General features: G+C 70.1%; 43 protein-coding genes and 1 tRNA gene. 27 read left to right on the top strand and 17 right to left on the bottom strand.

Going from position 1 to position 54,907, the window contains the following annotated elements:
- Positions 1-50 precede the first annotated feature (50 nt).
- From ACFQ7F_RS21725 to metH, 4 genes are all read right to left on the bottom strand, one after another.
- Positions 51-1,637: an ABC transporter substrate-binding protein gene (locus tag ACFQ7F_RS21725; protein WP_383272776.1), complete on the bottom strand. Its 1,587-nt coding sequence runs from the start codon at positions 1,635-1,637 to the stop codon at positions 51-53.
- A gap of 71 nt (positions 1,638-1,708) precedes the next feature.
- Positions 1,709-3,316: an ABC transporter substrate-binding protein gene (locus tag ACFQ7F_RS21720; protein WP_383272774.1), complete on the bottom strand. Its 1,608-nt coding sequence runs from the start codon at positions 3,314-3,316 to the stop codon at positions 1,709-1,711.
- 320 nt (positions 3,317-3,636) lie between these two features.
- Positions 3,637-4,338 (bottom strand): HAD-IA family hydrolase, encoded by a 702-nt coding sequence (locus ACFQ7F_RS21715; RefSeq protein WP_383272772.1) that lies wholly within the window; start codon positions 4,336-4,338, stop codon positions 3,637-3,639.
- 98 nt (positions 4,339-4,436) lie between these two features.
- A complete protein-coding gene (gene metH / locus ACFQ7F_RS21710) occupies positions 4,437-7,955 on the bottom strand; it encodes a methionine synthase (RefSeq protein ID WP_383272770.1) in 3,519 nt (1,172 codons plus the stop codon).
- 300 nt (positions 7,956-8,255) lie between these two features.
- Between metH and ACFQ7F_RS21705 the strand changes: the two genes are divergently transcribed.
- The 9 genes from ACFQ7F_RS21705 (at position 8,256) to mtnB (ending at position 17,762) form a co-directional block, all read left to right on the top strand.
- Positions 8,256-9,020, top strand: a complete 765-nt coding sequence (locus ACFQ7F_RS21705; RefSeq protein ID WP_383272768.1) for an IclR family transcriptional regulator — start codon at positions 8,256-8,258, stop codon at positions 9,018-9,020.
- 344 nt (positions 9,021-9,364) lie between these two features.
- Positions 9,365-10,156: an MIP/aquaporin family protein gene (locus tag ACFQ7F_RS21700; protein ID WP_383272766.1), complete on the top strand. Its 792-nt coding sequence runs from the start codon at positions 9,365-9,367 to the stop codon at positions 10,154-10,156.
- A 67-nt stretch (positions 10,157-10,223) separates the two neighbouring features.
- Positions 10,224-11,771 (top strand): glycerol kinase GlpK, encoded by a 1,548-nt coding sequence (gene glpK, locus ACFQ7F_RS21695; protein WP_383272764.1) that lies wholly within the window; start codon positions 10,224-10,226, stop codon positions 11,769-11,771.
- 5 nt (positions 11,772-11,776) lie between these two features.
- Positions 11,777-13,384: an FAD-dependent oxidoreductase gene (locus ACFQ7F_RS21690; protein WP_383272762.1), complete on the top strand. Its 1,608-nt coding sequence runs from the start codon at positions 11,777-11,779 to the stop codon at positions 13,382-13,384.
- Positions 13,385-13,515: 131 nt separating this feature from the next.
- On the top strand, positions 13,516-14,598 hold the full coding sequence (locus ACFQ7F_RS21685) for an LLM class flavin-dependent oxidoreductase (protein ID WP_383272760.1): 1,083 nt from the start codon (positions 13,516-13,518) through the stop codon (positions 14,596-14,598).
- Between the two features lie 94 nt (positions 14,599-14,692).
- A complete protein-coding gene (locus tag ACFQ7F_RS21680) occupies positions 14,693-15,757 on the top strand; it encodes an LLM class flavin-dependent oxidoreductase (RefSeq protein WP_383272758.1) in 1,065 nt (354 codons plus the stop codon).
- A gap of 72 nt (positions 15,758-15,829) precedes the next feature.
- Positions 15,830-16,414 carry an acireductone dioxygenase gene (locus tag ACFQ7F_RS21675; RefSeq protein ID WP_383272756.1) on the top strand — a complete coding sequence of 195 codons (585 nt, stop codon included), beginning with the start codon at positions 15,830-15,832 and terminating at the stop codon, positions 16,412-16,414.
- A 14-nt stretch (positions 16,415-16,428) separates the two neighbouring features.
- Positions 16,429-17,157 (top strand): acireductone synthase, encoded by a 729-nt coding sequence (gene mtnC / locus ACFQ7F_RS21670; protein WP_383272754.1) that lies wholly within the window; start codon positions 16,429-16,431, stop codon positions 17,155-17,157.
- Positions 17,154-17,762 (top strand): methylthioribulose 1-phosphate dehydratase, encoded by a 609-nt coding sequence (gene mtnB, locus ACFQ7F_RS21665; protein ID WP_383272752.1) that lies wholly within the window; start codon positions 17,154-17,156, stop codon positions 17,760-17,762. The genes mtnC and mtnB overlap by 4 nt, the downstream gene beginning before the upstream one ends.
- A gap of 162 nt (positions 17,763-17,924) precedes the next feature.
- On the opposite strand, the gene mtnA is transcribed toward mtnB, so the two are convergent.
- The gene (gene mtnA / locus ACFQ7F_RS21660) at positions 17,925-18,977 is read right to left on the bottom strand and encodes an S-methyl-5-thioribose-1-phosphate isomerase (RefSeq protein ID WP_383272784.1); all 1,053 of its coding nucleotides are present in this window, start codon (positions 18,975-18,977) and stop codon (positions 17,925-17,927) included.
- Positions 18,978-19,343: 366 nt separating this feature from the next.
- Here mtnA and ACFQ7F_RS21655 point away from each other — a divergent pair, with 366 nt between their 5' ends.
- From ACFQ7F_RS21655 to ACFQ7F_RS21600, 12 genes are all read left to right on the top strand, one after another.
- The gene (locus tag ACFQ7F_RS21655; RefSeq protein WP_383272750.1) at positions 19,344-20,420 is read left to right on the top strand and encodes a BMP family ABC transporter substrate-binding protein; all 1,077 of its coding nucleotides are present in this window, start codon (positions 19,344-19,346) and stop codon (positions 20,418-20,420) included.
- Entirely contained in the window at positions 20,404-21,978 is a 1,575-nt protein-coding gene (locus ACFQ7F_RS21650) for an ABC transporter ATP-binding protein (protein ID WP_383272748.1), read from the top strand. The genes ACFQ7F_RS21655 and ACFQ7F_RS21650 overlap by 17 nt, the downstream gene beginning before the upstream one ends.
- 1 nt (position 21,979) lies before the next feature.
- Positions 21,980-23,068 carry an ABC transporter permease gene (locus ACFQ7F_RS21645; protein ID WP_383272746.1) on the top strand — a complete coding sequence of 363 codons (1,089 nt, stop codon included), beginning with the start codon at positions 21,980-21,982 and terminating at the stop codon, positions 23,066-23,068.
- Entirely contained in the window at positions 23,065-23,964 is a 900-nt protein-coding gene (locus ACFQ7F_RS21640) for an ABC transporter permease (protein WP_383272744.1), read from the top strand. The genes ACFQ7F_RS21645 and ACFQ7F_RS21640 overlap by 4 nt, the downstream gene beginning before the upstream one ends.
- Complete coding sequence (locus tag ACFQ7F_RS21635) at positions 23,961-24,752, top strand: nucleoside phosphorylase (protein WP_383272742.1); 792 nt, start codon at positions 23,961-23,963, stop codon at positions 24,750-24,752. The genes ACFQ7F_RS21640 and ACFQ7F_RS21635 overlap by 4 nt, the downstream gene beginning before the upstream one ends.
- 37 nt (positions 24,753-24,789) lie before the next feature.
- Positions 24,790-26,220 (top strand): amidohydrolase, encoded by a 1,431-nt coding sequence (locus tag ACFQ7F_RS21630; RefSeq protein ID WP_383272740.1) that lies wholly within the window; start codon positions 24,790-24,792, stop codon positions 26,218-26,220.
- 2 nt (positions 26,221-26,222) lie between these two features.
- A complete protein-coding gene (locus ACFQ7F_RS21625) occupies positions 26,223-26,834 on the top strand; it encodes a sulfite oxidase-like oxidoreductase (protein WP_383272782.1) in 612 nt (203 codons plus the stop codon).
- 16 nt (positions 26,835-26,850) lie between these two features.
- Entirely contained in the window at positions 26,851-27,603 is a 753-nt protein-coding gene (locus ACFQ7F_RS21620) for an FAD-binding oxidoreductase (protein ID WP_383272780.1), read from the top strand.
- A gap of 169 nt (positions 27,604-27,772) precedes the next feature.
- Positions 27,773-28,444 (top strand): FadR/GntR family transcriptional regulator, encoded by a 672-nt coding sequence (locus ACFQ7F_RS21615; protein ID WP_383272738.1) that lies wholly within the window; start codon positions 27,773-27,775, stop codon positions 28,442-28,444.
- 164 nt (positions 28,445-28,608) lie between these two features.
- The gene (locus ACFQ7F_RS21610; protein WP_383272736.1) at positions 28,609-29,649 is read left to right on the top strand and encodes a PAC2 family protein; all 1,041 of its coding nucleotides are present in this window, start codon (positions 28,609-28,611) and stop codon (positions 29,647-29,649) included.
- Between the two features lie 260 nt (positions 29,650-29,909).
- On the top strand, positions 29,910-31,721 hold the full coding sequence (locus ACFQ7F_RS21605) for a S8 family peptidase (RefSeq protein ID WP_383272734.1): 1,812 nt from the start codon (positions 29,910-29,912) through the stop codon (positions 31,719-31,721).
- Positions 31,722-31,807: 86 nt separating this feature from the next.
- Positions 31,808-32,593 (top strand): hypothetical protein, encoded by a 786-nt coding sequence (locus ACFQ7F_RS21600; RefSeq protein WP_383272732.1) that lies wholly within the window; start codon positions 31,808-31,810, stop codon positions 32,591-32,593.
- Positions 32,594-32,682: 89 nt separating this feature from the next.
- Here the strand turns inward: ACFQ7F_RS21600 and ACFQ7F_RS21595 are convergent, their stop codons facing one another.
- The 5 genes from ACFQ7F_RS21595 to ACFQ7F_RS21575 all read right to left on the bottom strand — a co-directional run bounded on the left by ACFQ7F_RS21595 (position 32,683) and on the right by ACFQ7F_RS21575 (position 39,409).
- Positions 32,683-35,742, bottom strand: coding sequence for an NPCBM/NEW2 domain-containing protein (locus ACFQ7F_RS21595; RefSeq protein ID WP_383272730.1), 3,060 nt, complete (start codon positions 35,740-35,742; stop codon positions 32,683-32,685).
- Between the two features lie 113 nt (positions 35,743-35,855).
- The gene (gene mshC, locus ACFQ7F_RS21590; RefSeq protein WP_383272728.1) at positions 35,856-37,085 is read right to left on the bottom strand and encodes a cysteine--1-D-myo-inosityl 2-amino-2-deoxy-alpha-D-glucopyranoside ligase; all 1,230 of its coding nucleotides are present in this window, start codon (positions 37,083-37,085) and stop codon (positions 35,856-35,858) included.
- 159 nt (positions 37,086-37,244) lie between these two features.
- Positions 37,245-38,087, bottom strand: coding sequence for an SCO1664 family protein (locus ACFQ7F_RS21585; RefSeq protein ID WP_383272726.1), 843 nt, complete (start codon positions 38,085-38,087; stop codon positions 37,245-37,247).
- Positions 38,051-38,641 (bottom strand): DUF3090 domain-containing protein, encoded by a 591-nt coding sequence (locus ACFQ7F_RS21580; RefSeq protein ID WP_383272724.1) that lies wholly within the window; start codon positions 38,639-38,641, stop codon positions 38,051-38,053. Before ACFQ7F_RS21580 ends, ACFQ7F_RS21585 begins: the two co-directional genes overlap by 37 nt.
- Before the next feature lie 81 nt (positions 38,642-38,722).
- Positions 38,723-39,409, bottom strand: a complete 687-nt coding sequence (locus ACFQ7F_RS21575) for a histidine phosphatase family protein (protein WP_383272722.1) — start codon at positions 39,407-39,409, stop codon at positions 38,723-38,725.
- 62 nt (positions 39,410-39,471) lie between these two features.
- On the opposite strand from ACFQ7F_RS21575, the gene corA reads away from it, so the two are divergent.
- Positions 39,472-40,470: a magnesium/cobalt transporter CorA gene (gene corA, locus ACFQ7F_RS21570; protein ID WP_383272778.1), complete on the top strand. Its 999-nt coding sequence runs from the start codon at positions 39,472-39,474 to the stop codon at positions 40,468-40,470.
- A 19-nt stretch (positions 40,471-40,489) separates the two neighbouring features.
- Here corA and ACFQ7F_RS21565 read toward each other — a convergent pair whose 3' ends face one another.
- Positions 40,490-41,278 carry a ferritin-like domain-containing protein gene (locus ACFQ7F_RS21565; RefSeq protein WP_383272720.1) on the bottom strand — a complete coding sequence of 263 codons (789 nt, stop codon included), beginning with the start codon at positions 41,276-41,278 and terminating at the stop codon, positions 40,490-40,492.
- A gap of 222 nt (positions 41,279-41,500) precedes the next feature.
- Positions 41,501-42,550 (bottom strand): LLM class F420-dependent oxidoreductase, encoded by a 1,050-nt coding sequence (locus ACFQ7F_RS21560; RefSeq protein ID WP_383272718.1) that lies wholly within the window; start codon positions 42,548-42,550, stop codon positions 41,501-41,503.
- Positions 42,551-42,725: 175 nt separating this feature from the next.
- Between ACFQ7F_RS21560 and ACFQ7F_RS21555 the strand changes: the two genes are divergently transcribed.
- Together ACFQ7F_RS21555 and ACFQ7F_RS21550 are read left to right on the top strand one after the other, a co-directional pair.
- Positions 42,726-43,706, top strand: a complete 981-nt coding sequence (locus ACFQ7F_RS21555; RefSeq protein ID WP_383272716.1) for an aldo/keto reductase — start codon at positions 42,726-42,728, stop codon at positions 43,704-43,706.
- Complete coding sequence (locus ACFQ7F_RS21550) at positions 43,703-45,958, top strand: helix-hairpin-helix domain-containing protein (RefSeq protein WP_383272714.1); 2,256 nt, start codon at positions 43,703-43,705, stop codon at positions 45,956-45,958. The genes ACFQ7F_RS21555 and ACFQ7F_RS21550 overlap by 4 nt, the downstream gene beginning before the upstream one ends.
- Before the next feature lie 96 nt (positions 45,959-46,054).
- On the opposite strand, the gene ACFQ7F_RS21545 is transcribed toward ACFQ7F_RS21550, so the two are convergent.
- Positions 46,055-46,846, bottom strand: a complete 792-nt coding sequence (locus ACFQ7F_RS21545) for a hypothetical protein (protein ID WP_383272712.1) — start codon at positions 46,844-46,846, stop codon at positions 46,055-46,057.
- A gap of 47 nt (positions 46,847-46,893) precedes the next feature.
- Here ACFQ7F_RS21545 and ACFQ7F_RS21540 point away from each other — a divergent pair, with 47 nt between their 5' ends.
- Positions 46,894-47,082: a DUF5703 family protein gene (locus tag ACFQ7F_RS21540; protein ID WP_190082655.1), complete on the top strand. Its 189-nt coding sequence runs from the start codon at positions 46,894-46,896 to the stop codon at positions 47,080-47,082.
- Positions 47,083-47,167: 85 nt separating this feature from the next.
- On the opposite strand, the gene ACFQ7F_RS21535 is transcribed toward ACFQ7F_RS21540, so the two are convergent.
- The 3 genes from ACFQ7F_RS21535 to ACFQ7F_RS21525 all read right to left on the bottom strand — a co-directional run bounded on the left by ACFQ7F_RS21535 (position 47,168) and on the right by ACFQ7F_RS21525 (position 49,914).
- The gene (locus ACFQ7F_RS21535; RefSeq protein WP_383272710.1) at positions 47,168-47,992 is read right to left on the bottom strand and encodes a chaplin family protein; all 825 of its coding nucleotides are present in this window, start codon (positions 47,990-47,992) and stop codon (positions 47,168-47,170) included.
- 140 nt (positions 47,993-48,132) lie between these two features.
- Entirely contained in the window at positions 48,133-48,366 is a 234-nt protein-coding gene (gene chpH / locus ACFQ7F_RS21530; RefSeq protein WP_383272708.1) for a chaplin ChpH, read from the bottom strand.
- 195 nt (positions 48,367-48,561) lie between these two features.
- Positions 48,562-49,914 (bottom strand): M20/M25/M40 family metallo-hydrolase, encoded by a 1,353-nt coding sequence (locus tag ACFQ7F_RS21525; protein ID WP_383272706.1) that lies wholly within the window; start codon positions 49,912-49,914, stop codon positions 48,562-48,564.
- A gap of 193 nt (positions 49,915-50,107) precedes the next feature.
- On the opposite strand from ACFQ7F_RS21525, the gene ACFQ7F_RS21520 reads away from it, so the two are divergent.
- Both ACFQ7F_RS21520 and ACFQ7F_RS21515 read left to right on the top strand, forming a co-directional pair.
- Positions 50,108-50,195, top strand: a tRNA-Leu gene (locus ACFQ7F_RS21520).
- 292 nt (positions 50,196-50,487) lie between these two features.
- Positions 50,488-53,277 (top strand): glycosyl hydrolase, encoded by a 2,790-nt coding sequence (locus tag ACFQ7F_RS21515; protein WP_383272704.1) that lies wholly within the window; start codon positions 50,488-50,490, stop codon positions 53,275-53,277.
- Between the two features lie 31 nt (positions 53,278-53,308).
- On the opposite strand, the gene ACFQ7F_RS21510 is transcribed toward ACFQ7F_RS21515, so the two are convergent.
- Complete coding sequence (locus ACFQ7F_RS21510) at positions 53,309-54,643, bottom strand: CitMHS family transporter (protein ID WP_383272702.1); 1,335 nt, start codon at positions 54,641-54,643, stop codon at positions 53,309-53,311.
- Positions 54,644-54,907 lie beyond the last annotated feature (264 nt).

Genomic DNA, 54,907 nt, shown 5'->3' with positions numbered 1-54,907 from the left:
CCCGGGGGCGGCCGCCTTCATATGTGTCCGTGCGATCAGGCCGTGTGCGATCAGGCCTTGCTGAGCTCCCAGAAGCGGAACACGGTCGACGCGTCGAGGCACGACTCCACGCCGTACAGGTCGTCGGAGATGACGGCGTACTGCTTGGCCTGCCAGACCGGCAGGATCGGCAGCTCGTCGGCGACGGTGTCCTGGAGCCGCGCGTAGTCGTCGTCGGTCTTGGTGCGGTCGGCCTCGGCAGCGGTGCCGGGGATGATCTTCCCGGTGATGCCGCTGTTCCGGTAGCCGTTGCCGAGGACGTTGCCCTTGCCGAAGAAGGGCTGCGTGAAGTTGTCCGGGTCCGGGTAGTCCGGCACCCAGCCCTTGACGTACACGCCGTACTTGCCGGACTTGATGTCCCGCTCGTACTGGCCGAACGGGATCGACTTCACGTCGGCGTCGAAGAGGCCGCTCGCGTTGAGCTGCTTGGCTATCGCCTTCATCTCCTGGTCGGTCGCGGGGCCGTAGCGCGAGGGCGTGGACCAGAGCGTGAGCTTGACCTTGCCGCTCAGGCCCTCCTCGCGCAGGGCGGCCGCGGCCTTGGAGCGCTGCGGGCGGGCACCGTAGGTGTCGAAGAAGGCGGTGTTGTGACCGCCGATCCCGGCCGGGACGATCGAGTACAGCGGCGTCGCCGTGTCCCGGTAGACGTCTCTGACCAGGGCGTCCCGGTCGAGCAGGTACGCCATGGCCTTGCGGACGCCCAGCTTGCCCGCGACCGGGTCCTTCATGTTGAAGACCAGGTGCTGCACCTCGGCGCTCGTGCCCTCGACGACGTCGATGTTCTGGCTCGCGCTCGAGGTGTCCTGCTCGATGTCCGCGACGTCGCCGGCGGCGAGGCCCCGGTACGCGATGTCGATCTTGTCGTCCAGGATCGCCTGCTTCAGGCCCTTCTGGTCGTCGTGGAAGAACTTGAGGGTGACGCCCTTGTTCTTCACCTTGGCGGTGCCCTTGTAGTCGGGGTTGACCGAGAACACCGCCCGATCCTTGTTGAAGGAGTCGAGCTTGTACGGTCCCGAACCCGTGGCCTGGCCGTCGCCGCGCAGCCTGTCCATGTCGTACGACGCGTGGTCGACGATGGATCCGGCGCCGGACGCGATCTTGCTGGGGAAGGTGGCGTCGGCGTACTTGAGCTTGAAGACGACCTTCTTGGCGTTCGGTGTCTCGACGCTGTCGAGCATCGGGAACATGATCGCCGGACCGGCATGGTCGTTCATCTTCATCATGCGGTCGAAGGAGTACTTGACGTCCTTCGAGGTCAACGCGTTGCCGTTGCTGAACTTCAGGCCGTCGCGCAGCGTGCACTCGAAGACCTTGGTCCCCGAGTCGGTGAAGCCGCACTCCTTGGCGGCCTCGGGCTCCGGCTCCGTGGCTCCGTTCGGGAAGCTCATCAGGGACTGGAAGACGTTGTTGAACAGGAGCCACGACCCGGGGTCGTAGCCCGACGCCGGGTCGGTGGCCAGAACGTCGTCCGACATCCCCATCACCACCGCGTCACCGTCCGCCCCTGCTCCGCCGGATTCTGTTCCGCAGCCGGTCAGCATGGCGGCGGCCAGCCCTCCCGTGAGGGGAAGGGCCAGCCACTGGTTACGCAAATTCACGAACGTGCCTTGTCGTTGATGTCAATCGGTGGAGCGAAGCCCGGCGGGGCGTGTGCCGGTGTGCGCGACGACTAGTCGCTCACACCGCGGCCGAGCTCCCACAGCTGCAGGCTCGAGGCAGAGTTGAGAGCCCACTCGACGCCCGTGATGTCGTCGCGGGCGGCGATGTACTGCTTACCCTGCCAGAGGGGAATGAACGGCACATCCTCGGCGACGATGTCCTGGATCCTCTGGATGCTCTTGGACGCGGAGAGCCGGTCCGCCTCACGGCGCGAGTTCGGGATCAGCTCGTCGATGATGGTGGGGTTCGCGTACGGCGAGTTGAGGAAGTTGTCCGTGTTGAGGAACGGCGAGACGAAGCTGTCCGGGTCGGGGAAGTCGGGGAACCAGCCCATTCCGTAGACGTCGTACGCGCCCTTCTGCTCGGCGGGGCGGAAGGTCGTCCAGCCCTCGCCCTTGATCGACACGTCGAACAGGCCACTCGCGTTGAGCTGCTTCTGCAGGACCTGGAATTCCTTCTTGGTGCCCGGGCCGTAGTGGTCCGTCGTGTAGTGCAGGGTGAGCTTCACCGGGGTGCTGATGTCGGCCTTCTGCAGCAGGTTGCGGGCCTTGGCCGTGCTCGGGTTGCCGTACTTGTTGAAGAACGAGTTGGTGTGCCCCACGACCGTGGCCGGCACCAGGGAGTAGAGCGGCTCGGCCGCGTCGCCGTAGACGCCGGCAGCGAGGGCGCCGCGGTCGACGACCTGTGCCATGGCCTGGCGGACCGCCTTGGACTTGACGGTGGTGGCTTCCGTGTTGAAGCCGAGGTAGCGGATCTCGAGGCCCGGCGTCTCGACCAGGTCGATGTTGTTGCCCGGGTTCTCGTCGAGCTGCTTGATCTGCTCCGGCGACATGGTGCGCGTCATCATGTCGATGTCGCCGTCCTTGAGGGCCTTGCCCATGGCCTCGGTGGAGGCGTAGTCGCGCAGCTCGATCTTGTCGCTCTTGAGCTTGTACGCACCCTTGTAGTTGGGGTTCTTGGAGAACACCGTCTTGACGAGCGTGTTGCCCTTGACCTCTTGCTTGGCGGTGTAGGGGCCCGAACCGTCGATGTCGAAGCCGGGGCGCAGCTTCTTCTTCTCGTAGTGCTCCGAGCTGACGACGCCCGCGACGGGCGTGGCCAGCTTGTACGGGAAGGTCGCGTCGGCGCTCTTGAGGTGGAAGACGATGCCCCTGTCGCCCCGGGTCTCGATCGCGTCGACATTGGCCATCAGGCTGGAGGAGCCGGTGGAGTCCTTGATCTTCATGTCCCGCACCCGCTCGATGGAGAACTTCACATCGGTTGCGGTCAGCGGCTTGCCGTCGGCGAACTTCAGGCCCTTGCGCAGCGTGCACTCGTAGCGCTCGTTGCCGGTGTCGGTGAAACCGCACTTCTGGGCGGCGTCGGGCTCCGGCTCTCCGTCGCCGCGCGGCGACGCCATCAGCGTCTGGAACGTCTGGCGCAGGATGTTCCAGGAGCCCGCGTCATAGGCGAACGCCGGGTCGAAGGGGGCCGGCACCTCGGGTGAGGTGGAGAACACGTCCGTGGTGCCGACAGCAATCGCGTCGTCTCCCCCACCGTCGCCCGCCCCGCCGCACGCCGCGAGCGCGGGAGCGAGCAGACCTACCAAGGCAGGCAGCACCAAAGTCTTACGGTTCATGCTCGACGTTCTCCAGAGCTGTTGGTCCCGTGCGGACCGACAACGAGGGGTGGGGTCAGTCGGACCGTGGGGTGTGGCGATGTTCTCGCGAAGACATTAGTCCGCACCGCCAGGAGGGCCGGAAGGTACCGGAGTTGCCCCTCAATCACGCAGCGAAACCAGGCGCGGACACACCGATAACCCGACTCGGGAAGGTTTCGTGAGGTTCCCCTCAATCGGGACACAACACCTCTCCACAACTCGCGCAAATCGACGCGCGTGCACAGCCGCGATCGACTGTCGACCCCCCACCAAGTGGGAAAGGTCACACCTTCAACCGCTCAGCACTTTCCGGCCATCAGGCCTTGCAGGAAAGGCAGGTTGACGTGTTCGAGGGAGGGGACGACGGTCCTGCCGGACGCCGCCGCGATAGGTGCGACGGACGGCACGGCCACCACTCGGCAGCCCGCGGCCTCGGCCGCCGCGACGCCGGTCGCGGTGTCCTCGATGACGGCACATCTGGCCGGTTCTGCCCCAACCCCCGCCGCCGCGAGGAGGTAGGGATCGGGGTGCGGCTTGGTCCGGGTCACCTCGTCGCCCGCGATGGTCAGCGTGAAGTGGTGGGATCCGATCGAGTCGAGCACGCGGTCGATGATGCGCCGGTGCGACGCGGAGACCAGCGCCATCGGAACCTCGTGCGCGGCGAGTTCGGCAAGCAGCCTGGCGGCTCCCGGCATCATCGGCAGGGCGCGGCCGATGCGGTCCTCGAAGCCGTCGTTGAGCAGCACGGTCAGCTCGGGCACCGTGATGTCGGCGCCGGTGGACGCGATGAGGAAGCCGGCGCTGCGCGTCATGGGGCCGCCGACGACCACGTCGCGCCAGGCCTCGTCGAGCGTGTGTCCGAGTGCGGCGAATACCGCGACCTCGGCGTCCCACCAGAACCCCTCGGTGTCCACGAGTGTGCCGTCCATGTCGAGGAGCACCGCCTGCAGGTCGGAGCCTTCGGCCGTTCGGGTATCGAGCGCGGGAACCGTACTGGTCATTCGGGCACACCTCCATGAGGGACGAGAAGGCCGGTTGCTCCCTTTCGACGGGTGAGCAACCGGCCTGCACTGGACCGACAAGTGTACGACTTGCCCGCTTAGCGCGCGTTGAAGTATTTGGCCTCAGGGTGGTGGATGACGATCGCGTCCGTGGACTGCTCCGGGTGGAGCTGGAACTCCTCGGAGAGCTGCACTCCGATCCGCTCCGGCTCCAGGAGCTCGGCGATCTTCGCGCGGTCCTCGAGGTCGGGGCAGGCGCCGTAGCCGAGGGAGAAGCGCGCGCCGCGGTACTTCAGGTCGAACATGTCCTCGACGGCGTCGGGGTCCTCACCGCCGAAGCCGAGTTCGGCGCGCACGCGCGCGTGCCAGTACTCGGCGAGTGCCTCGGCCAACTGCACGGACAGGCCGTGCAGTTCGAGGTAGTCGCGGTAGGAGTCGGCCTCGAAGAGCTTCGCGGTGGCCTCGCCGATCTTCGAGCCGACGGTGACGACCTGGAGGCCGACCACGTCCCGCTCGCCGGACTCCTCCGGGCGGAAGAAGTCCGCCAGGCACAGGCGCCGGCCGCGGCGCTGGCGCGGGAAGCTGAAGCGGGTGCGCTCGTTGCCCTCGTCGTCCAGGATGATCAGGTCGTCGCCCTTGGAGACACAGGGGAAGTAGCCGTAGACGACGGCCGCCTCCAGCATGTTCTTCGTGTGCAGCTCATCGAGCCAGCCGCGCAGGTGGGGGCGTCCCTCCGTCTCGACGAGCTCCTCGTAGGTGGGCCCGTCGCCCTTGCGGGCCTGCTTGAGGCCCCACTGGCCCTTGAACAGGGCGCCCTCGTCCAGCCAGGAGGCGTACTCCTTGAGCTGGATGCCCTTGACGACGCGGGTGCCCCAGAACGGCGGGGTGGGCACGGGATTGTCGACGGAGGTGTCCGAGCGGGCGGGACCCTCGTCCTCGGAGACCTCTAGGACTGGAGTGTCCCTCTTGGCCACGCGGCGCTGCTTCAGCTCGGGCAGCGTGGCGCCGGGGACGCCGCGCTTGACCGCGATGAGGGCGTCCATCAGGCGCAGGCCCTCGAACGCGTCGCGGGCGTAGCGGACCTCGCCCTCGTAGATCTCGTGGAGGTCCTGCTCGACGTAGGCACGGGTGAGCGCGGCACCGCCCAGGATGACGGGGAAGTCCGCGGCCATCTTGCGCTGGTTGAGCTCCTCCAGGTTCTCCTTCATGATCACGGTCGACTTCACCAGGAGACCCGACATGCCGATCACATCCGCGCGGTGCTCGGCGGCGGCGTCCAGGATGGCGGCGACCGGCTGCTTGATGCCGAGGTTGACCACGTTGTAGCCGTTGTTGGACAGGATGATGTCGACGAGGTTCTTGCCGATGTCGTGGACGTCGCCGCGCACGGTGGCCAAGACGATGGTGCCCTTGCCCTCGGAGTCCGACTTCTCCATGTGCGGTTCCAGGTGGGCGACCGCGGTCTTCATCACCTCGGCGGACTGCAGCACGAAGGGCAGCTGCATCTGGCCGGAACCGAACAGCTCGCCGACGACCTTCATGCCCTCCAGGAGGGTGTCGTTGACGATGTCGAGCGCCGGGCGGGACCCAAGCGCCTCGTCCAGGTCGGCCTCCAGGCCCTTCTTCTCGCCGTCGATGATGCGGCGCTGCAGGCGCTCGTCAAGCGGCAGGGCGAGAAGCTCCTCGGCCTTGCCCTCCTTCATCGACTTCATGTTGACGCCCTCGAAGAGCTCCATGAGCTTCTGCAGGGGGTCATAGCCCTCTTCGCGGCGGTCGTAGATCAGGTCGTGGGCGGCCTTGACCTGCTCCTCCTCCAGGCGCGCGATGGGCAGGATCTTGGAGGCGTGCACGATCGCCGAGTCCAGGCCCGCCTTGACGCACTCGTCGAGGAAGACGGAGTTCAGCACGACACGGGCGGCCGGGTTGAGGCCGAAGGAGATGTTCGACAACCCCAGGGTGGTCTGCACGTCCGGGTGGCGGCGCTTGAGCTCGCGGATCGCCTCGATGGTGGCGATGCCGTCCTTGCGGGACTCTTCCTGGCCGGTGCAGATGGTGAAGGTCAGGGCGTCGATGAGGATGTCCGACTCGTGGATGCCCCAGTTGCCCGTCAGGTCGTCGATGAGGCGCTCGGCGATGGCGACCTTGTGCTCGACGGTGCGGGCCTGGCCCTCCTCGTCGATGGTCAGCGCGATCAGCGCGGCGCCGTGCTCCCTGGCCAGCTCGGTGACCTTCGCGAAGCGCGACTCGGGGCCGTCGCCGTCCTCGTAGTTGACGGAGTTGATGACGGCACGGCCGCCCAGCTTTTCCAGACCGGCCTGCAGAACGGGCAGCTCGGTGGAGTCCAGGACGATGGGCAGGGTGGAGGCGGTGGCGAAGCGGCCCGCGAGCTCGGCCATGTCCTTGACGCCGTCGCGGCCCACGTAGTCGACGCACAGGTCGAGCATGTGGGCGCCTTCGCGGATCTGGTCGCGGGCCATCTCCACACAGTCGTCCCAGCGGCCCTCCAGCATGGCCTCACGGAACTTCTTCGAGCCGTTGGCGTTCGTGCGCTCGCCGATCGCCATGTACGCGGTGTCCTGGCGGAAGGGCACGGTCTGGTAGAGCGAGGCGGCGCCGGGCTCGGGGTGCGGCTCACGGCGGACCGTCTCGACGCCGCGGACACGCTCGACGACCTGGCGCAGGTGCTCGGGGGTCGTGCCGCAGCAGCCGCCGACCAGGGAGAGACCGTACTCGCGTACGAAGGTCTCCTGGGCGTCGGCCAGCTCCGCCTCGGTCAGCGGGTAGTGGGCGCCGTTCTTGCCAAGGACCGGCAGGCCCGCGTTGGGCATGCAGGAGATCGGGACGCGCGAGTGGCGGGCGAGATAGCGCAGGTGCTCGCTCATCTCGGCCGGGCCCGTGGCGCAGTTCAGGCCGATCATGTCGATGCCCAGCGGCTCCAGGGCGGTCAGCGCGGCACCGATCTCCGAGCCGAGCAGCATCGTGCCGGTCGTCTCGACGGTGACCGAGCAGATCAGCGGCAGGTTCGCACCGGTGGCGTCCAGTGCGCGGCGGGCACCCAGGATCGCGGACTTGGTCTGAAGGAGGTCCTGGGTGGTCTCCACCAGGAGGGCGTCGGCGCCGCCCGCGATCATGCCTTCGGCGTTGGTCTGATAGGCGTCGCGCAGCACGGGGTACGGGGCGTGGCCCAGGGTCGGCAGCTTCGTGCCGGGACCCATCGAGCCCAGGACCCAGCGCTGCTGACCGGTGGAGAGGGTGAACTCGTCGGCGACCTCGCGGGCGATGCGGGCGCCCGCCTCGGAGAGCTCGAAGTTCCGCTCGGGGATGTCGTACTCGCTCAAGGCCGCGAAGTTCGTGCCGAACGTGTTCGTCTCCACGCAGTCGACACCGACCGCGAAGTACTCCTCATGGACCGAGCGGACGATGTCCGGGCGGGTCACGTTCAGGATCTCGTTACAGCCCTCGAGGTTCTGGAAGTCCTCAAGGGTGGGGTCCTGCGCCTGCAGCATCGTGCCCATCGCACCGTCGGCCACCACCACACGGGTGGCGAGGGCTTCGCGAAGGGCGTCGGCCCGGGTTCCGTTCGAGGAACCGGACGAGGGGGTAGGCAACGAGGCCATGAAAGAGCTCCCTGAGGTGCGACGGCTGTCGGCTTTGCGCTTCGGTGGAAGGCGCACCCGGTCAGGGTAGCCGGACGAAGGTCCAGAGCGTTGGAGTGTTCACGGTCCGGACGCCCGGCGGCCCGGCCCATTACAGGGGTGTGGCCCGGAGGCCCGGCGGAAAACGGCGGGGAACGGCGGGAAGCGTGCGAGAACCTACGACAAACACGGCCTGCCGCTCTGTCGCGGGAGGTCGGCAACGACCGATAGTGTTCAGCATTGTCGAACGTGGAGTCAGAGGGGACGGAGGAAGGGGCTGCGATGGCACGGAACATCCAGTCACTCGAGCGGGCGGCCGCGATGCTGCGACTGCTCGCGGGCGGAGAGCGGCGGCTCGGCCTCTCGGAGATCGCGTCCGCCCTTGGCCTCGCCAAGGGCACGGCTCACGGCATTCTGCGCACGTTGCAGGCCGAGGGCTTCGTCGAGCAGGAGTCCGCGTCGGGCCGCTATCAGCTCGGCGCCGAGCTCCTGCGCCTGGGCAACAGCTATCTGGACGTGCACGAGCTGCGGGCCCGCGCCCTGGTGTGGACCGACGACCTGGCCCGCTCGAGCGGCGAGAGCGTCTACCTCGGCGTCCTGCACCAGCAGGGCGTCCTGATCGTGCACCACGTCTTCAGGCCCGACGACAGCCGCCAGGTCCTTGAGGTGGGGGCGATGCACCCGCTGCACTCCACGGCCCTGGGCAAGGTGCTCGCCGCCTACGACCCCGTGGCGCACAGCGAGGCCGCGGAAGCCGACTGGCAGAGCTTCACCTCGCGCACCGTCGTGGACCCCGACGGCTTCGAGGGCGTCCTCGACGTGACCCGCGCGCGCGGGTACGCCGCCGACGTCGAGGAGACGTGGGAGGGCGTCGCCTCCGTGGCCGCCCCCATTCACGACCGGCGCCGCATGCCGGTCGGCGCGGTCGGTATCACCGGAGCGGTAGAGCGCGTCCAGAGGGACGGGGAACTGCGCCCCGATCTGATCGCGGCCGTACGGGACTGCGCCCGCGCCGTGTCGCGGGACCTGGGCGCCGGGCGCTTCTAGCGTTCCCCGCGCCCTTTGCGGGGCGTGCCCCCCGCCGCTCAACATGCAGGGGACACCCTTCCGCGCGATCATCGTGTGACGGTGTTTCGCCCCGTGGTGACCCCTGCCGCGACCGATAACCCGGAACGATCAATAACGATCGTGTTTTCAATTACAGAGCTCTTGACGGGCAAGTAACCCCGGGGTGAGACTCGCGTCCATCGGTCGGCATTGTCGAACACCTACCGGCATTAAGCGTTAGAGTGTGACAAGGCCAAGGGCCGGCAGGACCTCACCTGAGGTCGCGGACCACCGGAGGGACCCGGGGTTCGCCTTCCCCTGGACGAAGGACAAAGGAGTCGCGGGTGTCCAGCTCCGACATCTTCATCGGCGAGACCATCGGTACCGCCATTCTCGTACTGCTCGGCGGCGGTGTCTGCGCCGCCGTCACGCTCAAGGCCTCCAAGGCCAAGGACGCCGGCTGGCTCGCGATCACCTTCGGGTGGGGCTTCGCGGTGCTCACCGGCGCCTATCTGGCGGGTGGCGTGTCAGGCGCCCACCTCAACCCGGCGGTCACCCTCGGCCTCGCCATCGAGGGCGGCACGAAGTGGAGCGATGTTCCGCTCTACTTCGCCTCTCAGCTGCTCGGCGCGATCATCGGCGCCGTCCTGGTCTGGCTCGCCTACCTGGGCCAGTTCAAGGCCCACCTGACCGACCCGGAGATCCTCGCGGCACAGCCGATGGAGGAGGGCCTCGTCGACCAGAAGGCCGCGCCCAAGGCCGGTCCGGTGCTCGGTGTCTTCACCACGGGACCCGAGATCCGCAACTACGCGCAGAACGTGCTCACCGAGATCATCGCGACGGTCGTACTGGTCCTCGCGATCCTCACCCAGGGCCTGAACGACGGCGGCAACGGCCTCGGCACGCTCGGCGCGCTGATCACCGCCCTCGTCGTGGTGAGCATCGGCCTCTCGCTCGGTGGCCCCACCGGCTACGCGATCAACCCGGTCCGTGACCTGGGTCCGCGCATCGTGCACTCCCTCCTCCCGCTGCCGAACAAGGGCAGCTCGGACTGGGCGTACGCATGGGTGCCGATCGCCGGTCCGCTGATCGGCGGAGCCATCGCGGGCGGCATCTACAACCTCGCGTTCAAGTAGGGGCGCGAGCGCTGCCGATGACCGCCTGAGAAAGACCGCCGAGAGCAAAGAAGAGCAGGAGTACACCGTGAGCACCGACGCACACACCGCAGGCCCCTTCATCGCGGCCATCGACCAGGGCACCACTTCGAGCCGCTGCATCGTCTTCGACAAGGACGGCCGGATCGTCTCGGTCGACCAGAAGGAGCACGAGCAGATCTTCCCGAAGCCGGGCTGGGTCGAGCACGACGCGAGCGAGATCTGGACGAACGTCCAGGAGGTCGTCGCGAGCGCCATCTCCAAGGCGGGGATCACCCACGAGGACATCAAGGCGATCGGCATCACCAACCAGCGTGAGACCACGCTGCTCTGGGACAAGAACACCGGCGAGCCGGTGCACAACGCCATCGTCTGGCAGGACACCCGTACCGACACCCTGTGCAAGGAGCTCGGCCGCAACGTCGGCCAGGACCGCTTCCGCCGTCAGACGGGCCTGCCGCTCGCCAGCTACTTCGCCGGGCCGAAGGCCCGCTGGCTGCTCGACAACGTCGACGGTCTGCGCGAGCGCGCCGAGGCGGGCGACATCCTCTTCGGCACCATGGACTCCTGGGTCATCTGGAACCTGACGGGCGGTGTCAACGGCGGCAAGCACGTCACCGACGTCACCAACGCGTCGCGCACCATGCTGATGAACCTGCACACCATGCAGTGGGACGAGTCGATCGCCGAGTCCATCGGCGTCCCGATGGCGATGCTCCCCGAGATCCGTTCCTCCGCCGAGGTCTACGGCGAGGTCACCGGCGGCAAGCTCGGCGACGTCCTGCCCGGCACCCCCGTCGCCTCCGCGCTCGGCGACCAGCAGGCCGCCCTCTTCGGCCAGACCTGTTTCGCCAAGGGCGAGGCCAAGTCGACGTACGGCACCGGCACCTTCATGCTGATGAACACCGGTGAGTCGGCCATCAACTCCTACTCGGGCCTGCTGACCACCGTCGGCTACCAGATCGGCGACCAGAAGCCGGTCTACGCGCTCGAGGGTTCCATCGCGGTCACCGGTTCGCTCGTGCAGTGGATGCGCGACCAGATGGGCCTGATCAACTCCGCCGCCGAGATCGAGACGCTCGCGTCGTCGGTCGAGGACAACGGCGGCGCCTACTTCGTACCGGCCTTCTCCGGCCTCTTCGCCCCGTACTGGCGTTCCGACGCCCGCGGTGTGATCACCGGTCTCACCCGGTACGTCACCAAGGCGCACATCGCGCGCGCCGTCCTGGAGGCCACGGCCTGGCAGACCCGTGAGATCACCGACGCCATGACGAAGGACTCCGGCGTCGAGCTCACGGCCCTCAAGGTCGACGGCGGCATGACCTCCAACAACCTGCTGATGCAGACGCTCTCGAACTTCCTCGACGCACCGGTGGTGCGCCCGATGGTGGCCGAGACGACCTGCCTCGGCGCCGCCTACGCCGCCGGTCTCGCCGTCGGCTTCTGGTCCGGCACCGACGAGCTGCGCGCCAACTGGCGCCGCGCGGCGGAGTGGACACCCAGCATGGACGCGGACACCCGTGCCCGTGAGTACAAGAGCTGGCTCAAGGCCGTCGAGCGGTCCATGGGTTGGCTCGATGAGAGTGGCGAGGAGTAATCAACATGACCACCCTGCAGAGCGTCCCTGCCCTCGGGACGCATCCGGCTGCCGGTTCCAACCCGAGCCGCGCCGAGACCCGGGAGCAGCTTTCCAAGGCGACGTACGACCTCCTGGTGATCGGTGGCGGAATCCTGGGCATCTCCACCGCCTGGCATGCCGCGCAGTCGGGCCTGCGGGTGGCCCTGGTGGACGCCGGTGACTTCGCCGGCGCCACCTCCTCCGCCTCCTCCAAGCTGCTCCACGGCGGTCTGCGCTACCTGCAGACCGGTGCGGTGAAGCTGGTCGCGGAGAACCACTTCGAGCGTCGCGCGGTGTCGCGTCAGGTGGCCCCCCACCTGGCGAACCCGCTCACCTTCTACCTGCCCGTCTACAAGGGCGGCCCGCACGGCGCCGCCAAGCTGGGCGCGGGCGTCTTCGCGTACAGCGCGCTCTCCGCGTTCGGCGACGGCGTCGGCCACCTGCTCTCGCCCTCCAAGGCCGCGCAGGACGTGCCGGAGCTGCGCACGGACAACCTGAAGGCCGTGGCCGTGTACGGCGACGACCAGATGAACGACTCCCGCATGGCCCTGATGACGGTCCGCGCGGCCGTCGAGGCCGGTGCAGTGGTCCTCAACCACGCCGAGGTCACGGGCCTGCGCTTCACCAAGGGCCGGGTCACGGGCGCGGAGCTCAAGGACCGCATGAGCGGCGACGAGTTCGGCGTGAACGCCCGCCTCGTGCTCAACGCCACGGGCCCCTGGGTCGACCACCTGCGCAAGATGGAGAACCCGGACGCGGCGCCCTCCATCCGCCTCTCCAAGGGCGCGCACCTGGTCCTCAAGCGCACCGCCCCCTGGAAGGCCGCACTGGCCACGCCGATCGACAAGTACCGCATCACCTTCGCCCTGCCGTGGGAGGACATGCTCCTTCTCGGCACGACGGACGAGGAGTTCGAGGGCGACCCGGCGGACGTCAGCGTCACCGAGGCCGACACCGCGCAGATCCTGGACGAGGCCGCGTTCTCCATCCGCGACCAGCAGCTGTCCCGCGATCTGATCACCTACTCCTTCGCGGGCCTGCGCGTCCTGCCCGGCGGCCCCGGCGACACGTCGAAGGCCAAGCGCGAGACGGTCGTCACCGAGGGAGCGCGCGGCATGCTCTCCGTCGCGGGCGGCAAGTGGACGACCTTCCGCCACATCGGCCGTACGGTGATGAAGAAGCTGGAGTCGCTGCCGGGCCACCCGCTCGGCGACGACTACGAGCCGATCTCGCAGCTCCAGAAGCGGCTTCCGCTGCCCGGCATCGCCAACCCGCGTGCGGTCGCGCACCGTCTGCTCGTCGACGGCCCGGCGCCCGGCCCGCGGATGTCCGCCGACACCGCCAAGCACCTGGCGACGCACTACGGCTCGCTCTCCTTCGACATCGCCCGTCTGGCGAACGAGAACCCGGAGCTCGCCGAGCGCGTCTCGCCGGACGCCCCGGAGATCTGGGCGCAGGTCGTCTACGCCCGTGACCACGAGTGGGCAGAGACGGCGGACGACGTCCTGCGCCGCCGTACGACGCTGACGATCCGCGGCCTCGCCACGGACGAGGTCCGCGGCAAGGTCCAGGACGTGCTCGACGGCAAGTAGGCACCGGCTGTAAGTACTGGCTGGTCGAAGGGGCGGCTCCCTCTCTTTGGGGGGCCGCCCCTTCGGCGTACCCGGCAGGGCCGCCACACCGCGTACATACGCGTGCAATACGGCACGGGGAGAGTAGGAGGATGCCTCCGGTTCCTCTCTCAGTACTCGATCTGGTCCCCGTAAGCTCCGGCTCCGACGCTCCGACGGCGCTGCGCAACACCGTAGAACTGGCCCGGGCGGCCGAGGATTTCGGCTACCGCCGCTACTGGCTTGCCGAGCACCACCTCAATCCCGGTGTCGCGGGTTCGGCGCCCGCCCTGGTGATCCAGGCGGTGGCGCAGGCGACGCGGGAGATCCGGGTGGGCTCAGGGGCGGTGCTGCTCGGGCATCAGACTCCGCTGTCGGTCGTGGAGCAGTTCGGGATTCTGGACGCGCTGTATCCGGGGCGGATCGATCTGGGGCTCGGCAGGTCCGGACGTCCGCGCTCCAAGGCGGCCGCCTCCGGAGGATCCGGGGTCCCCGCGGGCCTCGCCCGGCTGCTCCGATCTCCGCGCTTCCAGCTGCAGTTCAAGCTGCTCCAGCAGCCGGGCGCGCAGACTCCGGCGTACGACGAGCAGGTCGGCGACATCCTGGCGCTCTTCGGCGGTACGTACCGCGGCGACGACGGCACCGAGGCACACGCGATACCGGGCGACGGCGCCGACGTCGACGTGTGGGTCCTGGGCAGCAGCGCGGGCGAGAGCGCCGAGGTCGCGGGTGCGCGGGGGCTGCCGTTCGGGGCGAACTACCACGTCAGTCCGGGCACGGTGGTCGAGGCGGTGAACGCCTACCGTGCCGCGTTCCGCCCCTCGGCGGCGCTCTCCGATCCATACGTGCTTGTGTCCGCCGATGCCGTGGTCGGGCCAGACGACGAGTCGGCGCGGCGGCTCGCGGCCGGGTACGCGCCATGGGTGCGGTCCATCCGCAGGGCGGAGGGTGCGATCACGTTCCCCACGCCCGAGGAGGCGGACCGCCTCGAATGGACCGAAGAGGACCGGGAGTTGGTGGCCGACCGCGTCGACACGCAGTTCGTGGGCGGCCCCGAGACGGTGACGGAAGGTCTTGCCGAACTCCAACAGGCCACCGGTGCGGACGAGTTGCTCATCACCACCATCACGCACGACCACGCGGACCGGGTGCGGTCGTACGAGCTGCTCGCGCAGGCCTGGCAGAAGCAGAGCTGACAGAAGCAGGCCTGGCAGAAGCAGAGCTGATCCCACCGCGGCACGGTTCACCGCAGCACAGTTCACCGCGGCACGATTCACGAAAGAGGGCACCATGAAGTTCCAGGTCCTGTCGATCATCGGCCACGCCCCGCACCCGCTGACCGGTCACCTCCCCACGTCCGCCGACCGGTTGGCCGACGTGATCGAGGTCGGCGTGGCCGCCGAGCGGCTCGGCTACGACGCGTACGCCGTGGGAGAGCGGCACGCGGGCGCCTTCCTGTCGTCGAGCCCCACCGTCGTGCTCGGCGCGCTCGCCGCACGGACCACCCGGATCAAGCTGCTCACCGGCGTCACCGTCGTGGCGATCCTCGACCCGGTCCGGGTCGCCGAGGACTACGCGACGCTCGATCAGATCTCGCGCGGCCGGATCGAGTTGGTGATCGGCAAGGGCGCGGAGGCCGGTCACTTCGATCTCTTCGGGCTCGACGAGGAACGGCAGTGGGATCTGCAGAAGGAGAAGTACGAGCTGCTCCGCCGCCTGTGGAGCGAGGAGAACGTCGACTGGGAGGGCGAGTTCAGGCCCGCCCTGAAGGACGTGACGACGGTGCCGCGCCCGTACGCGGGCCTGCCGCGCATCTGGCACGGCTCGGCGACCTCCCTCAACTCCCCCGATCTGGCGGCCAAGCACGGGGATCCGCTCTTCACCGCCAACGCCATCCAGCCGCGTGCCGCGTACGCGAAGCTGATCGCGCACTACCGCGAGCGGTTCGAGGAGTACGGGCACGACCCGGCGCGCGCCCGGGTGGCGGCGGGCTCCGGCGGACTGCTGATCGCGGACTCGGCGGAGCAGGCGGCCTCGCGCTACCGCGAGCTGTACGAGGCGAAGGTGCGCCAGACCTTCAAGCCGCATCTGGAGGGAAAGGCGGGCTACAACACCCCCTTCCGCACCATCGAGGACGCGATCGCCGACGGGCCGCAGCTCATCGGCTCGCCGCAGCAGATCATCGACAAGATCCTCGGCTACCACGAGGTGTACGGGCACGACCTGCAGTCCATCACCGTGGACGGCTTCGGCCTGGAGCGTGGCGAGCAGATCGAGACGCTGCAGCGGTTCGCCGAGGAGGTCGCGCCGGTGGTCCGCAGGGCCGCGCCGTCCACGCTGTGGGACGCCGTGTGAGCGCGGCTGACGTCGGCTGACCTGGGAGTTACCATCCCCCCGTACCCACCTTGTCCCCTTCTGGAGCGAGCCATGACCCTCCTGACGACCTGGCCGGAGTCCGGCACCGAGACCGTCGTACGCCGCACCGCGAACCCGGCCGAGATCGCCGCCGCGCTCGCCCCCATAGGCGTGCGCTACGAGCAGTGGCCGGTGCGCGAGGACGTGCCCGCCGACGCCGACAGCGACACCGTCTTCGCCGCGTACCGCACGGAGATCGACAAGCTCAACGCCGAGGAGGGCTTCCAGACGGTCGACGTGGTCGCGCTGCACCCTAGCGACGACCCCGAGTGGCCCGAGAAGGCGAAGGCGGCCCGGCAGAAGTTCCTCGCCGAGCACACGCACGACGACGATGACGAGGTGCGGTTCTTCGTCGCGGGCGCCGGGATCTTCTATCTGCACGTGGCCGGCGAAGTGCACGCCGTCTACTGCGAGAAGGGCGATCTGCTCGGGGTGCCGCGCGGCACGACGCACTGGTTCGACATGGGCACGTCCCCCGCGTTCACGGCGATCCGCTTCTTCCACGAGGAGGACGGCTGGATCGGCACGTTCACGGGCAGCCCGATCGCGGACCGCTTCCCGGACTTCGACGCGATCCACGCGGGATACGCCGCGTGACTTCGGGTTCGGGTTTGAGTGCAGGAATCGACGCGGACGCTGTGGACGCTGTCGTGCTCGACATCGAGGGCACCACGAGCGCCACGGGGTTCGTGGTGGATGTGCTGTATCCCTACGCGCGCGAGCGCTTCGGGACGCTGCTCGCCTCGCGGGGCGGGGAGCCGGAGGTGGCGCGGGCCGTCGCCCAGGTGCGGGAACTGGCCGGTGAGCCGGATGCGGACGCCGGGCGGGTGGAGAAGATCCTCGGCGAATGGGTCGACGCCGACCGTAAGGCGACGCCCCTGAAGACGCTCCAGGGCATCCTCTGGGCGGAGGGCTTCGCGCGGGGCGAGCTTGTCTCGCACTTCTACCCCGAGGTGATCGACGTGCTGCGCGGCTGGGCGGCGGACGGGGTACGCCTCTACGTGTACTCGTCCGGGTCCGTCGGGGCGCAGCGGGCATGGTTCACGTACTCGCCCGAGGGTTCCCTGATGGACCTCGTGAGCGGCTTCTACGACACCGAGAACGCGGGCCCCAAGCAGGAGGCGGGGTCCTACCGCGCGATTTCGGCCGCTGTCGGAGTGGACCCCGGCCGCACGCTCTTCCTCTCCGACCGGCTCGGGGAGCTGGACGCGGCGCGGGACGCCGGGTGGCTGACCGTGGGTGTACGTCGGGCCGGGGAGCCGTACTTCGCCGCCGGGGTGGGCGGGCATGCGGAGGTTTCGGCCTTCGATGAGATCAGCGTTGCTAGGAGCGTTCGGTGAGCGAGACCACTACTGTTCTTGACCTGGAGGAGGCGGGAGCCGTCCTCGCCGCCGAGGCCGCGCGCTTCGCTTCGTTCGGATGGATGCGGGGCACGTCCGGCAACCTGTCCGTGGTCCTCTCGCGTACGCCGCTTCAGCTCGCGGTGACGGCGAGCGGGCGCGACAAGGGTGAACTCACCTCTGCGGACGTGGTGTTGACGGACGCCTCCGGTGCGGCGCTGGGCGCGGGGCGGCCTTCGGCGGAGGCGGCGCTGCATGCGCGGGTCGCTGCGCTCACCGGGGCCGGGGCCGTGGTGCACGTCCACACGGTGGCGTCGGTGGCCATGGGGCATCGGCTGCCCGGCGGTATTCCCTTCCGCGATCTGGAGATGCTGAAGGGGCTTGGGCATGCGACACATGAGGTTGCCGTGACGCTGCCGGTGATTGCCAACAGCCAGGACATGGTGGTCCTGGGGGATCGTCTTGAGGCAGCGCTCTCGCCCGGGATGCCGGCGGTGGTTGTCGCCGGGCACGGGCTGTACGTGTGGGGGGCGGATGCCCGGGAGGCGCGGCATCGCACGGAGGTCGTGGAGTGGTTGCTGGAGCTGGAGCTGACGCGGGGCTGACCCTGCGGGGCTTCCCCCAATCCCGCCCTTTCCCGGCTGTATCTATTGGCGGCTTCGCCGCGCAGGGGCTCCGCCCCAGACCCCGGTCCTCAAACGCCGGACGGCTGAAAGATTCTCAGCCCGTCCGGCGATTGAGGGCGGGGTCGGGGAAATGAACTGCCTCTAGCTCAGCCCCACCACCGGCAACTCCCCCGCCCCCACCTCCAGCACGCCCCGCTCCGTCACAAGCCCCGTCACCAGAGAACCCGGCGTCACGTCGAAGGCGGGGTTATGGCCCCGCGACCCGACCGGCGCGGTCCGTACCCCGGCCCACTCCAGGACCTCCTCCTCGCCCCGCAGTTCGATGTGGATGTCGGAACCCGTCGCCGTGGCGAGATCCACCGTCGTCGTGGGCGCGGCCACCATGAACGGGATCCCCGCGTACGCGCACGCGAGCGCGATCCCCACGGTGCCCACCTTGTTCGCCGTGTCGCCGTTCGCGGCGATCCGGTCGGCGCCGACGATCGCCGCGTCCACCTCGCCCCGCAGGATCGTGCCCGCGGCCGCCCCGTCCGCCTGGACGAAGTGCGGTATGCCCTCCTGCACCAGCTCCCACGCGGTGAGCCGCGCGCCTTGGAGCAGGGGGCGCGTCTCATCGGCGTACACGGTCTCCAGACGCCCACGGCCGTGCAGTTCGCGTATGACACCCAGCGCCGTGCCCCAGCCCGCCGTGGCGAGCGCACCCGTGTTGCAGTGGGTGAGGATCCGCAGCGGCCGGTCCACGGGCACGCGCTTGAGGAGCCAGTCCGCCCCGAACGCGCCCATCGCGTGGTTGGCCTCCAGGTCCTCCCGCACGATCGCGTCCGCCTCCGCGAGCACCGCGGCAAGGCCCGCGTCGATGAGCGGGGCGACCCGGTCCACGCACACCATCAGGTTCACCGCGGTGGGCCGCGCCGCACGCACCCGCGCGACCTCCGCGTCGAGGCGTGCGCGGTCCCAGCCCTCGCGCTCGCCCTGCGCCATCGCGAGGGCGACGCCGTAGCCGCCGGCCGCACCGATCGCGGGAGCGCCACGGACCACCAAGCGCACGATCGCGTCGATCAGCTCGTCGACGGTCGTGACGTCGAGACGCTCCAAGGCGTGCGGGAGCGCCGTCTGATCGATGAGGGAGAGGGACGGCGCGCCGCCCTCCGCGACCGCCGTCCACGTGACGGCGCGCAGGTCCTGGCTGCTCATGTGCTTGCTCAACTCCGGGAGAATAGGGGCGTTTGCGGCCATGCGGGGAGGGGGTGCCGTCACCGTACCTGACCTGCTCGAACCATATTTCGAGACGTTCGTGCAGCTGTCCGAAATCCGGTGTTACCCTCACCGCCACCCAGGACGGATCGACCCACGGTGCGAGGAGGACGGCCATGAAGACCCAGCGGACCGCCGGCTCCATGCGCTGCCCCGCCGTGACCGACAGCCGCCGAATGTGCCGCTGTCGCCGCTGTTGTCGCTGCTGTCGCTGAGCGGCTCCAGTTCGCCGGCTCTCCAGCCCCGCACGTCCGACTTCCCTGCCACCGCCTGGGCTACCAGGCTCCTTCGAGAAGGCGCTCCCGTATGTCCATGCCCCTGCGCAAGTCGCTTCGCGTATCCCGTCGTACGTCCCTTCGGCTGTCCTCGATCGCTGTCGGCGCCGCCCTTCTCACCACCGGCTGCAACGCCGCCGCGAAGAAGGACGGTTCGGACGGCGCCGGAGCCGAGGGAGCCAAGGCGTTCACGCTCGTCACGCCCGACCCGGTGGCCCAGAACGAGTTCCTCAAGCTGGCCGTCAGCGGGGTGAAGTCGGCGGCGAAGTCCGAGGGCGCCGGGTCCCCGAAGGTTTTCCAGAGCAGCGACCCGGCCTCGCGGCAGCAGAACGTGCAGTCGGCCGTGGATTCCGCGCCCGACGTCATCACACTCGTCGGGTTCGAGTTCGCCGACATCGCGGCGCAGCAGGCCGAGGCGCATCCGAAGCAGCAGTTCCTGCTCGTCGACGCGTGCACGAAGAAGACGTACAAGAACGTCACCTGCGCGGTCTTCCGCGAGCACGAGGCGGTGTACCTCGCGGGCGCCGAGGCCGGGCTGCTCACCAAGAGCAAGAAGGTGGGCGCCGTCGTCGTCCTCGACAGCGTGCAGTTCCGCCGCTACAGCGAGCCGTTCGCGGCCGGTGCGAAGAAGGCGCGGGCGGGGGCCAAGTCCCGCACGCTCTTCGTCGGCGGGCAGTCCCCGTTCAGTGACGCGGCGCGTGCCAAGGATCAGGGGGCGACGCTCGGTTCGGGCGGGGCCGACCAGGTGATGGCGGCTGCCGCGGGCGGCAACACCGGCGTCTTCCAGGCCGCGAAGGCCAAGGGCTTCGAGGCGTACGGCGTCGACGCGAACCAGTGCCTCAGCAGCCCCGGGGTCGTCGTCGACAACGTACTGAAGAAGACCGATGTCGCCGTCGAGAAGGGCATCGCGCAGATCCTGAAGGGCAAGGGCGGCAGCACGGTGTCGTACGGCCTCAAGGAGGGCGGCATGTCGCTGACCGGTCTCGAGCCAGGACTCGCGGACTCCAAGTGCCTGATCGCCGACCACAAGGATGTGTTGAAGCGCGTCGAGTCGCTGCGGGACGACATCGTCGCGGGAAAGCTGAAGGTCAATGACCCCGCGGCCTGAGTCCGTCATCGCCGCCCCCGCCGTCGAGCTGCGGGGCATCACCAAGGAGTACCCCGGCACCCTCGCCAACGACAGGGTGGATCTGAGCGTCGCGCGCGGTGAGATCCACGCCCTGATGGGTGAGAACGGCGCGGGCAAGTCGACGCTGATGTCCGTGCTCTACGGACTGCAGCGGCCGGACGCCGGGCAGATCCTGCTCGACGGGCGCGAGCGCACGTTCGCGAGCCCGAGCGAGGCGATCGCGGCGGGCCTGGGCATGGTGCACCAGAGCTTCAAGCTGTTCCCGTCCTTCACGGTCGCCGAGAACGTCGTGTACGCCGCCGAGCCGCGCCGCTTCGGTCTGACGGACCGGCGGGAGGCGGTGCGGCGGGTGGGTGCGCTCGCGGAAGAGCACGGTCTCGCGGTGGACCCGGCGGCGAAGGTCGAGGACCTGCCGGTGGGCGTGCGCCAGCGCGTGGAGATCCTCAAGCTCCTCTACCGGGGCGCCCGTACGCTGATCCTCGACGAGCCGACCGCGGTCCTGACCCCGGCGGAGGCCGACGCCCTGTTCGGCGTCCTTCGTTCCCTGGCCGACGACGGGCGCACGGTCCTGCTCGTCACGCACAAGCTGCGTGAGGTGATCGAGGGCAGCGACGCGGTGACCGTCCTGCGGGACGGCCGGGTCGCGGCGCGGATGCGGACCTCCGACACCAGCGCGGACGGGATCGCCGCGGCGATGACGGGGCGCGCGGTGGAGCTCGACCGCGTGCATCCGACGGGTGCGCCGGGCGGCGATGTCCTCTCCGTCGACTCCCTGTCGACGGACGCGGTGCGCGAGGTCTCGCTCGCCGTCCGTGCGGGCGAGATCGTGGGCATCGCGGGAGTGGCGGGCAACGGCCAGAGTGAACTCGTCGAAGCCATCGCCGGGTTGCGTCCGGTCTCCGGTGGCCGGGTCACGCTCTCCGGTCAGGACATCACGGAGGCTTCGGCCGCGGGGCGCCGTGCGGCGGGTCTCTCGTACGTCCCCGAGGACCGCGTGGCGGTCGGCACGGCGCCGGGCGCGACGATCGCCGAGAACCTGGCAATGGGGCACCACCGGGGGCACGGCCTCCTGCGCCCGTCCTGGTTCCGTGAGCACGCGCGCGTGCTGATCGAGCGCTTCGGCATCAAGGCGGCCTCGTCCCGCCACACGGCGGGCTCGCTGTCGGGCGGCAACCTGCAGAAGCTGGTGATCGGCCGCGAACTCGCCCACGAATCACCCCTGTTGATCGTCGAGCAGCCCACCCGAGGTGTCGACATCGGCGCCATCCAGACGATCCACGACCAGCTGATCGCCCACCGCGACGCGGGCCACGCGATCCTCATGGTCTCCGCCGAACTGAGCGAGATCCGCGGCCTTTCGGACCGTGTCCTGGTGATGTACGAGGGCCGGGTGGCCGCGGAGTACGCGCGCGCGGACGCGGACGAGCGCACGCTGGGACTCGCGATGGCGGGCGGCTCCGGCAACGACATCACCACCGAGGCGACGGTCCCGCCTCCGCGCGAAAGCGACCCCGCAGCCGTGAAGGAGGGCTCCTGACATGGGTAACGCGATCCGTTCCCTCGGCGGCCGGGGCCTCCGCTCCCCCGCCCTGCACTCCGTCGTCGCCGCCGTCCTCGTCGGCGCGCTCTTCCTCGTCGGGACCGGGGCCGATCCCGTCGGGGCGTACGGCTCCGTCGTCAGTGGTGCGCTCGGGCCCGACGGCATCGGGTCCACGCTCACCACGGGGACCAGCATCATCGGGCTCGCCCTCGCACTCGCGATCCCCATGCGGGCCGGGCTGCTCAACCTCGGCGGGGACGGGCAGTTGGTGCTCGGCGGGATCGCCGCCGCTGCCACCGGGCTCTACTCGCCGCTGCCCGCGCCGCTGACCGTCGTCGCCTCGCTGCTCGCGGGGATGGCGGCGGGCGCCGCCTACGCCGCGCTCGCCGCCGTGTGCCAGAACCGGTTCGGAGTACCGCTGCTCGTCAGCAGTCTGCTGCTCGGGTATCCGGCGATGTCCTTCGCCTCCTACCTCGCGCGCTTTCCGCTCAAGGAGGACGGGTCGAGCCTCCCGCAGACCCGGCGGCTGCCGGCCGGGGTCGAACTGCCCGCGTTCGGGTCGTCGACCGTCACCGTCGGACTGCTCCTCGTGGCGGTCGCGGCCGCCGTCTTCATGTTCGCCGACGCCCGCACCGCCACCGGCTACGAGATCCGCATGACGGGACTCAATCCGCGCTTCGCCGCGTACGCGGGGGTCGACAGGCCCCGGCTCACGCTGCGGCTCATGGCGCTCTCCGGCGCCGTCGCGGGACTGGTCGGCGCCATCGGCGTACTCAGCTTCCCCTACCGCTTCATCGACGGTTCGCTGACCGCGGCCGGGCACACCTGGACCGGCCTCACGGCCGCGCTCCTTGCCGCCGCCGCACCCGTCGGGACCGTCGTCGCCGGCCTGTTCTTCGCCGCGCTCGAAGTGGGCGGGCTCGCCATGGAGCGGACCACCGAGGTGCCGCGCGAGCTGACCCAGGTCCTGCAGGCCGTCGTCATCGTCTTCCTGGCCGCCCGGCTGAACCTGACGTGGCGACGGGCCAGGAAGAAGCCCCCCGCCGAGACCGAAGCGATCGAAGCGAAGGAAGTGAGCGTGCGATGAGCATCGACTCCGCGCTGTTCCACTCGGCGCTCCTCGCCCTCACCCCGATCCTCCTCGCCGCACTCGGCGGCGCGATCTGCGAGCGCGCGGGCGTCTTCAACATCGGCCTCGAAGGCATGATGCTCATCGGCTGCTTCAGCGGCGTCGCGGGCAGCTGGTTCACCGGGAGCGCCTGGCTCGGTGTCGTGTTCGCCGCCCTCGCGTCGGCGGCGTACTCGATGATTCTGGCCGTCGGGACGATCTCGCTGCGAGGCGACGCTGTCGTCCTCGGGGTCGCGCTCAACCTCCTCGCCGTCGGCCTGACCGGGTTCCTGCTGCGTACGGTCTTCGGCGTGCAGGGCACCTTCTCCGATCCGGGGCTGGCCGGGCTCGACGGCATCGACATCCCGTTCGTCGGGGCGGTCCTGTCCGGGCACTCCGCTCTCGTGTACCTCTCGTGGGCCGCCGTCGCCGTGGCGGGTGTCTTCCTCGCCCGCCACCCCTGGGGCCTTCGCCTACGCGGTGTCGGCGAGGCTCCCGACGCGGCGGCGACGCTGGGCGTGAGCCCGGCGAAGTACCAGTACGCCGCAGTTCTGACGTCCGGTGTCCTGTGCGGCCTCGCGGGCGCTCAACTCGCCCTCGGCAACGTCACGTTGTTCTCCGAGAACATGACGGCCGGACGTGGTTGGATCGCCGTGGTGGCCGTGATGCTGGGCCGCGCCCTGCCGCTCGGTGTCCTGCTCGCCGGGCTGCTCTTCGGTGTCGCGGAGGCCGTCGGCTTCCGTCTCCAGGGGCTCGGCATGCCGCAGCAGGCGACCGACGCCGCTCCGTACGTGGTGACGCTGGCCGCCCTCTTCCTGTCCACGGCGCGCAGGCGCCGCCGCAAGACGAAGCCCCTGGTAGGAGCACCTTCATGACGACCGACGCGACCGACAGCCCCGCGGCCCGTACCCTCACCGACGCGCTGCCCATCACCCGCGTCCCCCGCACCGGCCTGCCCACCCGTGCGGTCGTCGTCGGCGACCCGGCGCGCGCCACCGCCGTCGCCGATCTCCTGGACGACGCGAAGGAGGTGTCGTACCACCGCGAGTACCGCACCTTCACCGGTACCTGGCAGGGCACCCCCGTCGTCGTCGCCTCGCACGGCGTCGGCGCCCCCGGCGCGATCCTGCTCTTCCAGGAGCTGGCGGAGGCGGGCGTCACCACCATCCTGCGGCTCGGCACGGCGGGCGCGATCCGTGCCGGCATCCGCGACGGCGACCTGGTCATCGCGGACGCGGCGGTACGCGACGACGGTGTGACGCAGCAGCTGATCCCCGCCGAGTACCCGGCGTTCGCGACTCCGGAAGCGGTCATCGCGCTCCAGCGTGCGGCCCGCGCGGCCGACGCCCCGTACCACCGTGGCGTGGTGTGGACGCGGGCCGCGTTCCAGCCGGGCTTCCTGCCGCTGCCCGGCGAGGCCTACGCGGCCGCCGGGATCGCGGCCATCGAGATGGAACTCTCGGCGCTGTACGTCTTCGCGTCCACGCACGGCCTCACGGCGGGCGGCGCACTCGTCGTCGACGGCGCCAACGCCGACGAACTCGTCGACGAGGAAGCCACCGGTGGCTACAACCCGCACCGTGACGTGGTCGCCGAGGGAGTCGACCGTGGCGCCCGGATAGCCTTGGACGCCCTGCGCCTGCTGGCCTCCACGGAGCACTGAGGCAGACACCCGCACGACCTTGTGGAGAACGGAACCGATGCACCCCACTGACCTGCCGGCCCAGGACCGGGGCGGCTCCATAGATCTCCTGGTCCACGGCGGCGACGTCCTCACCGTCGACGCGTCCGGCACGATCGTGAAGGACGGTGCCGTCGCCGTGCGCGACGGCCGGATCGTCGAGGTCGGCCCTGCCGATCGGCTGCGCGCCGCCTACGAGGCCGCCGACGAGCTCGACGCCCGCGGCTGTCTCGTCCTGCCGGGCCTCATCAACACGCACACCCACCTGGCGATGACCCTCTTCCGCGGCATCGCCGACGACGTCACGCTCCAAGGCTTCCTGGCCCGCGTGATCCCCGCGGAGGCGGAACAGCTCTCCCCTCATACGGTGACGGCGGGCATCCGGGGCGCGATCGCCGAGTCCGTACGCGGCGGGGTCACCACCGCGCTCGACATGTACTGGTTCCACGAGGCGGCCGAGGCCGTGGCCCGCGACGCGGGATGGCGCCTCCTGACGGGGCCCACGTTCATGGACGTGCCGGGCCCCCCGGACGGCCGCGCCTACGCCGACCGGCTCGGCTGGGCGGCAGCGGACCTGGCCGCCCGTACCCCGGCTCCGGGCACACGCCCGGTCCTCTTCGCGCACTCCGCGTACACCCTCGGTCCCGAGCAGCTGACGGCGATCAGCGCGCTGGCCCGCGAGCACGGCGCCCTGCTGCACATCCACGCCGCCGAGAACGCGGGCGAGGTGGAGATGGTCACAGAGCAGCACGGCATGCGCCCGGTGGAGCTGCTCGATTCGCTCGGCGTGCTCGGCCCGGACACGCTCCTCGCGCACGCCGTCGACCTCACGGACGGGGAGATCGAGACCATCGCCCGCACCGGCACGGCCGTCGCGCACTGCCCGGTGTCGAACCTGAAACTGGGCTGCGGCATCGCGCGCGTCCCCGACCTGCTGGACGCGGGCGTCACGGTGGGCCTGGGCACGGACGGCGCGGTGAGTTCCAACACGCTCGACCTGCTCGGCGCGGTAAAGCTCGCGGCCCTTGTGCACAAGGCGGGCGGCGACCCGACGGCGGTCGGCGCCGAGCAGGCCGTACGGATGGCGACCATCGAATCCGCGCGGGCTCTTGGCCTCGGCGACCAGCTGGGCTCCCTGGAGCCCGGCAAGCGCGCGGACCTGATCGTCCTCGACCTCGCACGGCCGCATCTCACACCGCGGCACGACCCGTGGTCGATGCTGGCGTACGCCGCGGCATCGTCCGACGTCAGGGACACCGTCGTCGACGGTCGTGTCCTGATGCGGGACCGTACGCTGGAGACGGTGGACGAGCAGCGCGCGCTGCGAGCCCTCCAGGACGCGGCGACGTCCGCGGCCGCCCCGAGCACCTCCGAAGCGGAATCAAGCACGTCAGGCTCCTCAGACCCCGCAAGCACCGCAAGCACCTCTGAAGTGGCAAGCACCGTATGACCATCGAACCCACCCGCGGTTTCACCGGCCGCGCCCGCGCCGCCGACCGTGACCCGCGGCTGCCTCCCGGGCAGTACGACGCGGCGGACGGCTGGCCCGTCCTGTCCGCCGAGGTGACGCCCGAGCTCACGCCCGCGGACTGGACGTTCCGCGTGGACGGGCTGGTCACCTCCCCGCACACCTGGACGTGGGACGAGGCGCACGCGCTGCCCGCGTCCGAGTACCGCGGCGACATCCACTGCGTGACCAGCTGGTCCAAGTTCGGGGTGCGCTTCGGCGGGGTCGGCCTGGACGAGTTCCTGGCCACCGCGGGACCGCGCCCCGAGGCCACCCACGTCGTCGCCTACTCGTACACGGGCTACACCACGAGCCTCCCCCTCTCCGATGTGACGGGCGGGAAGGCGTGGATCGTCTGGGAGTACGGGGACGGCCCGCTGCCTCCCGAGCACGGCGGCCCGGCGCGCCTGATCGTCCCCCACCTGTACTTCTGGAAGAGCGCGAAGTGGGTCGCGGGACTGCGGCTCCTGGACCATGACGAACCGGGTTTCTGGGAGCAGAACGGCTATCACCACCGGGGAAATCCCTGGCGGGAGGAGCGTTACTCCGGTGACTGAGACTGTGGCGGAGACTGTGTCCGAACCCTTCGTGCCCCCGACGCGCTTCGCCGTGCCCGGGCGGATCGCGGTGAGCAATCGTGCGGCGGCTGAGTGGCAGCGGGCCGTGGTGGTGGACGTCCGGCGCGAGAACGCGGCCGGAACGGTGTCGAGCTTCCGCCTGAAGGTGCCCGACTGGCAGGGGCATCTGCCGGGCCAGCATCTGATGCTGCGGCTGACGGCCCCGGACGGGTACGTGGCCCAGCGCCACTACTCGATCGCGTCTGCCCCGGAGGAGGGTGAGGGTGGTGAGATCGAGCTGACCCTGGACCACGTTCCGCAGGGCGAGGTCTCCGGGCATCTGCACACGGTCGCCCGCGTCGGCGACGTGGTGGAGGTGCGGGGCCCTCTGTCCGGGTTCTTCGCGTGGCCCGGTGACCGTCCCGCGCTGCTCCTGGGGGCAGGCTCCGGTGTGGTCCCGCTGATGTCGATGCTGCGGCATTGGCGGGGGGCCGGGCGTCCGGTGCCGCTGCGGCTTCTCGTCTCGGCGCGTACGCGTGAGGATCTGATCTACCCGGATGAGTACGGCGACGAGACCACGGTCGTCCTCACACGGACGGAGGGCAGGCTGAGCGCCGAGCACCTGGCGCCGCTGCTCGGCTCCGCTCAGCCCGAGGGGGGCTGGGAGGCGTACATCTGCGGGTCGAACGGTTTCGCCGAGCATGCGTCGCGCCTGCTGGTGGCCGGGGGCCAGCCTGTCGATCGGATCCGCATCGAGCGGTTCGGGTAGGAGTGCCTGCGGTGGGCTTTCCTGGTACGGAAACCTCACCCTGAGGGAATTACGTTCCCCACGGCCACCTCGTGGGGATATTCGCCCGGATCCAGGTACACAACAGCCCAGGGGCACGCCATAATCATCCGATACATCGGATGTCTTCTGGCTTGCGAGGCGAGGTCCCATGGCTGTCACCGACGAGGCCATCGAAAAGATCAAGGGCATGATCGTCTCCGGCGCCCTGCGCCCCGGCGACCGCCTGCCCAAAGAGAGTGAACTCGCCGCTGACCTGGGCCTTTCACGTAACTCACTGCGCGAGGCGGTGCGCGCCCTCTCACTGATCCGCATCCTCGACGTACGGCAGGGCGACGGCACGTACGTCACGAGCCTGGACCCGCAGCTCCTTCTCGAAGCCCTGAGTTTCGTCGTCGACTTCCACCGCGACGACACGGTCCTCGAGTTCCTCGCGGTGCGCCGCATCCTGGAGCCGGCCGCCACGGCGATGGCCAGCGTCCACATCACCGAGGCGGAACTCGACGTACTGACGGCGCAGTTGGACGCCCTGGGGGCGGCGCCTTCGGTGGAGGAACTGGTCGCCTGCGACCTGGAGTTCCACCGTGGCATCGTGCAGTCGTCCGGCAACTCGGTGCTCTGCTCGCTCCTCGACGGCCTCTCCGGACCCACCACACGGGCCCGCATCTGGCGCGGCCTCACCCAGGAGGACGCCGTGAGCCGCACGCTGCACGAGCACCGCGCGATCCTCACCGCGCTGCGCGACCGCGACGCCGAAGCGGCCAGGTCGTGGGCGACGGTGCACATCGCGAGCGTGGAGCAGTGGCTGCGCTCGACGCTGTGAGGCGCCGTGAAGCACGGCCTCCGAAGCACGGCCGCAGAGGGAGTGCGCGGGCCTCTCGCGGGGCAGTGATCCGGTCATTGAAGCGCAAGCAAGGGGGCTGCGGAGGGCCCCGCAGGACGCCGTAAGGTTGGGTCGTACATAAAGGACGTCGGAAGGAGGCCTGGGTGATCGAGCTCGAGGGAGTTCCCGAGCTGGTCGACCCGGTCATGGTGGCCGCGTTCGAGGGCTGGAACGACGCCGGCGACGCCGCCTCCACCGCGGTCGCGCATCTCGACAAGGAGTGGAAGGGCGAGGTCTTCGCAGCGCTGGACGCCGAGGACTACTACGACTTCCAGGTCAACCGCCCCACGGTCTTCCTGGAAGACGGCGTCCGCAAGATCACCTGGCCGACGACCCGGCTCTCGGTGGTCCGTGTGGGCGGTGACAAGCCGCGCGACCTCGTGCTGGTCCGCGGGATCGAGCCGTCGATGCGCTGGCGGTCGTTCTGCAACGAGATCCTCGGCTTCGCACATGAGCTGGGCGTGGAGCTGGTGGTGATCATGGGTGCGCTGCTCGGCGACACCCCGCACACCCGGCCCGTCCCGGTCAGCGGCGTCACCTCCGACCCGGACCTGGCCCGCACCATGGACCTGGAAGAGACGAAGTACGAAGGCCCGACGGGCATCGTCGGCATTCTCCAGGAGGCGTGCACGCACGCGGGCGTCCCGGCGGTGAGCCTGTGGGCGGCCGTCCCGCACTACGTGTCGCAGCCGCCGAACCCGAAGGCCACGCTCGCGCTCCTGAACCGCCTCGAAGACCTCATCGGCCTGCGGATCCCCCTTGGTGATCTAGCCGAGGACGCGCGTGCCTGGCAGGTGGGCGTGGACCAGCTCGCGGCCGAGGACAGCGAGGTCGCCGAGTACGTCCAGTCCCTCGAGGAAGCACGGGACACGGCCGAGCTGCCCGAGGCGACCGGTGAGGCGATCGCCCGGGAGTTCGAGCGTTATCTGCGGCGGCGCGACGGCGGCGGTCCGCCGCAGGCCGGCGGCCATGCCACGGAGGGCGGTGACGCGGCCTCGTATCTGCGCGACAGCCAGGGCGGTGACCGCACACGACCGCCGAAGCCGCAGTCGCGTCCCGAACCGGAGCAGGGGTCGGGGTCGGGGTCGGGGTCGGACGAGGAGAACAGCGGCGATTCCGGACCGTCTGATTCCTCCGAGGACTGACAGAGCGACGAGCGGAACACCATGTGGGGCGGCATCCGAAAGGGTGCCGCCCCACTGCGTTGCGTCCGGGACATGGCCGGATTGAGGCGTGACATCGCCTTCCGGACGAATTGCACGGGGTTCCCCGATCCCCTTGATTTCAAACGCAGTTGGGGCAAAGGGGGTGGACGGCCGCGCCCGGCGGTAGCAAGGTGTGCCCCGGAATGCGCGGCCACAGCGCACAGCACGGCATCGGCAGGACCGAAGGGAGCGGTGAAGCGATGACCGACCAGGTAGAGCCGGCAGGGGGCCCGGGAGCCAGTGGCCCCGGACCTGACGGGGCGGGATTCACCTACCGGGCGTCCGAGCAGGAGCTGATCGTCGTCGCACGGCCCGAGGCCCGGCTGCGTGCCGTGACCGAGGGCGTCCGCTCGGCGGCGGACTCTGACGTGTCGGCCCTGAACATGTTCCTCAGCGATGAACAGCTCGCCCTGGAACCGCTGTTCGGCAACGAAGAGCGCGTGCAGTCCGCGGTCCAGCAGCACATGGACACCGCCGACGGCGACGACGTACCGGACCTGGCGCTCTTCTACCGCGTACGCGGCGGCGAGAGCAGGGCGCAGGAGCTGCGCTCGCGGATGGCGGCGCTGCCGGGGATCGACACGGCGTACGTCAAGCCTGGCGCCGTACCGGCTTCGCTCGGCCCCGATCGATCGCGGCACGCGTCCCGGAGCCGGTCGGGCCAGTCCGGGGCGCCTGGCATGGGCGAGACCGGCATCGGCGAGTCCGGACGCCGCAAGGAAGGCACCCCCGTCACCCCCGACTTCACCGGCCGCCAGGGCTATCTGCGCCCGGCGCCCGAGGGTGTCGACGCGCACTGGGCGTGGCAGCGGCTCGGCGGCTCCGGCGAGGGCATCACGGTGATCGACATCGAGGGCGCCTGGCAGCTGGGGCACGAGGATCTGACCGGCAAGCTCGCCGGCGTGGTCATCGGCACCCCCATCCAGGACGTGGCCTGGCGCAACCACGGCACCGCGGTGATCGGCGTGATAGGCGGCGACCGCAACTACGTGGGCATCAACGGCATCGCACCCGAGGCCACCACCGCGGCGGCCTCCTTCCAGCCCCTGGGCACCGCGGCCACGATCCACGCGGCGGCGGACCGGCTCGGCCCCGGCGACATCGTGCTGATCGAACTGCACAGGCCGGGACCGCGGTTCGACTTCGAACCGCGCGACGACCAGCGCGGCTACATCGCCCTGGAGTGGTGGCCCGACGACTACGCGGCGATCCGGTACGCCTGCGCGAAGGGCGTCATCGTCGTCGCAGCGGCGGGCAACGGCGCCGAGTCCCTGGACGACGCGGTGTACGAGCGCAGGCCCGATGAGTTCCCCGAGTCGTGGCGCAACCCCTTCAACCCCTCCAACCGGCCCTCCGGCGCCGTCCTGGTCGGCGCGGGCGCACCGCCGCCCGGCACACACGGCCGTGATCACGGCCCGGACCGCTCGCGCCTGGGGTTCTCCAACTACGGCGCCCGCCTGGACGCGCAGGGCTGGGGCCGTGAGACCACCACGACCGGCGGCTCCTGGAACAAGCCGGGCGATCTGCAGGGCGGCGCGGAGGAGATCGCCTGGTACACGGACACGTTCTCCGGCACCTCGTCCGCCTCACCGGTCGTCGTCGGCGCCCTGGCCTGTCTGCAGGGCATGCTGAAGGCCGCGGGCCAGCAGCTGATGACGCCGGAGCGCGCGCGTGCAATGCTGCGCTCGACGGGCTCGCCACAGCAGGACGCACCGGGCCGCCCCGCCTCGCAGCGGATCGGCAACCGCCCCGACATCAAGTCGGCGGTCACGAACCTGCTGCCGTCCGCGGTCGGCTCGGGCCAGGCCGAGCGCTACTGGGACGAGCTGCTCCCCTATCCCCGCGAACTCCCGCCGCGTCTGCGGCTCTTCGTCGCCGGCGAGTGGCGGAACCTGAACGATCCGTCCCCCGACATCCGCCAGGCGGTGCACGCCGCCTTCGCGGGCGGGCACCCCGACGTACGCGTCTGGTTCTCGGACGACGAGGTCGTCGGCCTGGTCGTCACGGGCTGAGACACCCGCGCGTCGCCGGAGCAACACGCTCATTCACCACGCTCATCGCTGAAGCACCACAACCACTGAGGGAAGGTGGCACCCGCATGAGCACCACCCCGTACATGAGTCCGATGCAGCAGCAAGGCCAGCAGTACGGACCGCAACAGCAGTACGGCCAGCAGCAGTTCGGCCAGCAGCCTTCCGGGCAGCAGCAGTACGGCCAGCAGCCCGGGCAGCAGCAGTTCGGCCCGCAGCAGGGCCAGCCGCAGAGCCAGCAGGGCCCGAGCACCGCGCCTCCGCAGCAGTTCGGCCAGCAGCAGCAGCCGTTCGGCTCGCAACAGCAGCAGCCGTTCGGCCAGCAGTCATCCGGCCAGCGCCAGTTCGGCCCGCAGGGCATGCGCGGCATGCAGGGAATGGAGGGCCAGGGCCAGGGCCCGCAGGGGATGCAGGGCATGCAGCAGCAGATCCCGCCGCACCTCCAGGAGCAGCTCCACCAGCAGCTGCACCAGCTCGGCCAGCAGCAGCCCTACCAGGAGCTGCTCCAGCAGCTCGGCGGCCAGCAATTCGGCGGGCAGCAGTCCGGCGGCCAGCAGTTCGGCAGCCAGCAGCAGATCGGTCAGGAGAGCGTCCCGCAGGCACAGGCGCCCCAGATCTCCACGCAGGCGGTCGCCTCGAACATCGCGACGTCGTTCTGGGACGTCGTCCAGCCCCTCCCCGGCCAGGCGTCGACCATCCATCTGTTCGTCGACAACGACTGGCGGGTGTTCATCAACCCCAACCCGCAGACGCACGACGAGGTCCAGGAGGCGTTCGCCTTCGGGCAGCGGGTGATCGGCTACTACGACACCAACAACCCCGCGTACCTGCTGGCCATCGTGGTCACCAAGTGACGGTCACCACCGTCACGTGAGAAGACGGCGGCGCCGGGCGGAGTCACTTCCCGCCCGGCGGCGCTCCCATCCGTCAGCCGGCCTCCGACCTACGCGCAGCTGAACTTCGCCGCTGCCCAGTCCCCGTGATCCCCGCTCTTGGAGCCGTTGGTGTCGGTCACCTTCAGCTCCACGTGCCGCGCCCCGCTCACGTCGACATCCACCGGCACGGTCGCCGATGCCCCCGTCAGCTCGGGCGATGTCCACAGCACCTTGCCGTCGGCCTCGACCGAGAAGGCCACCTCTCCGTAGCCGTTGATCTCGTCGTCGATGCCCACGTCAGCGGTGAATTTCGCGCACTGTCCGCCCGTGTAGACCTCGATGGCGGAGTCGGCGTGGGTGCCGACGCCCTTCTCGTACGTCTTTCCGGCGAGGGTCAGCGGGTGGCCGTCCTCGGCGCCCGACTCCCCGTTGCTGCGGTCGCGTTCGGCGGGGCCATAGCCGTTCGCCGACTTGAGCCACACCATGTCGCCCGCCCAGGTGTCGGCCGTCGGCGCCTCAGGCATGACGGCGACCGCGATCCGCTGCGTTGCGGTGCGGTCCTGGCCCGCCGAGCGGTGCCGTGCCTTCGCCGTGAGCGTCGCTTCGCCGGGCTCCGCGTCCTTGGGCGGGGTGACGGCGACCTCGACGCGGCGCGTGCTGCCCACCGGGACGCGGTCGGCGTGGACACTCCCCGCGGTCCAGCCCTTCGGCACGTCCAGGGTGACGTCGACTCCGGTGGCGTCCCGCGTCCCTGCCGTGACGTCGACGGCGACCTTGCCCGCGGCTCCCGCGCCGAGTTCCTGTCCGGCGGGGGCGCTCAGCGCGGCGCTCGCGCCGGGCACGGCGCCGCCCACCGCGCTGGTGTCGTCGAGCTCAAGATCGAACGCCCGGTCCGTACGGAGCGCCGCCGTCTTCACCTCGACGACACCGCCCCGGTCGTCCCGGTCGTAGAACCAGCCCTGCGCCGCCTTCTCGTACGCCTCCTTCGAAGCGAGCCGCGGCAGCTTGTCGCCGCCGAGCTCCACTCGGCTCGGTGCGTCCCCGGTGTGCAGCGTGAACGCGTACGGCCGCTTGATCTGCTTGCCGCTGAACTGCCCCTTGCTCGCACCGATCCGCACGCGCACGTCGCCCGCCCCGGAGCGGGGCGCCTCGACGTCGGCACGCTGGGTGGCGTACTCGCCGTCGCGGTGCCGCCGGGTCACGCCGTCGTCCTCGTACAGCTCGAAGGAGGACTTCCCCTGCGGGTAGATGTCCCAGGCCAGCGGCGAGGTGGCGGTCCTGTCCTTGTACGACCTGATGCCGCCGGGCCACATCGGCACGGTGGCGCCGCCCTTGACGAAGAGCGGCAGGGTGTCGAGGGGCGCGCTGTAGCCGTCGACCGTCGTCGGCCCCTTGTACGTGCGCCCGCTCCAGTAGTCGGTCCACGTCCCCTTGGGGAGGTAGATGCCGTCGCGGACGGTCGTGTCCTTGTAGACGGGCGCGACGAGGAAGTCCTCGCCCGTGAGGAACTCGTACTTGGCGGCGTCGGTGGCGGCCTTCGGGTCGTCGGGGTATTCGAGGGCCAGCGGGCGCACGGCGCCGACGCCGGTCTTGGTCGCCTGGTGGCCGTACGAGTAGAGGTAGGGCAGCAGCGATTCGTGCAGCTTCAGGTACTTGCGGTTGATCGAGGTGTACGGCTCCCCGTACCGGAAGGGCTGCTTGTCGTCGGCCGCCCAGCCGTCCATCGTCATCGTGACCGGCAGGAACGACTTCCACTGAAGGTCGCGCGCGTACGTCTTGGCGCTGCCGCCGAAGATGCCGTCCACGTCACCGGTCGTATAGGCCATCCCTGACATGGTCGCGCCCGCGTACGTCGGGATCTGCCAGCGGATGTACTCCCAGCTGCCGCTCTGGTCACCCGACCACTGCACCCCGCAGCGCTGCGCGCCCGACCAGCTCTCGGGGGCCCAGGTGAAGCCGCGGGCGTCACTGTTGTCCTCGATGCCCTTGTACGCGTCCTTGCAGCCGTCGAGCGCCTTCTTGTAGCCGTCGCCGACCCAGGCGACATCGAGCTTGGCGACGCGCTGGCCCGCCTTGACCTGGTCGGCGATCTTGTCGATGCCGTCCTCGGTCCAGAGGCCGAGCTGCATGTCGCGGTCCTGGAGGCCCTCGGCTGTCTCGGCGAGGTCCTCGTAGCCGCAGCCGTAGCCGTCGTTGACGAGCATCCAGCCGTTCGGCATGTCGTGCTTCTTGTACTCGTCCGCGATCTTCAGGGAGTCCAGGGTGTGCCGCTCGCCCTGGTTGGCGTTGTGGAGGTAGCAGTCGGCATCACCGATCTCCAACCCATAGACGGGCGGCAGGAACGGCTTCCCGGTGAGCTTCGTGTACTGGCCGATGACTCCCTTGACGTCCTTGTCGGCGCGTCCCGCGAAGTAGTAGGCGTCGAAGCGCTGTTCCTTGGCGGTGGCGGTCACCGGTTCGGCGAAGTCGTACGTGTTGGGCGCGTACGTGTTCCGGAAAACGCCGTAGCCCTTCGAGGACAGGTAGAAGGGGACGGAGTTGGGGTGGCCGCCGTCGTCCCAGTTGTAGTCGACGCTCACCTCGACCTTCTTGCCGCGGTGCGAGGTGTTGCCGCGGCCGTTCTGCATCCCTGCGCCGTAGTACTGCTCCTCGGCGCCGCGGGCCAGGCTCTGTGTGGTGGCGTCCTTCGTCCAGCTCAGGCCCTTGGACTCGGCCCAGACCTGGGTGCCGTCGGCGCGGTGGAGGGCGAAGCGGAGCGGCGACTTGTAGGCGCGCAGCGTCACCTTCGACGTGCTCAGTTCGTAGCGGTCGCCCTTGTCGGCCCACTTGGTGCGCGGCGGGGCGCCCTGCGGCAGGACGATGTCCTTGCCTGTGGGGTCGGTGAAGTCGCCCTCGGGGGCGAGTTCGAGGCGGAACGTCTCCGTCGATACGAAACTGACGCGGGCCTGGGCCCTGCCCGCGGTGAGCCGGTAGACGGAGCCGTCGGCGGCGAAGTCCGTGACGTCCCCGACCGTGGTCGCGGGATCGTCGGCGGCCTGCGCGGCCCCGCCGCCGGGACCGGCGAACACCGCGAGGAGACCGAGCAGGGCGGCGACGGCCGCCCGTCTGAAGCGGGTGGGTGATCTCATGCCCGGTGGTCTAGCGCCTCAACAGGTGCTTGGGCCATGGACTTTGATGGGCCGCTCCTGGACTTCCGGAGCGGCCCATTCGGTGGACCGGTGACTACTTGGCGGCCCGGTGGCTACAGAGCTACGCCGAGCAGCGCGTCGACCGCGCGGGATACGACGCCGGGGGCGCCCTCTTCCGTACCGCCTTCAGCCGCCTGGCGGGCCGCCCACGCGTCGACCGCGGCGAGCGCGGCCGGGGAGTCCAGGTCGTTGGCCAGGGCTTCGCGGATCTCCTCGACGAGGGCGTCGGCGGACGGTCCGTCGGGACGCGAAACGGCGGCACGCCACCGGCCGAGCCGCGCCTCGGCCTCGGTCAGGACGGCGTCGGTCCACTCCCAGTCCGCGCGGTAGTGGTTCGCGAGCAGCGCGAGGCGGATGGCGGCCGGGTCTGTCCCGTCCCGGCGCAGCTTCGACACGAAGACGAGGTTGCCCTTGGACTTGGACATCTTCGCGCCGTCCAGGGCGACCATGCCGGCGTGGACGTACGCCTTGGCGAACGGGTGCTCACCGGTGAGTGCCTGCGCGTGCGATGCGCCCATCTCGTGGTGCGGGAAGGCGAGGTCGGAACCGCCGCCCTGCACGTCGAAGCCCATGCCCAGGTGGTCGAGGGCGATGGCCACACACTCGATGTGCCAGCCGGGGCGGCCACGGCCGAGCGAGGCGCCGTCCCAGCTCGGCTCGCCCTCACGGGCGGCCATCCAGAGCATCGGGTCGAGCGGGTTCTTCTTGCCCGGGCGGTCCGGGTCACCGCCGCGTTCCGCGGAGAGCAGCTTCATCGCGGCGACGTCGAGGCGGGACACCTCACCGAAGTGGGGGTCGGACTCGACGGAGAAGTAGACGTCGCCCTCCAGGTCATAGGCGGCGCCCATGTCCCTCAGGCGTTCGACGAGCGGCACGATGCCGGGTATCGCCTCGACGGCTCCGATGTAGTCCTGCGGCGGGAGCAGTCGCAGGGCGGTCATGTCCTCGCGGAACAGGGCGGTCTCGCCCTCGGCGAGCTCGACCCAGTCCTTTCCGTCGCGGATGGCACGTTCCAGGAGCGGGTCGTCCACGTCGGTGACGTTCTGGACGTAATGAACCTGCCGCTTGGTGTCGAGCCACACGCGCTGCACGAGGTCGAACGCGTTGTAGGTCGCCGCGTGACCCATGTGGGTCGCGTCGTACGGAGTGATGCCGCAGACGTAGATACGGGCGACGGGACCGGGGTCAAGGGTCACAAGACCATCGGTCGCGGTGTCGTGGATCCGGAGGTCGCGGCCCTTGCCAGGCAGGACGGGGACCTCAGAAGCGGGCCAGGCATGCATGCCATGAGCCTAACCGGACGGAGCGTCCGTATACGAGCGGGGGATCAAGGTTTATCCGGGCGGAGGGCCTCGGGCCAGGAACTACACCGCCGCTTCGCGCCGATTCTTTCCCGCCCACGCACCCGTTTGCCCGGCAGCCGCCCGCACCGGAAGGCCCTTTCAGACCGGCGGCCACGGAATCGCGGGCCACTCCCCGCCGGGCACGGGATGCTTCCCGTTCGCCAGCAGCGCAGCGATCCGCGCGCGCACCGCGTCCACCTCGGCCCCGGTGATCAGCTCCCCCAGCCGGAGGCCGAGCGGCGCATCGCCGTCAAGGGCGTCCCGCAGGGACTCGAGCACCCCGACCGCCTCGGAGGTCAGCGGTTCCCCCGCCCACCCCCACAGCAGCGTCCGCAGCTTGTCCTCGGCGTTGAAAGTGACCCCGTGGTCGATCCCGTAGAGACGGTCGGCGTCGGTCAGCAGATGACCGCCCTTGCGGTCCGCGTTGTTGATCACGGCGTCGAGCACGGCGAGCCGCCGCAGCCGCTCGTCGTCCGCGTGCACCAGAAGCGCTGTCCGCCCCTCGCCCACGTCCGCGAAGCCGATCGCCTTCCAGCCATCGGCCGGCTCATCGCCCTCGACCAGGGCAAGGAGCTCCGCGTCTGCCGAGCCCTCGATCCACAGCTGGCACATGCCCTCGCCGTGCGGCCCGTCCCGCAGCACGGTCGGCGGGACAAGGCCCCACCCCGTCGCCTCGGAGACCTCGTAGGCGGCCACCTCCCGCTGCGCGAGCGTCCCGTCGGGGAAATCCCACAGGGGACGCTCCCCGGCGACCGGCTTGTAGACACAGGCGGCCTCACGGCCCTCGTACGAGACGGAGCAGTAGAGCACCGCGTTCGAGGCCCCGGGGATCCGCCCCCGCACGGTCAGCTCACCCCGGGTGAGCAGGTCCACGGCACCGGCGGACGCGTCCACGCCGACGGAGCTCACGCTCCCCGCCGGTATCCGTTCTGCCGCGGGCATACATGTCCTTCCGGGTCGAGCGGGAGGCTGCACAGCGGGCACGGCGGCCGCCCCGCGTTCACGACGTCGAGGGCGCGCCTCGCGAACGCGCGCGCCTGCGCCCCGGTGAGCCGGACGCGCAGCATCGGCGGCCCGTTCTCCTCGTCCTGCAGAAGCCTTTCCTCGGCCTCCGCGAGATCCTCGTCCGACTCGGCGTCCAGCTCGACCAGAGCCTGCGCCTCGACGATCATCCGCTCCTCGTCGCCGTCCCAGGCGAGCGCCATCGTGCCGACGCGGAACTCCTCCTCGACGGGCGAGTCGAGCGGCGCGCTGTCACCGACCTCGGTGGGAGCGACGGCGGGCACGGGGGTATTGCCGCCGCTGCGGCGCACCACCTCGTCGAGCAGCTCTTCCATGCGTTCGGCGAGCGCGGCCACCTGGGTCTTCTCCAGGGACACACTGGTCACCCGGACTCCGGCGGAGGCCTGGAGGAAGAAGGTACGCCGGCCGGGGAGCCCGACCGTTCCGGCCACGAAGCGTTCCGGCGGGTCGTAGAGGAACACCTGACGCGACACGTCCTGTCTCCATTGGGATCGACTGCGATTGATCATTTGCGCCTGTTCGGCGCGACGACTGCACCCTACTGCGGGCGACGATCACGGTGCTCCCGCATCGCCACCCACCGCCGCGTCGCTGCCGGGCGGCTCCACGCGGGGCGCGAGCGAACCGAAGTCGCCGGTGTCCCCCAGGCGTACGAGGAAGGGCCGCAGGCGCGTGAAGCGGATGGCGGTGACGGAACAGGGCTCCACGGAGATGCGCTGGAAGAGATCCAGGTGCAGTCCGATGGCGTCCGCGACGAGGGACTTGATGATGTCGCCGTGCGAGCACATCAGGTACACGGCGTCCGCGCCGTGCTCGCGCTCCACGCGCGCGTTCCACTCGCGTACCGACTCGGCCGCCCGCGTCTGCATGGCCCGCATGGACTCGCCGCCCGGGAAGGCGGCCGCCGACGGATGCTGCTGCACGACCTCCATCAGGGGTTCGTCGGACAGCTCGGCCAGCTTGCGGCCCGACCAGTCTCCGTAGTCACACTCCCCGATGCGGTCCTCGGTGTGCGCCCGCAGGCCCGGCCTTGCGGCGAGCAGCGGTGCGACGGTCTCCTGACAGCGCTGGAGCGGGCTGGTGACGACTTCGGCGAGCGGCAGGTCCGCGAGGCGTCCGGGGAGCGCCGCGGCCTGTGCGGCGCCGCGCTCGTCCAGGGCCACGCCGGGGGTCCACCCGGCGAGCAGGCCCGCGGTGTTGGCGGTGGATCGTCCGTGCCGGACGAGGATCAGCGTGGGCATGCGGGCCAGCCTAAGCCGCCGACGAGGTGCGCCTCGCGCCGAGGTTCGGAAGAATGCGCTCCGTGATCGTGGACTGCGCGATGTACCGGGAAGGCCGCCGCACCGAGTGCGAGGCGGACTTCTCCGACGCCCTCGATGAAGCGCGCAGCGCGGGTGACGCGTTCGTCTGGGTGGGCCTGTACGAACCGACGGAGGAAGAGTTCGAAGAGGTCAGCAGGGAGTTCGGGCTGCATCCGCTGGCGGTGGAGGACGCCTTGAAGGCACACCAGCGGCCCAAGCTCGAAGTGTTCGACGACTCACTTTTCGTGGTCCTGAAACCCGTGATGTACGAGGCGGACAGCGACGCCGTCTCGTCCGGCGAGGTCATGGTCTTCGTCGGCGACGCGTTCGTGGTGACGGTCCGGCACGGCGAGGGTTCGCCTCTCGGTGTCGTACGCCATCGTCTGGAGGCGGAGCCCGAGATGCTCAAGCACGGCCCGACATCCGTTCTGTACGCGGTCGCCGACGCCACGGTCGATCATTACCTGGACGTCGCGGGCGAGCTGCAGACCGACCTGGAGGAGCTGGAGGCGGAGGTCTTCTCGCCCGACAACGGGGGCAGCCGCAACACGGCGTCCAGGATCTACCGGTTCAAGCGCCAGATCGTGGAGTTCCGCCGGGCCACGGGACCGTTGGCGATGCCCATGATGCGCCTCTCCGGAACGGGCCCTTTCGCGCCCGACGTGCCCTTCGTCAGGGGCGCGGCACAGCCCTTCTTCCGGGACGTCAGCGATCACCTGACGCGCGTGAACGACTGGGTGGACAACCTAGACCGCCTGGTGTCCGACATCCTCTCCGCTCATCTGGCCCAGATGAGCGTGCGGCAGAACGACGACATGCGGAAGATCTCGGCGTGGGCCGCCATGGCCGCGGTCCCCACGATGATCGCGGGGGTCTACGGCATGAACTTCGACCACATGCCCGAGCTGCACTGGGTGTGGTCCTACCCGGCCGTGATCCTGCTGATGGTCGCGCTCGAGTTCTTCCTCTACCGGCAGTTCAAGCGCCGCGGCTGGCTCTAGCGCTCTGTCCGGTGCCCGCTCAGGCGAACCCGGGGGCCGGGGTTGCGGGCCCGCCGAGGGCGTCGCGCCGCTGGGGCAGCTGCAGAGACACCATCCGCCGCCAGCCGCCGAACCTTTCATAGGCGTAGACGGCGCGGACACCCGATGCGAGCGCCGCGGACTTGGGCTTCGGCCAGCCCAGGATGCGTCCCATGTGGCTCATCACGGCGAGGCTCACGTCGCGGTACACACGCGTCTCGGCACGGGCGCACTCGTGCAGGGTGTCCAGGATCGTCCGCCCGTGTCCCGCGGCGGCCAGGCGGAGCAACTCCTCGTGGCAGTAGGCGAGGTGGTTGTCCTCGTCGTGGCAGATCATCCTCATCGCCTTGCCGACCTCGGGGTGGTCACCGAAGTACGTGACCAGCATGTCCATCTGGTCGGCGGCACGCTGTTCGGTGACGCGGCTGTGCGAGAGGTAGACGACGACGTCCCGCTCGGTCAGCGGCTCTTCGCGGCGCAGCTTCTCGTGCGCGAGGCCGATGCCCTGCCGCTCCAGGAGCATGGTGTAGTCGGTCTCGGGCGGGACCGGGACGGGCTCGAGGCCACGCTTCTTGAGAAGGGCGTGGAAGATCCGTCCGTGCTTGTCCTCGTCGGCGCCGTGCCGGGCGACTTTGGGGGTGAGGACACGCTGGCTCTCGGGGAGGAGCGCCGCGATGCGCCCGTTCTCCCAGCCCCCCTGCGACTCCCCGCTGGCCGCGACGGAACAGAAGAGCCGGAACGACTCGTCGTTGTCGAGGATCTCCTCGAAGACACCCCTGGCCGAAAGCATCACTGGCACCTCCATGCCCTCCACGCGATCTCCGTAAAGAACAAGTCAAATGCGGTGGCGCGGGTGTGGCAACAGGTGACAGGGACAGCTCCGCCAAACGAAGGACAGCCGACCCCGGACGCAGCCGTAACCGAGGGGCGCCGCGGCGCGTTGTGCTGCGTGACGGCCGTGGCGGGGAAGACCCCCGAGCCCCCACCACGGCCGCAGAACTTCTCCCCCGGGTTACGCGAGCCCAGCGCGCTCCAGCGCCTGCGTACCCGCACGCAGGGCCGTGATCCGCTCCTCCAGCGTGAAGCCGGCCGGCGCCAGTGTGAGCGTGGTGACCCCGGCAGCCGCGTAGGCCTGCATCCGCTCCGCGATGCGATCCACCGGGCCGAGCAGCGTGGTCGAGTCGATCAGCTCGTGCGGCACCGCGGCCGCCGCGCCCTCCTTGTCGCCGGACAGGTACTTGTCCTGGATCTCGGCCGCTTCCTTCTCATAGCCCATGCGCTGGGCGAGCTGGTTGTAGAAGTTCTGCTTGCGGCTGCCCATGCCGCCCACGTAGAGGGCGGTGTACGGGCGGAACATGTCCGCGAGGCCGCTGACGTCGTCGCCCACAGCGAGCGGCACCGTCGGGACGACGTCGAAGCCCTCCATCGTCTTGCCCGCCTTCTCGCGCCCCGCGCGCAGGTGGCGGATCGCGGTGTCCTCCAGGTGCTCGGCCGAGGGGAAGATCAGCAGGGCGCCGTCGGCGATCTCGCCGGTCTGCTCCAAATTCTTGGGGCCGATCGCGGCGACGTACAGCGGGATGTGCTCGCGCTGCGGGTGGACGGTGAGCTTGATGGGCTTGCCCGGGCCGCCCGGCAGCGGAAGCGTCCAGTGCTCGCCCTCGTAGCTGAGGCGCTCGCGCGTCATCGCCTTGCGGACGATCTCGACGTACTCGCGGGTGCGGGCAAGGGGCTTGTCGAACTTGACGCCGTACCAGCCTTCGGAGACCTGCGGCCCCGAGACACCGAGGCCCAGGCGGAAGCGCCCGCCGGAGAGCGAGTCGAGCGTGGCGGCCGTCATGGCGGTCATCGCGGGCTGCCGGGCCGGGATCTGGAAGATCGCGGACCCGATGTCGATGCGTGCGGTCTGCGCGGCCACCCAGGACAGCACCGTCGCGGCGTCCGAGCCGTAGGCCTCCGCGGCCCAGCAGACCGCGTAGCCGAGCTTGTCCGCCTCCTTGGCGACGGCGAGGTTGTCCGCGTCCATCCCCGCGCCCCAGTAGCCGAGGTTGATCCCGAGCTGCATGGCCGAATCCCCTTACTGAGCAGTAACGTCCCTGTGCCGGGGACTGTAGCGCGTGGCCCCGCACGCCGTCAGGGGCGGGCGGACCGGGTGACGGACTCGGCTGGTTGTTCAACGGGACACCAGTTTGTCCACAGCCCCTCACGCCACTGGAGCACGGCCAGTAACCTCAGCGCCCATGGAGCAGAGGCATCTCGGCCGCACCGGCCTTCGCGTGTCCCGGATCGGACTCGGCACCCTCACCTGGGGGCACACCCAGGAGAGCGACGCCGCCGACCTGTTGAAGGTGTTCTGGGAAGCGGGCGGCAACCTCGTCGACACGGCCGATGTGTACGGGGACGGGGAAGCGGAGTATCTGCTCGGCCGACTCATAGAGCGGCTCGTGCCGCGGCGCGACCTGATCATCGCGACCAAGGCGGGCAGCGTGCCCGACCCCGACCGGCGCTTCGACGGCTCGCGGGGCCACCTCCTGTCCGCGCTCGACGCGTCCCTGGCCCGCCTGGGGACGGATTACGTGGATCTGTGGCAGCTGCACGCCTTCGACCCCTGCACGCCCCTGGACGAGACGCTCCAGGCCCTCGACATAGCCGTCAGCAGCGGCCGGGCGCGCTATGCGGGCATCTCGAACTTCTCCGGCTGGCAGCTCGCCAAGGCGGCGACGTGGCAGCTCGCGGCCCCAGGGACGCGGACGCGCCTTGCCAGTACGCAGATGGAGTACTCCCTGCTGCAGCGCGGCGTCGAGCGCGAACTGCTGCCCGCGGCGATGGACCTGGGTGTGGGCCTGCTGCCCTCGTCACCGCTCGGCCGCGGTGTGCTCACCGGGAAGTACCGCCACTCCACCCCGGCCGACTCGCGCGGCGGCTCCGAGCATCTGGCGCCGTTCGTCGCGCCCTACCTCGACGATGCCGCGAGCCGCATCGTCGACGCGGTCGCCACGGCCGCGGACGGCCTCGCGGCCACGCCCCTGCACGTCGCCCTCGCCTGGGTGCGCGATCGCCCGGGAGTGACCGCGCCGATCGTCGGCGCGCGCAACGCGCAGCAGCTCACGGCCGCATTGTCAGTGGAGACCCTTAGTCTTCCTGACGAGATCTGCCAGGCGCTCGACGATGTGTCGGCGCCCGTGCACCGCTACCCCGATCACGACTGGAGCACGCTGTGAGTACGGAGCCGGAAACCGCTGCCGCGCAGGAAGCGGAGGCCGCTGCCGCACAGGAGACCGGGGCACAGGCGCCGGAGGCCGCCGCACCGGAGGTCTCTGCACCGGAGACGGCCGCGGACGCGGCCGACACCGAAGACACCACCGAAGCCGCCACCGACGGTTCCACCGGTCCTGACGCCGCCGCCGAAAGCGCTGCCACCGAAGATGCCGCCGAGAGCGCCGAGAGCAAGGAGCTCTCGGAGACCGAGGCCGAGATCGCCGCCCAGCGGGAACTGCAGGAGCGGATCGCCGAGCGGAAGGCCGCCAAGCAGGGGCCTGTCGACGCCGGTGCCAAGCTCAGCGGCACGGCCGCCGATCTCCTTGCCGCCGTGCGAGCGGTGGAGAGCGGCGAGAAGCCGGCCGCCAGCGCCTTCCGCGAGCCCGAGCCCGCACCGCGCAAGGCCGCGCCCGAGCCCGTGCGGCGGCCGCAGCCCGTCGTGCAGGCCGCCTCGGGACCCGGCGACGAAGCCGTGGACGCGGTCCGTGCCGTGCTCGCCGATGGAGGGGCCCCGGCCGCGCTCGCCGAGCGGACGGCGGCGGCACTCGGCGAGGGCGCCGACGCCTTGCTGCGGGGCGACCCCTGGCAATTGCTGCGGGTCGGCGGCGTGCGCACGGAACAGGCCGACGGGTTCGCGCGGGCGCTGCTCGGCGCGGAGTGCGGGCCCGACGACGAGCGCAGGGGGCGCGCGATCACCGCCTGGCTCCTTGAGCAGGCTGCCGTCGCGGGACACACGGCCCTGGACGCGGCGGCGCTCACCGCGGCGCTCGGACAGCGTGCCGTGCCCGATCCGGACGCGGCGGTGCAGAGCGCCATCGCGGAGGGCGACATCCTGGTCTTCCAGGACGCCATCGAGACACCGGGAGCTCCGGCCCCCGTACAGAACGAAGAAGACGCCGAGGGCGAGGAGACCGAGCTGCCGGTCCGCGTCCTGGTCGGCCTCGAGCAGTACGCCCTCGCCGAGGAGAGCCTCGCCGACGGGATCGCCCGGGTGATCAACTCCCTGTCCAAGGAAGAGAGTTCGGGCCCGCAGACCGACGGCTGGGAGTCCGCAGCGGGCGAGGCGTCCGGTTCCACCGCCGAGCTGATCCGCGCGGTGGCAGGACACGGACTCGTCCTGCACACCGGCGGCGATGCGGCACGCGCCGAGCCCGCCGCGCTGGTCGCGGCCGCGGCCGGCCTCGGCCTGCGTGCGTGGGCGGCCACGCACAGCTCCACGGGACGGGACCGCGTCGCCGGGCTCACGGGCTCGGACGAGGCGGGCGCCGCAACTGTTGCGGGGCTGCTCTCCGGTGCGGAGGGCCCCGGACGGGACAGGGACGGAGCGCTCGCCCTCGACCTCCTGGTGGTCCTCGACGCGCCGCAGTTGGACGTGGAGAGCGCCGCGATGCTTGTGGAGTCCCTGCCGGACAGCGCCCGTCTGGTGCTGAGCGGCGACCCGGGAGTGCTGTGGTCGGCGGGCCCGGGGCGGGTCTTCGCCGATCTCCTCGCGGCGCGCTGCTGCCCGCAGGTCGTCTCGCGCGTCCCGGACCCCGGCCCCATCGGGGAGCTGGTCTCCGGCATCGGCATCGGCGAGCTGAACCAGGTCGAGGCGCCTGGCAAGGAAGTCGTGATCGTCCCCGTGCGCGACGCGGGCGAAGCGGTCCACCGCACGGTGCAGCTCGTGGCGGACTCGGTGCCCCGGGCGATCGGGGTGCCCACGGAGGACACCCAGGTCATCACCCCCGGGCACGGCGGCGCCGCCGGCACACGCGCGTTGAACACCGCGCTCAAGGAGCGGCTGAACCCCGGCCCCGGCCGGTTCGGCGGCTTCGACCCCGGCGACCGCGTCGCCCACGTCCCGGCGCCCGGGCGCACGACCCTCGGCCGGGTCCTGCGGGCCGACGCGGAGGGGCTGCACCTGGAGTGCGACGGCGACCCCGTCGTCGTACCGAAGGAACAGGTGGAGCAGACGGTGCGGCATGCCTGGGCGCTCACCGCGCACCAGGCCGTGGGCCTGAGCTGGCCCGCGGCCGTCGTGGTACTGCCCGGCGACGCCACCGCGGCCCTGAGCAGGCCCTGGATCTACACCGCGTTCAGCCGCGGCGAGCGGCATCTCTCGGTGGTCCAGGGCGCGGAGCAGGCGCTGCCGCGCGCCGTGGCGGAGATCCCCGCGAAGGCCCGCACGACGCGCCTCCAGTCCCTCCTGCGCCCGCAGGTGCCCGCCACGTCCTGAGCCGAACCGTCCCGCGCTTCCGGGTGGCCGCCACGTTCACCGGCGCCCGGAAGCGGCGGGGCACGGCCGGGAAGGCCGCGACGCGCGCCTGAGCGGTCAGCGATCGGCGTCCAGGGGGCTTCTGTCGTCGTCGACGTCGACCGCGTCCACCTCATCAGCGTCGTCGACGTCATCGACCTCGTCGAGTTCCTCGAGGACCGCCACGGCGTCGGGATCGACGCGGACATGGACGTCGGCGTCGACAGCGTCGACACCGTCGTCGTCCGGTTCGTCGTCGAAGACCGCGCTGACGTCGAAGCGGCACACGACCCGGTGCGGATCAGCCTGGTCGAAGGGGGCGTCGAGCCACTCCCCCGGTTCCGCCGGCTCGTCCGCCGCGGTGACCCAGAGCGTGGAGTCGCCCTCCTCCAGGCCGAACTCCTTGTGCCGCGAAGCGATTTCGTCCGGTTCGAACTCCCCGAAGAGCACGCCGAGGGCGGCATGCACACTGCTGCCCGCCGCGGCTGCCGCGGGCCCTTCGCCCGCCGTGTCCGCGTCGAGGTCCGCGACCCGCTGGGCCTGCGCGAGGAGCCGCTGCGGCTCCGCCACGGCGTAGTCCCTGCGGATCAGCACGCTCAGTGCGTTCGCGTCCTCCGGGCCCTGGTACGGCGGCAGCACATCGCTGTCCGAGCCGGGGATCTCGAAGGGAGTGACCTCGTCATAGCGGTCGTAGAGGAGCTCGTCGTACTCCTCGGCGGCGGCGGCCAGCTCGTTGAACGCTTCGTAGACGGCCGGGTCGTCCTCCCCCGACCTGCGTTCGACCGCGGCAAGGTGACGGTCGAGCGCGGTCTTGACCGCCTCGGCGGCGGCGCGTACCTCGGCAGCGGTGGGCTGCGCAGCATCAGACATAGTGCAGACGCTATCCGTACCGGGCCCGTACTTGCACAATAGATGCGATGCCGGAATACGAATTTGTCGACGTGTATGTGCCGCGCGGGGTCACCCGCAAGGAAGCAACGCGCCTGCTGACGGACCACGCAGAGTACGGACACTGGGAGTTGGACCGCCTGAGCCTGCACGCAGACGGCAGCCGCAGAGTGCGGCTGAAGCGGCGGATCATCCGCCAGCTGCGGGCGACCTGGTGATATGAGACAGCCAGAACGGAGGGCGCCCGACCATGCGGACACCCTCCGTTCTCCGTACCTGATCAGGCGGCGACGCGCCCCCTGATCAGGCGGCCGACCGCGCCCTGCGGTACAGCACCGTCCCCGCGAGCAGCATGCCCGCGCCCACCGGCAGCACTACACCCATCGGCAGGTCGCTGCCCGTCTGAGCGAGCGATTCCGAGCCCTTCGGCTGCGTGACGACCTGCGTCCCCGGCTCGTTCGGCATCGCCCGGTCGTCCACCGGCTTCTCGCCCGATGTGCCGGGGTTCCCCGGCTCTCCCGGGCTGCCGGGCTCCCCCGGGTTGCCCGGCTCTCCCGGGTTCCCAGGCTCCCCCGGGTTCCCAGGCTCCCCCGGGTTGCCCGGCTCCCCCGGCTCCCCCGGGTTCCCAGGCTCCCCCGGGTTGCCCGGCTCCCCCGGCTCTCCCGGATTCCCCGGGGACCCGTCGCCCGAGTCGTTGGCACAGTCGTTGCCGGTGGTCGCGTTGCCGAGGCCGCCGATGGTGACGCTGTTGCCGCAGACGTTCACCGGTGCGTCGACCGGCAGCTGAATGTCGTTGCCCGAACCGACGCCGGGCGAGTTGCTGCTGTGCCCGTGCGCAGAGGACCCGCCGCCCGAGGGCTTGTGCGAGCCGCTGCCACCTCCGTGCGAGGTGTTGGCGCAGCTGTTGCCCGCCGCGGGGTTGAGCACCCCGACGACGTTGACGGTGTTGCCGCAGACGTTCGCCGGCACGTGCACCGGGAGCTGGACCGAGTTGCCGGACAGCACGCCCGGAGAATCCGACGCGCCCCCGCGGGCGCCCGAGTCGGCGTGCGCGTAGCCACCGCTGATGGCGAGTACGCCCGTCGCGGCCGCCACCGTGATCAGGCCTTTACGAGTGACCTGTCGCATAGGTTTTCCCTGCCTTATGACCTTCAGGAATGCGTACGCGCCTTGGGACACGTACACGGAATGCCCGAAGGCCCCGGAGTGCAATGCACACACTCCGGGGCCGACGGACTCAGACCCTCATGGGGTGAGTCACGCCAACGTCAGACGTTGGCGCAGGTGTTGCCGAAGGCGGGGTTCAGCAGCCCGATCACAGAGACCGTGTTGCCGCAGACGTTCACCGGCACGTGGACCGGAGCCTGCACGACGTTGCCCGAAAGCACGCCGGGAGACTTCACGGCGGCACCCTGGGCACCGGCGTCGGCAGCAGCGATACCCGCACATGCGAGCACGAGACCACCAGTGGCAGCCGCAGCAGCGACGACCTTCTTGATCATTGTTCCTCCTCGTTGGCAATGCGATCCCAGCCGCGGACCGCACCACCTGTAACGAGGAGGAGGCAATGGGGCTACGAGCCTATGGTCCCTTTCACTCTTTTCAGTCAAGTACGTACGCGCTGACGATTATTGGAGTTTCGTTTAAGCACGTATTTCCACCGCGTTTCCCTCGCCGAAGGGCGCGTGGACCGGCGTTCAGGACGCGTCGATGAACCGGTCGAGCACGCGCACACCGAACTTGAGGCCGTCCACGGGCACCCGCTCGTCCACACCGTGGAACATGCCCGCGAAGTCCAGCTCCGGCGGCAGCTTCAGCGGCGCGAAGCCGAAGCCGCGGATGCCGAGGTCGTCGAAGGACTTGGCGTCGGTGCCCGCGGAGAGCATGTACGGCACGGCGCGGGCGATCGGGTCCTCGGCCTGGAGCGCCGTCTGCATGGCGTCGACGAGCGCGCCGTCGAAGGTGGTCTCCAGGGCCTTGTCCGCGTGCACGTCCGTGCGCTTGACGTTCGGACCGAGGAGCCGGTCGAGGTCGGCGAGGAACTCCTCCTCGTACCCCGGCAGGAAGCGGCCGTCGACGTGCGCCGTCGCCTGCCCCGGGATGACGTTGACCTTGTAGCCCGCGCCCAGCTGGGTCGGGTTGGCGGTGTTCTTCAGGGAGGCGCCGATGAGCTTGGCGATGCCGCCGAGCTTGGCGAGCGTCTCGTCCATGTTCTCGGGGTCGAGCTCGGTGCCGAGCGCGTCGCCGAGCTCGTCGAGGAAGTGCCGCAGCGTCTTGGTGACGCGCACCGGGAACTTGTGCCGCCCGAGCCGGCCCACGGCCTCGGACAGTTCGGTGATGGCGTTGTCCTTGTGGATCATCGAACCGTGACCCGCGGTGCCGTCCACGGTCAGCTTCATCCAGTGCATGCCCTTCTGGGCCGTCTCGATGAGATAGAGCCGCAGGTCCTCGTTGACCTGGAAGGAGAAGCCGCCGACCTCGCTGATGGCCTCCGTGACGCCCTCGAAGAGCCCCGGGTGGTTGTCGACGAGGTAGCGCGCGCCGTACGTGCCACCGGCCTCCTCGTCGGCCATGAAGGACAGCACGATGTCGCGCGGGGGCTTGCGGCCGGTGCGCATGCGCTCACGGACGACCGCGAGGGTCATCGCGTCCATGTCCTTCATGTCGACGGCGCCGCGGCCCCACACACAGCCGTCCGCGATCTCGCCGGAGAAGGGGTGGTGCGTCCAGTCCTGGGCGTTCGCCGGCACGACGTCGGTGTGGCCGTGGATGAGCAGCGCGGGCCGGGAGCGGTCCTCGCCCTCGATGCGGGCCACGGTGGAGGCCCGGCCGGGGTGCGATTCGAAGATCTGCGGTTCGAGCCCCACCTCGGCGAGCTTCTCCGCGATGTACTCGGCGGCCTTGCGCTCGCCCGGGCCCGAGTGGTCTCCGTAGTTGCTCGTGTCCATGCGGATCAGATCGCGGCAGAGATCGACGACCTCGTCCTCGCCGGTGACGGGCCGCGACCGGTCCGCCTCGCCCGCCCTGTCGGCCCTGCTCGACTCGCTCACGGTGGTTCCTCCCGCTATCGCTCCTGCTGGTCCTCCTCATCCTCCCGCGCCGACCCCTCGACACCCAAGGCCGGGCACCCGCCGTCATACGCCGTTCACGCGTATGACCTGCGTGATCGCCCGGGTGATCGGAGGCCCCCGAATGTTTGCTATGGTTTTCCACGTCGCCGCGGGAAACCGCGAGAGACCACCGGTCCGGGTGGCGGAATGGCAGACGCGCTAGCTTGAGGTGCTAGTGCCCTTTATCGGGCGTGGGGGTTCAAGTCCCCCCTCGGACACCAATGATTGACCAACAGAGCGCTGGTCGGGAGCAATCCCGGTCGGCGCTTTTTGTTGTCCGTGACGACTCCGGGGTCGGCTTCGGCCCAGGACAACGGCAACGGCAACGGGCGGAGTCTCTTTCGGCCGCAGCCGCATGCGCCCGGGATCAGGACGCGAAGGCGCACCGGCTTGCGTCATGCCCAACTCACGCCTGCCCCAGCTATTGACGCTTGTTTGCTGGAGTTTTACGTTCCTCGACATCTGAGAGCGCTCTCACGACGCCCTTCCCGTCATGACTTCGAGGTGCCGTCCATGCCAGACGCCCGCTTACGATCCGCCTTTCACCACAGACCGGCCGCCGCCGTGGCGCTGGCCGCCGCACTTGTCGCCGTCGGTCTCGGTCCCGCCGCCACTCCGGCGGCGGCCGCCAACGTCCCGGTCGGCTCAGGCAGTTACTCCGACACCCGCCCCGCGGGAACCTCCGGGCCCACCACCAACACCGGCACCCCGGTGACCCCCAAGGTCACCCCGGCCGCCAAGGACAAGCCGGTCCCCACCAACGACTGGTGGTCCTCCCTGGCCTTCCAGCGGTACGGCGACAACCCGTACTCCACCCCGATGTACGGGCACCCCCTCACCTACCAGGCCACCGCCGGGGGCCTGGAGGTCGGCTACCCCACCACCCCCGCGGTCGTCGGCGATGGCCGCCAGTACGAGTACGCGCACAAGCGCGACCTCACCCTCGGCCTGACCGGACTCAACTCCCCGGACACGAAGGCCGACGCCTGGTCCGACTGGACCGTCACCCCCTACTGGTCGGACGGCACCCGCACCCTGCGCACCACCATCGGCCACGGCCTGCCCTTCGTGTACGCCAAGGGCTCGGGCGGCAACGCCCAGATCACCACCGCCGCGGCGCCGACCGTCTTCGCCGACCAGGGCAACGTCCTCGGCATCACGGTCGGGGGCCACCACTACGCCCTCTTCGCGCCGAGCGGCAGCGACTGGACCGTCTCGGGATCCACGGTCACCGCGGGTCTGGGCGCCAAGGACTACTTCTCGCTCGCCGTCCTGCCGTCGACCGACGCGCTCGCCACGTACAAGAAATACGCCTACAGCTTCGTCACCGGCTCCAAGGCCACCTGGTCCTCCACTGCGGGATCGGTGAAGGCGAACTACACCCTCACCACCCAGGCGCAGGAAGGCAGCGAGACCGGCACGCTCCAGGCGCTCTACCGCCACCAGTGGCTGCACTCGGCCGATCCGCTGACCTCCTACACCTACGTGTCGCCGCGCGGCACGATGAAGGTCCGCGAGGGCACGGCCTTCACCACCACCCAGAAGTCGTCGTCCGTCCTGCCCGCCCTGCCGAAGTCCTCGGGCGTCGACCGGGCGCGCCTGAAGACGTACCTCGACGAGGTGGCGAACGCGGCCGACCCGTTCTCGGGCGCCACCGACACGTACTGGACGGGCAAGGCACTCGGCAGGATCGCCCAGCTCGTCCCGGTCGCCGACCAGATCGGTGAGACCGCCACCCGCGACAAACTCCTCGGCTTGCTCAAGGGCCGGCTCCAGGAGTGGTTCACGGCCGGGGGCGCGAGCGAGTTCTCGTACGACAAGGACTGGAAGACCCTGACCGGCTACCCGGCGTCGTACGGGAGCGACACGGAACTCAACGACCACCACTTCCACTACAGCTACTACGTCTACGCGGCGGCGATCGTCGCCCAGTACGACCAGGCCTGGGCCGCCGACTCGGCGTGGGGCGGCATGGTGAAAACCCTCATCAAGGACGCGGCCAACCCCGCCCGCGGCGAGTCGGCCTTCCCCTTCCTCCGCGGCTTCGACGTCTACGCGGGCCACAGCTGGGCGTCCGGGCACCAGGGCTTCGCCGCGGGCAACAACCAGGAGTCGTCGTCCGAGTCGACCAACCTCAGCGCGGCCCTGGTGCTCTGGGGGTCGGCCACCGACAACGCCGAACTCCGTGACCTGGGCGCCTACTTGCTGACCACCGAGTCGGAGGCGATCGCCCAGTACTGGTTCGACGCCGACGAGCAGGTGTTCCCCTCCGGCTTCGGCCATGACACGGCCGGGATGGTGTGGGGAAGCGGAGCGGCATACGCGACGTGGTGGACGGCCAACCCCGAGGAGATCCACGGCATCAACGCCCTGCCGGTCACCGGGGGATCGCTCCACCTGGCCGGGCACAAGTCCGCGATCCGACGCAACCTCGCCGAAATGGTGCGGGAGAACGGCGGCCCCGCCGTCGAGTGGCGCGACATCCTCTGGGAATTCGAGTCGCTCGCCGACCCGGCCGCGGCCAAGTCCAAGTGGGATGCGGGCAACGCCGGTTACACGCCCGAACAGGGAGAGTCCAAGGCGCACACCTACCACTGGATCAACACCCTGGACGCGCTCGGCGCCCCCGACACGACGGTGACGGGCGACATCCCCACATCGGCGGTCTTCTCCAAGGGGACGGTACGCACCTACGCGGCGCACAACTTCGGCGCCTCGCCCCGCACGGTCACCTTCTCCGACGGTGCGACCCTCACGGTCCCGGCCCGCTCCACGGCGACGGGCACCGGAACGGGCGGCGGCGACCCGGACCCCGACCCGCCCACGGGGAACGTCTTCCAGCTCCGTTCCGGAGGCACGCTCACCACGGCGACCGGGGCCACGGCAGGCAGCGACACCCTCGCTTCGGCGGGCGGCGCGAACCACGACGGCACGCCGAACCAGCCGCAGGTCTACGAGGCGAAGAAGGTCAACGGCACCCTCACGGCGGGCAAGTCCACGGCCTTCCGCCTTCAGGTGGACGCGGGAACCGCGGTCGGCCTCGGCCAGCAGGCCAGGGTCAGCTACGACCTCACGGGCGACGGCACCTTCGACCGGACGGAGACCTATCAGTACTTCGCGACTGATCCGGTGACCGGCTGGGAGGCGTACGGCGAGGGCCGTGGCCTCAAGTCGGCGACGGGCTCACTGGGGAACCTGAAGAATGGGACGGTACGCCTGGAGGTGTGGTCGGCGATCGGCAACGGCCCGGCAAAGCTCAGGACCGGGACGGCCGATTCGACGCTGACGATCCCGTTCGGCTAGCTGCCTCGTCCCATCGGCTCAGCAGGCTGTTTCACAGGGATATGGCCCCGGTCAGCAGCGCCGCGGCGGTCATGACCAGGGTCGTACCGAAGGCCCAGCGGAAGATGAAGCGCTGGTGCTCGCCGAGTTGTACGCCGCTCATGCTGACGAGGATGAAAGTGGAGGCAGTGAGAGGGCTGAGCGGAAACCCGGTGGTCATCTGGCCGAGAATCGCGGCGCGGGCGATCTCGGCCTGGTCGGCACCGAATCCGGACGCCGTGTGGGAGAGCACGGGCAGCACGCCGAAGTAGTAGGCGTCCGGGGTGAAGGCCAGGCTCAGCGGCATACCGGTGACGGCGACGAGAGGCGCCAGATGCCCGCCGAGGGAGTCGGGCACGACCGAGACCAGGGCCTCGGCCATCTCGGAGATCATCTTCGTGCCGGTGAGAACTCCGGTGAACACGCCTGCGGCGAAGATCATCGTGATGACGAGCACCACGCTCTTGGCGTGCTTCTCCAGGAGCTCCTGCTGCCCTTCCCAGGTGGGGCGGTTGACGAGGAGGGCGAGGGCGAAGGCAAGGGCGAACAGCACGGGAAGCGGCATGAGTTCGATGACCAGCGCCACGATCAGCGCGACGGTCAGAATGCCGTTGAACGCGGTGAGCAGGACAGGGGGACGTGCCTCAGTCGTCACCGCAGGAGTGCCCGGTCCGTCTCCCGGCGTCCGGGAGACGGCCTGCTCGCCCTCCGCCCCCGCGTTCCGCTGCCCGGCGCCCCCAAGACGCCGGCGCTCACGCCGGCCGATCCAGTAGGAGGCGAGCAGTACCCATACGACACCGCACGCCATCGCCGGCAGTACCGGCGTGAAGACCTCCGCACTCTCCAGCTTCAGCGCCGCCATGGCCCGCACCGTCGGCCCGCCCCACGGAACCATGTTCATCACGCCCGCGCCCAGGCAGACGACGCCGGACAGCACCAGCGGGCTCATGCCCAGGCGCTTGTAGACCGGCAGCAGGGCGGAGACGGTGATGAGGAAGGTCGACGCGCCGTCGCCGTCGAGCGCCACACACATCGTGAGCACGGCGGTGCCGACCGCGATGCGTGCCGGATCGTTCCGCGCCAGACGCAGGATCCGGCTGATCAAGGGGTCGAAGAGCCCGGCGTCGACCATCAGCGTGAAGTAGAGGACCGCGAAGGCGATCATGATGCCGGTGGGGGCCACGGTGATCAGCCCGTCGAGGATCATGCTGCCCATGTCGTCGGCGAAGCCGCCGATCAGGGCCGCGAGGACAGGCAGCAGCACCAGTGCCACCAGTACGGAGACCCGCTTGGTCATGGTGAGCAAGAGGAACAGGCCAATAGTGGAGAACCCCAGCACTGCCAGCATGGTTGTCGCTCACCTTCTCGTTCGCCTTCTCGGCACCGGCTCCTGACACGGAGCCCTGGAAGCCCCGGCGGCCCGCACTGCGGATGAGTTTCGAAGGGGCAGTGGATCGGCGTCCAGCATCAAACCGAGATCTATCCATGCGGTCTGCGCATCAATGCCCCGCGAACCCCCTAGGGCGTGTCTTCAAAGTGGGCGGAGCCAGAGGAGTGTTGATGCCAGGGTGACGGCGGCTTTGAAGGACGTCGCGGTTTTTTCGTAACGGGT

Origin of the sequence: Streptomyces sp. NPDC056486 (assembly GCF_042795295.1) — a bacterium.
GTDB lineage: Bacteria > Actinomycetota > Actinomycetes > Streptomycetales > Streptomycetaceae > Streptomyces.
Note: the sequence above shows the minus strand (reverse complement) of the source record. Positions and strands in the feature narration are given on the sequence as shown.

Coding starts and splice junctions, on each gene's coding strand:
- ACFQ7F_RS21720 (WP_383272774.1), bottom strand. CDS start 3,316: ATGAACCGTAAGACTTTGGTGCTGCCTGCCTTGGTAGGTCTGCTCGCT.
- ACFQ7F_RS21715 (WP_383272772.1), bottom strand. CDS start 4,338: ATGACCAGTACGGTTCCCGCGCTCGATACCCGAACGGCCGAAGGCTCC.
- metH (WP_383272770.1), bottom strand. CDS start 7,955: ATGGCCTCGTTGCCTACCCCCTCGTCCGGTTCCTCGAACGGAACCCGG.
- ACFQ7F_RS21705 (WP_383272768.1), top strand. CDS start 8,256: ATGGCACGGAACATCCAGTCACTCGAGCGGGCGGCCGCGATGCTGCGA.
- ACFQ7F_RS21690 (WP_383272762.1), top strand. CDS start 11,777: ATGACCACCCTGCAGAGCGTCCCTGCCCTCGGGACGCATCCGGCTGCC.
- ACFQ7F_RS21685 (WP_383272760.1), top strand. CDS start 13,516: ATGCCTCCGGTTCCTCTCTCAGTACTCGATCTGGTCCCCGTAAGCTCC.
- ACFQ7F_RS21680 (WP_383272758.1), top strand. CDS start 14,693: ATGAAGTTCCAGGTCCTGTCGATCATCGGCCACGCCCCGCACCCGCTG.
- ACFQ7F_RS21675 (WP_383272756.1), top strand. CDS start 15,830: ATGACCCTCCTGACGACCTGGCCGGAGTCCGGCACCGAGACCGTCGTA.
- mtnA (WP_383272784.1), bottom strand. CDS start 18,977: ATGAGCAGCCAGGACCTGCGCGCCGTCACGTGGACGGCGGTCGCGGAG.
- ACFQ7F_RS21655 (WP_383272750.1), top strand. CDS start 19,344: ATGTCCATGCCCCTGCGCAAGTCGCTTCGCGTATCCCGTCGTACGTCC.
- ACFQ7F_RS21650 (WP_383272748.1), top strand. CDS start 20,404: ATGACCCCGCGGCCTGAGTCCGTCATCGCCGCCCCCGCCGTCGAGCTG.
- ACFQ7F_RS21645 (WP_383272746.1), top strand. CDS start 21,980: ATGGGTAACGCGATCCGTTCCCTCGGCGGCCGGGGCCTCCGCTCCCCC.
- ACFQ7F_RS21640 (WP_383272744.1), top strand. CDS start 23,065: ATGAGCATCGACTCCGCGCTGTTCCACTCGGCGCTCCTCGCCCTCACC.
- ACFQ7F_RS21635 (WP_383272742.1), top strand. CDS start 23,961: ATGACGACCGACGCGACCGACAGCCCCGCGGCCCGTACCCTCACCGAC.
- ACFQ7F_RS21630 (WP_383272740.1), top strand. CDS start 24,790: ATGCACCCCACTGACCTGCCGGCCCAGGACCGGGGCGGCTCCATAGAT.
- ACFQ7F_RS21615 (WP_383272738.1), top strand. CDS start 27,773: ATGGCTGTCACCGACGAGGCCATCGAAAAGATCAAGGGCATGATCGTC.
- ACFQ7F_RS21605 (WP_383272734.1), top strand. CDS start 29,910: ATGACCGACCAGGTAGAGCCGGCAGGGGGCCCGGGAGCCAGTGGCCCC.
- ACFQ7F_RS21600 (WP_383272732.1), top strand. CDS start 31,808: ATGAGCACCACCCCGTACATGAGTCCGATGCAGCAGCAAGGCCAGCAG.
- ACFQ7F_RS21595 (WP_383272730.1), bottom strand. CDS start 35,742: ATGAGATCACCCACCCGCTTCAGACGGGCGGCCGTCGCCGCCCTGCTC.
- mshC (WP_383272728.1), bottom strand. CDS start 37,085: ATGCATGCCTGGCCCGCTTCTGAGGTCCCCGTCCTGCCTGGCAAGGGC.
- ACFQ7F_RS21585 (WP_383272726.1), bottom strand. CDS start 38,087: ATGCCCGCGGCAGAACGGATACCGGCGGGGAGCGTGAGCTCCGTCGGC.
- ACFQ7F_RS21575 (WP_383272722.1), bottom strand. CDS start 39,409: ATGCCCACGCTGATCCTCGTCCGGCACGGACGATCCACCGCCAACACC.
- ACFQ7F_RS21565 (WP_383272720.1), bottom strand. CDS start 41,278: ATGCTTTCGGCCAGGGGTGTCTTCGAGGAGATCCTCGACAACGACGAG.
- ACFQ7F_RS21560 (WP_383272718.1), bottom strand. CDS start 42,550: ATGCAGCTCGGGATCAACCTCGGCTACTGGGGCGCGGGGATGGACGCG.
- ACFQ7F_RS21555 (WP_383272716.1), top strand. CDS start 42,726: ATGGAGCAGAGGCATCTCGGCCGCACCGGCCTTCGCGTGTCCCGGATC.
- ACFQ7F_RS21545 (WP_383272712.1), bottom strand. CDS start 46,846: ATGTCTGATGCTGCGCAGCCCACCGCTGCCGAGGTACGCGCCGCCGCC.
- ACFQ7F_RS21540 (WP_190082655.1), top strand. CDS start 46,894: ATGCCGGAATACGAATTTGTCGACGTGTATGTGCCGCGCGGGGTCACC.
- ACFQ7F_RS21535 (WP_383272710.1), bottom strand. CDS start 47,992: ATGCGACAGGTCACTCGTAAAGGCCTGATCACGGTGGCGGCCGCGACG.
- chpH (WP_383272708.1), bottom strand. CDS start 48,366: ATGATCAAGAAGGTCGTCGCTGCTGCGGCTGCCACTGGTGGTCTCGTG.
- ACFQ7F_RS21515 (WP_383272704.1), top strand. CDS start 50,488: ATGCCAGACGCCCGCTTACGATCCGCCTTTCACCACAGACCGGCCGCC.
- ACFQ7F_RS21510 (WP_383272702.1), bottom strand. CDS start 54,643: ATGCTGGCAGTGCTGGGGTTCTCCACTATTGGCCTGTTCCTCTTGCTC.